This is a genomic window from Streptomyces sp. Da 82-17, assembly GCF_046098215.1.
Lineage (GTDB): Bacteria > Actinomycetota > Actinomycetes > Streptomycetales > Streptomycetaceae > Streptomyces.
The window spans coordinates 1-55296 of sequence record NZ_JBJURH010000014.1 but is presented as its reverse complement, the minus strand read 5'-3'; the positions used below and the strand labels follow the sequence as shown (position 1 = coordinate 55296).

Below are 55296 nucleotides of genomic sequence, written 5' to 3'. Positions count from 1 at the left end.
CGGGGGCGGGCCGTGCGCGGTCTTTCGGGTCGGTGTTCACGGGGACGGGAGTTCGTGAAGGTGGTTCAACACCGCGTCGGTCAGGCGTTGTTGGGGGAGGAGGCCGTCGAGGTGGATCGTGCGCGCGGGGAGGGTGGCGACGGCGGCCGTGCAGGGAGCGATCATCGCGCGGCACCAGCGCTTGGCGGCCGCGTCGCGCTCCGGATCGCCGGGGGCGACGGTCCGCTGGTCGATGCGCCGCTCCAGCTCCTCCGGCGGCACGCGCAGGAAGAAGTGGTGCAGCGTGACCCCGGCGCGGTCGAACGTGTCGAAGATCTCCGCCGTGTACCGGGGGTCGATCAGCGTCATCGGCACGAGCAGCGGACGCTCGTACTCCGTGACCAGGCCGAGGGCGAGCTCCGCGACCTGGCGGCGCCACAGCGGGAGGTCCTGGAAGTTGCCCGTGGGCACGTCGACGATGCGGCGCAGGACCTGGCCCGCGTCCTCCGGATCGAAGACGAGCGCCGACGGAAGCCGCCGCCGCAGGTTGTCCACCAGGGTCGTCTTGCCGCTGCCGAACGCGCCGTTGATCCAGACGATCATTCCCGGAACGTAACACCGGGCGCGAACTCCCCGGCGGCCGGGGTCAGTCGAGGAGGGCGAGCACCGGCTCCAGACCCGCAGGGCGCTGCTCGACGGGAAGGTGATCCACGAAATGCACCGCGCAGCCCAGCGCGGCCGCGCCCCCGTCCGAATGCGGTTCGTCGCCCACCATCAGCGTGTCCCCGGCCGGCACCCCGAGCATCTCGCAGGCCACGGCGAACAGCCGCGGATCGGGCTTCCGCACCCCGTGCTCGTACGACAGGACGTACGCGTCGACGTACCGGTCGAGGCGGTGCGCGCGGAAGATCGGGCGGAGGTCCCAGCCGATGTTGCTGACCACGCCGACGAGCAGGCCGCGTTCCTTGAGCGCGGCGAGGACGTCGGCGGTGTCCGGGTAGGGGCGCCAGGCGGCCGGGGTCTTGTGCCGGTCGTACAGCGCCTCGTGGAGGCCCGGCGCGGGCAGCGGCACCTCGCGGGAGAGGCCGGTGTACGCGGCGCGGTGCCGTTCGGCGCTCACGTCCCGGGTGGTCCACAGCTCCTCCAGGTGCGCGGGAACCGAGCCGGGCGGGGCGCCGCCGGGGAGGGCGCCGGCGGCTTCGAGTTCGGCGACGTAATGCCTGAACTCCTCGTCGGCGAGGGTGAGTTCGCAGGCCTCGAGGGTGGCGCGGAGCCAGGACTCGGTGGATTCGATGCGGAGCAGGGTTCCGGAGAAGTCGAAGAGCACGCCCTTGATCGCCATGTACCGATCCTCGGGGCGCGGCCGGAGCCGGTCAAGAACGCCCCGGTACGGTTGGGAACGCCCGCCTCGGCGCGGGCCTCGTCAACGGCTTGCCTCGCCGTGCGTCGCCTGGCGGGCCCCGCGCCCGTAGAGGAGCGCGGTGAGCAGGACCAGGAAGGCGCCGAGGAGCCAGCCGCCGAGGACGTCCGACGGCCAGTGCACGCCGAGCCAGACGCGGGTCCAGCCCACGCCCGCGACCGAGACGGCGGTGACGGCCAGCGCCGTCAGCCACAGGGCCCGGCCCGCGCGGCGCAGCGCGAGCACCCACAGGACGAGGCCGCCGACGACGGTCGCGGTCATCGCGTGCCCGGACGGGAACGCCGCGAAGTTGGCGCTGTCCACCGGGTCCGGCCAGGTGGGCCGATCCTTGTCGACGACGGCCTTCAGGGCCTGCTGGAGCAGCGAGGCGATGAGGCAGCTCGCGCCCACCCACACCGCGAGCCGCCGGTCGCCGAGCCACCACAGCCACCCGACGAGTACCGCGCAGAGCGCGCGCATCGTCCACGGGTCCCACACCCAGTCGGTGAGGATCCGGTTGGCGTGCGTCAGCGTGGGATCGGCGACGGCCCAGCGGTGGGTCGTGCGGGACAGCGAGGTGTCGGCGTCGAACAGCGGCGTCCAGCCGACGGCCACGCCGCACACCAGGAGCGCGGTGAGCACCCCGAGCACGACGGTGGCCACCCGCCCTGCCGGACCGGCGAGGGGCGTCGATCGCCCTTCTGGCTGGGGCGAGTTCAAGGGGGCGTCGGAGCGCGGTGCGGAGTGCATACGAAGATCCTCGCCGAAGCGGGCAGCCGCGGGCCAACGCCCTACGAAACCGCGCGCCGATGCCCTGGCCGGACTCGGGTGCCGACGGCCTGCCCGGGCCCGCGCGCGGACGTTCCGGCGGGGCCTGCGCTGGTGCTGTGGCGGGCCGTGTGCCGGCGGCCTACCCGGGCCCGCGCGTCGACGGCCACTTGAGCCCGTGCCGGGGGCCGTGCGTCGACGCCTCGCCCGAGCCTGCGCCGATGTCCTGCCCGGGCCAGGGTTCCGAAGTCCCACCCGATCCTGCGTACCGATGCCTCTGCCCGAGCCCGCGTGCGGACGCCTCACCTGGGCCTGCGCGCCGACGCCTGCCGAGCTCATTGCCCTGCCCGGGCCAGCGTGCCGACGGGCCTTCGGACTCGTGTCGATGCCGAGCCGGGGTCGTGGGCTTCCCAGGCGGGCCCCCGTGCCAATGCCTGTCCGAGGCCGCGTGGGGACGCCCCCTTGAGCCTGTTTTCTGGCCGGCCCTTGGGCCTGTGTGCCGAAGGGCGTCGGGCGGGGAAGTTCCCGACTGTGGCCGCAGAGGGCCCGTCCGCTCAGCAGGCCTGGAGGCCCGGAGGACAGCCCCCGGGGACGGAGGTTCAGCGGAGCGCCGAGAGGCCCGGTACGAACGTGACGAGTACGGGAATGACCGGCACCAGCGCGGCCGTCGCGGTCAGGCTGAGCCTGCGGCCCGCGGTGAGCCGGGGCAGCGGGGCCAGCAACCGGTGCACGCGCTGCGGGACTTCGGCCGTGGTGGCGGGGCAGGGGCCGAACACGCCCCGGTGCTCGTTGAGTTCGACCAGGGCGAGCGCGATCGTGAGGCGGCCGAAGCGGCGGGACGCCACGTCGTCGGCGGCCAGCTCGACCAGGCGGTGCATCTCGTCGCGGAACGCGGCGAACACCCGGACCTGCGGGAAACCGTTGGCGAGCGCGGCGGAGGAGTGCAGCAGCCAGTCGTGCCGGGCCTGTGCGTGGCCCTGCTCGTGGGCGAGCACCGCGTCGAGCTGACGGCCCTTCAGGCGCCGCAACGCGGCTGTGGTGATGACCAGTTGGGGTGCGGCGCCGGGCAGCCACCAGGCGTCCGGACGCTCGCCTTCCAGGACGACGAGCCGGTCTGTGCCGGGCTCCTCGCCGGGCAGCAGCGGAGAGCGCACGAGCAGCTCCGCGCGGCGCGCGCGGCGCCGGGCGCGCGCCCGGAACACCTCACGGCTCAGCATCGCCGCCGACCACGCCCCACCCAGCGCGAGGGTGACCGCGGTGGCTGCGGCCCAGGGCCCGGCGGCCGAGAGTGCGTACGCCTCGACGACCCCCTGCGGCGCGTGCGCGAAGAGCTGGCCTCGTACGGCCTGCCATGCGGCGGCGGCGCTCAGCGTCATCGACAGGGCGCAGCACAGCAGCACGGCCGCGACCACGCACTGCCACACCCACAGTGCGACCACGGGTTCGCGCTCCGGCCACTCGGAGCGGGCAAGGAGTCTGGGGCCCACGACGGCGGTCAGCGCGCCGAGCATGAGCAGGGCGACGGGCACCAACATGGCCCCAGCCTATGAGCCAGGGCTACCCGAGGGTATGGGCTGGCGCGTCAAGTGACGTACGCCACGGATTTCGTAGCCGCCGGGCGGGGAAACGCGTGCGCGGGCCGACGCAGAGCCGCAATCGGGCCGTCGTGCGGAGCAAGCCAATCCGCTTTGCCGTTGTACGGAGCGAGCCAATCCGCTTTGCTGTCGTACGGAGCGAGCCGACCGCTCCACGGCGCGAGCCGGCCGCTTCACGGCGCCAGCCAATCCGCTCCAGGGCGTGAGACGACCCCTTCACGGAGCGAGTCAATCCCCCTTCGCCCGGCCTCACATGGTCAGCAGCATCGCGAACATCCCGATCCCCATGGAGAGTCGGCAGGCCAGCGCCAGTTCCGCCCGGTCGCCCCAGGCCATGACCGCCGTCGACGGAACAGCCGCCGGTGCGGAGGCGGGTACGAGGCGCAGCCCGGCCCTCAGCACGTACGCGGCGAAGTACAGCAGCAGCACGCCCGTGACCAGCGGAACGCCCACCGGGCCCGCGTGCCCCGCGTGCCCGGAGGAGCCCGGCGGGACCGAGGCCATCGCCACCGACATGTAGACCATCGCCAACGACCCGACGAGATGGTGCAGATGATGCCCGCCCCCACGCCCCCGAGCCGCCTCCGCACCCCCGTGTCCCAGGGCCGCGCCCCCGTGCCCCCGCGCGTTCCACAACGCGCGCACCGCGGCCGCGCCGAACACCACCCCGTACGCCCACCACGCCCAGCGGGGTTGGCCGAAGGCCGCGGCGGGGACGGCCATGAGCGCCATCCCGAACCCCATGAGGGCCTCACCGCCCGCCGCGCTGCGCTGCTCGGCGACCGGGCTGCGCATCCGCAGCAGGCAGTACGCCCCGGTCGCCGCGCACAGCACGACGAGCAGCCACCCGGCCAGTGCCGGTCCGTGCACGGCACACCTCCCCCTCCGTCACCGTCGACGCATCGGCACTCATCGGTGTCGACAGGTCGATTCCCGGTGCGGTCGTGCCGTACGCGGCGCACGGGTGTACGCGGGGAGCACGCACCGGTGGGAGCGCGGTCCGGGCGCAGGCCCCACCGGGGGGCGAGGGGAGCGCGGCGGCGGGTCAGCGCAGGTGGACCGGCAGGTTCTCCACGCCGTACACGATGGACAGCTTGCGGAAGTCGAGTTCGTCGGGCCGGACGGCCAGCTTCATCTCGGGGAAGCGGCGCAGCAGCGCGGGATAGGCGGCGCGGAGTTCCATGCGGGCCAGCTCGGCGCCGATGCAGCGGTGGATGCCGTAGCCGAAGGCGAGGTGGCCGGAGGCCTTGCGGTCCGGGTCGAAGGCGCCGCGGTCGCCGCCGGTGAAGCGCGGGTCGCGGTTGGCTCCGCTGAGGGAGCACAACATCATGTCGCCCTTGGGGATGTGCACCCCGGCTATCTCGATGTCCTCCCGCGCGAAGCGGGGGAACGCCAGCTGCACGACGGTCAGATAGCGCAGCGCCTCCTCGACGAAGGGGGCCGCCGCCGCGTCGTCGTCACGGACCTTGGCGAAGGCCCGCGGGTCCTGGAGGAGGACCAGGGAGCCGAGTGCCAGCATGCTCGCGGTGGTCTCGAAACCGCCGGTCAGGACGCCGTCGGCGAGGCCGGCCAGCTCCTCGTCCCCGACGGTGTCGCCGTGCTCGCGGACGATCATGCCGAGCAGTCCGTCACCGGGCTTCTCGCGCTGCTTCTTCACGACGTCGCGGAAGTAGTCGAGCGAGGCGGAGGTGTGGCCGAACGGGGCTATCGCGCCGTCGGACAGGTCGAAGCGGGCCATGCTGAGCTGCTGGAAGTCGTGCCGGTCCTCGTACGGGACGCCGAGCAGTTCGCAGATCGTCAGGGACGGGATCGGCAGGGCGAAGGACTGCACGAGATCGACCGGGCCCGGGCTGCGCTCCATCGAGTCCAGGCAGTCGTTCACGATCTCGTCGATCCGCGGAGTCAGCCTGCGCAGGCGGCGCATGGTGAACTCCGGGGTGAGTATCTTCCGCAGCCGCGTGTGCACCGGCGGGTCCGCGAAGCCGAGGCCGCCCGGGTTCTGCTCCTCCATCACACCCGCGTTGCCCGCGAGGTTGGTGAAGTCCGTGCTGAACCCGTCGGTCGCGCCGAGCACCGCCTTCACCTCCTCGTGCCCCGTGACCACCCAGGCGTCCATGCCGAACGGCAGCGGCACCTTGGAGATCGGCGCCCGCTCCTGGGTACGGGTCAGTTGCGGCACCGGGTCGAGTCCCTCGCGGCGCAGCGGCATCAGGAGCTGCTCGGGCAGGAGCGAGATGGTGGACGATCCGATGCCGTGCTTCTTGATCCTGGCCAGGTACTTGCGCCCCAGCCGAGCGGCGATGCGGGATCGGAGATTCGCCCTCAATGTGAGCTCCATGGTCGACGTACAGCCCAGACTCTCGATGCGGTCTCGGTACAGGTGGGAGCGGTCAGCATAAGTGTCCGACCGGTACCCGTGGTGACCGAGGGGCGTCTCCGGGCTGGGAATCAGGGACGAATCAGGGACGCTCGGGCCCCGTCTCGGGGTTGCACGGATCGGGGCGTGCGATGTGGCACAGGGGGCGCGTGCGGGCGCCCGCGGGGGAGTGCGGTCGCAGGGTCACGGGGGTTACGGGCGGTACGTCACGGGCGGTGGCGCAGGGGGTGGTCGGCGGGGACCTCGACGAGCACGATGTCGTTCCCGTCCGGATCCGTGATCCACATCTCGATCAGGCCCCACGGCTCCCGCACCGGTTCCCGTACCGCGTCCACGCCCTTCGCCTGCAGTTCGTCGTACGCCGCGGCCACGTCCGCGACCTGCAGCCAGAGGCGGATGCCGGGCGACGGCGGGTGTTCGGCGCGGCCGGACAGTTCGAGGAAGCCGCCGCCGAGGAAGTACACGGTGCCGCGATCGGGGCCGGTGCCGAACTCGCGGTAGATGTCGAGGCCGAGGGTCTCGCCGTAGAACGTGCGGCTCCGCTCGGGGTCGACGGGGCGCAGGAGGGTGCGGCTGCTGAGTACGTGGACCATGGGAGGGCACTGTAACGGCGCGCTAGGCTCGACGGGCCGTGCCCGCGCACCGCGTTCCGCGTTCCGCATTCCGTTTCCGTTGTGGGAGCGGCTCCGCGCCGGGACGGCCGCAGACCGCCGCCGCGAGAGACGAAGGGCCGCACCGAGATGGACACCGCCACCGACACCGCTTCCGCCGCTGCTTCCGGCACCGCTTCCTCCGTTACTCCCGGCACCGTTACTTCCGGCACCGCTTCTGCCGCTTCCGTTTCGCCCACCGCCTCGGCTTCCTCCGCCTCGGCTTCCGCTTCTGGCGCCGCCACCGGCCAGTTGACGTTCCGCGACGCCACGGGGGCCGACGTCGACGTGCTCGTCGCGCTGATCGAGTCGGCGTACCGCGGCGACAGCAGCCGGGCCGGCTGGACCACGGAGGCGGACATCCTGGAGGGGCAGCGGACGGACCCGGACGGTGTGCGCGAGGTCGTCGAGGCGCCGGACAGCCGCCTGCTCGTCGTGGAGCGGGACGGCCGTGTGATCGCGTGCTGCCAGCTGGAACACCGGGGCGAGGCGGCGTACTTCGGGATGTTCGCGGTCAGCCCCGAGCTGCAGGGCGCGGGCCTCGGCAAGGTGATCATCGCGGAGGCGGAGCGCACGGCCCGCGCACAGTGGGGCGCACGGCAGATGCAGATGACGGTGATCTCGGTCCGCGAGGACCTGATCGCCTGGTACGAGCGCCGCGGCTACCGCCGTACGGGAGAGATGACCCCGTTCCCGTACGGCGACGAGCGCTTCGGCATCCCGCAGCGGGACGACCTGCAGTTCGAGCTGCTGGTGAAGCCGCTCGGCGACTGAACGGGCCGTCCCGCGGGGCGAGTCGGGGGTGCTCAGGCGGTGAAGCGGCCGGTGCGTTTGATCTCCGGGTAGTCGGTGGTGGCGCCGTCGAGTTCGAGGGCGCGGACCAGACGCAGGTGGTCCTGGGTGTTGACGACCCAGCCGATGATCCGCAGGTCCGCCTTGCGCGCGGCCTCGACGGTCTCCAGGGTCAGGCGGCGGATGTTGAGCACGAGCGTGCCCGCGCCGACGGCCACGGCACGCTCCACGACGTCCTTGCCGTAGCGGCTGGCGACGAGCGCGGTGCGTACGCCGGGGACGAGCCGGGAGATCTCCGCGATCGCCTCGTCGTGGAAGGAGAGCACCTCGACCCGGCTCACCAGATCGCGCCGGTGCATGACCTCGGCGAGGGCGCGGGCGGCGGCGACGTCCTTGATCTCCGCCTGCAGCGGGGCCTTGACGGCGTCCAGGACCTCCTCGAAGACCGGGATGCGCTCGCCCCGGCCGGCGTCGAGGGAGCGCAGCTCCTCCAGGGTCTTCTCGGCGATCGGGCCCTTGCCGTCGGTGGTGCGGTCGACCAGCGCGTCGTGCATGACGACGAGGGCGCCGTCCTTGCTGAGGTGCAGGTCGAGCTCGATGACGTCGAGGCCGGACTGCTCGGCGGCGACGAAGGACCGGAGGGTGTTCTCGGGCTCGACGCCCATGACTCCGCGATGACCGATGGTGAGGAAGTTCAAGGTTCACTCGCTTCCGTCGACGTGCTGCCTGACGCTGTCCAGCCGAGCCGCGGGGCAGTGCGGGCGGTCCGGGTCGTCCGGCGCGACGCGGCTCGCGGCTCGCGGCTCCGCCGGGTGCCCGTGGGTCCCGTCCGCGGGCAGGTCGACGGCCATTCACCGCGGTCGCGGGGCGAATGCCGAACTCGGAGTCCGAGCCACTGCGCAAGCTTGGCGAGGGTTCCTGCGGAGCGCAAGACGACGCTCGTGAACTTGTGCGCGCGGGTCAAGGAGCCTCGGCCCCTTTCACCCGAGGCCGGTGTTTAACCCTCGCGCCGGCCGCCAAGTCCCGCTCCCCGACCGGCCCCACGCGCCCCGAAAGGGGCGCGGGGAACTGCCCGACCGGCCACGACGGTGCGACAGCCGCACGAAAACCCCGAAGCGCGCCCGGGCCGGGGGCCCGGGAGGAGGGGGCCCGCCCCTACACCCCCTCCAGATCCACCAGCATCGCCTCCGCCAGCTCCACCTCCGCCAGCAGTCGCCGTTCGCTCCAGCGCAGTGCGACCTGCGGGTGGCCCCATGCCTCCACCCCGTCGGCGCGCCCGAGCGCCTCCCGTACCTCCTTCAACTCGGCCTGCGTACGTGCCACATGCTCGTGCACGAGGGCCCGCAGGTGTTCCGGGTCGGTGAGGTGGCCGAGCCAGACGCGCAGGAGGAGGGGGTGCTTGAGGACCGGCGCGCCGGGGTCCTGGGCGGCGCTCGCCCAGCGGGAGAGGGCGGCGCGGCCCGCCTCTGTGATCGCGTACGCCCGTTTCGTGCGCGGCTCCTCGGGGCCCGAGCGGCGCGACGTGGCGTACCCGTGGGACTCCAGGCGGCGCAGTTCGGCGTAGATCTGGCTGAGGGCGGGCGACCAGTAGAAGAAGCGGAGTGAGGAGTCGGCCCACTTCTTCAGCTCGTAGCCGGTGCGCTCGCCCGGGAACGAGAGCAGCCCGAGCACTGCCCAGGCCGTCGGAGGCATGTCCTGCGTGTCGTCCTCACCCATCGCCATGGCCGCATTGAAAGCCGCTCGACCGTCCCGCGCAATCCCTCGCGCCGTCCCCTGCCCGCCGTGCGCGACAAGCCCCGAGCTCCGGCGCTCCCGAAGCCCAACTCCGTCCCGTCCCTTGTCACTTGAAGCCCCTGCCGCTAGACCTGGAGAGATCTGACTATTAGTCATATGGCTGATCGAGGTAACCCCAGGAGGCGGCGTGAAGTTCTCCGTGATCTTCGAGGCCCAGTTGGCGGACCCGACCGTCGAGCGTGAGCACCAACTGATCCGTGACTGCGTCGAACAGGCAGTCCTCGCCGAGGAGATGGGGTTCGACCGCGTCTGGGCGGTCGAGCACCACTCCCTGAAGTGGTACGCGCACATGAGCGCCCCGGAGATCTTCCTCACCTGGGTCGCCGCGCGGACCAGCACCATCCGGATCGGGCACGGCGTGGTCTGCATGCCGTTCGCCTTCAACCACCCCGCGCGCGTGGCCGAGCGCGCCGCCATGCTCGACCTGCTCTCCGGCGGCCGCGTCGACCTGGGCGCGGGCCGCGGCGGCACCCTGCAGGAGACCTCGCTGTGCGGCGTCGACCGGGACCGCACCACGCAGGAGGTCGAGGAGGCCCTCCGGATCATCGGAAAGGCCTGGGAGAAGGACGAGTTGGAGCATCACGGCGAGCTCCTCGACATCGACCCGCACCCGATCCTGCCCCGCCCCCGGCAGACCCCGCACCCGCCCCTCTTCCTCGCCTGCAGCCGTACGGACACCCTGCGGCAGGCGGCCGAGCTCGGCATCGGCGCCCTGGTGATGGGCTTCGCGGGACCGGAGTCGATCAAGGAGATGCGGGCCGCGTACGACACGGCGCGGGCGGAGCGGGGCAGTGAGCGGTTCGTGTCCTCTGTCGTCAACGACCACTTCTCCGTACTCTGTCCGACGATCGTGCTCGACGACCGCGAGACGGCGCGGCGCATCGGCATCCGCGGGCAGCGGTTCTTCGCCCAGTCGATCGGCCACTGGTACGGCGGGGCGGGTCTTCCCGACGAGGCCGTGGTCGAGGGCGCGGACGAGGCCGAGGAGATGCGCAGGGCCGCCGAGCAGGTGGTGGCGCGACTGCACGAGCACAGCATTCCGGTACGCCCCAACGCCACGGCCACGTTCAACGCCGACCACGCCTACGGCACCGCGGACGACGCGATCTCCTACGTCGAGCAGCTCCGCGAGGCCGGGGCCGACGAGATCATGTGCCTGATCCAGATGGGCACCGTGCCGCAGGAGGCCTGTATGGAGACCATCCGGCAGTGGGGCGAGAAGGTCATTCCGTACTTCCGTGACGACGCCCGGCGGCGGGGCCCGCGCGCCTCGGCGCAGGACCAGGAGGCGACCCCATGACGATCCCGCGCGCGACCGACGACCGACTCCCCGCCGACGCACGGCAGTTGGTCGACCTGATCACCTCCGTCTTCCCCGACCTCGGCGGCGCCGTCACCGACGCGGCGGAGGCCCGGCGGATCCTGTCGGCCCAGCCGCGCCCGCCCTGGGAGCCGCCCGAGGTCGGCTCGGTCGAGGACCGCACGATCCCCGGCCCGGAGGGCGAGCCGGACATACCCGTACGGATCTATCGGCCGGACGCGGTGGCCGAGGGCGCGCCCCGCCCCACCGTCCTCTTCCTGCACGGCGGCGGCTGGGTCATCGGGGATCTGGAGAGCCACGACGACACGGCCCGCGCGCTCTGCCGGGAGGCGGGCGCCGCGGTCGTCGCCGTGGACTACCGGCTCGCGCCCGAGCACCCCTTCCCGGCCGGCCTGAAGGACGCGTACGCCGCGCTCCGCTGGACCGCCGACCACGTCGCGGAGCTCGGCGGCGACCCGGATGCGCTGGTCGTCGCCGGGGACAGCGCGGGCGGCAACCTCTCCGCGGTGCTCGCGCAGCAGGCCCGCGACGCGGGCGGCCCGGCGATCGCCCTGCAGGTGCTGATCTACCCGGCGACCGACATGACCCGCCCGTGGCCGTCCCTGCGGCGGAACGGCACCGGCTACTTCCTCTCGCTGACGCACATGAAGTGGTTCGGGCAGCAGTACCTCTCCGCCGGCGCCGACCCCGCCGACCCGAGGATCTCCCCGCTGCTCGGCGAGCTGTCCGGGCTGCCGCCCGCGCACGTCGTCACGGCGGGCTGCGATCCGCTGTGCGACGAGGGCCGGGCGTACGCGGAGGCGCTGCGGGCGGCCGGGGTGCCGGTCACGGAGGGGTACTTCCCGCGGATGTTCCACGGATTCTTCGGCTTCCCGCAGGCCCTCGCCGATGCCCGTACAGCCCTTGCGGGAGCGGCCGGAGCCATCGCCGCGACGGCGAACGACGGGAAAAACTGCGGCGAAGTAGGGGGTCACACAGGATAATTTCCACCGTCCCCTCTTGCTGGGGAGAACCTCGCATGCATACGGTGTCTTTACGCGAGGTTCTCCCGTGGAGGAAGTGACATGACGGAAATTCTTGTGCAGCCTGCAGCCGAAGGACGGATTCCTTCCGAATCCAGGGTGATCGAGCACCCTGCCTGGCCGGTGCTCAAGGATGCCGTGGAAGAGATCAGGCCCTGGCAGTCCGCCGACGGCTCGATCGACTTCGAGGCCGACGGCGCCCCGGCCCGCGCGACGGCCGAACTCGCCGTGGACCGCGTCATATCCGCGGTCGAGCAGCTCGCCCCGCTCGTCCCGCACGACGCGGAATACCTGAAGGCGCTCGGCGCCGACCTGCGCCGCTGGGCCGACGAGGGCTTCCAGGTCCCCGACTTCCTGGACTCGCTGCTCGCCTTCCAGCCGGCCGCGAACCGCCAGGACGGCCTGCAGCACCTCGTGGTCTTCCCGATGTACACGCAGAACGGCAACCCGGACCGCAACCTGGAGGCCGTGGTCCTCAAGATGGTCTGGCCCGACTGGCTGGCCGAGCTGGAGGCCACCCGTTACGACAACCCGCTGTTCTGCGGCATCACCTTCGAGGACTTCACCTCCGGGTACGACACCAACTCCGCGGTGCTCTTCCCCGAGACGATCGCCGTGCGCGAGGCCCCCGAGCGGTTCTCCTGGGGCGGCATCTTCTGCGACCGCGAGGCGGCCCGCTTCCGCCGCGTCACCGAGGCCGCCGTGGACATCCTCGGCCTCCAACTCCCGGACGACATCCGTGAGATGGTCGGCGACCAGGAGCGCTGTCAGCAGGCGTTCGTGCTCTGGGACATGGTCCACGACCGCACCCACAGCCACGGCGACCTGCCCTTCGACCCGTTCATGATCAAGCAGCGCCAGCCGTTCTGGATGTACGGCCTGGAGGAGCTGCGCTGCGACCTCACCGCCTTCAAGGAGGCCGTGAAGCTGGAGTCCGAGGGCAACCGGCACGGCCGCGACGTCCAGTACGCCGTGCTCTTCGACCGGATGTTCCGCTTCCCGGTCACCGGCGACCGCGTCAAGAACTACGACGGCCTCGGCGGCCAGCTGCTCTTCGCGTACCTGCACAAGCACGACGTGCTGCGCTGGACCGACAACACCCTGCACATCGACTGGGACCGGGCCCCGCAGATCACCAACCAGCTCTGCGCCGAGATCGAGGAGCTGTACCGCGCGGGCATCGACCGCCCCAAGCTGGTGCACTGGTTCGCCGCGTACGACCTGGTCTCCACCTACCTCGCGCCGCACCCGGGCTCCGTGTGGGCCAAGGGTCCCGAGGCCCTGGACACCTCGCTGCCGCCCCGCAAACTGGTCGACGAGGTGCTTGCGGACGAGTTTCCGCTGAGCATGTTCTATGAGGCGCTCTCCAAGAAGCTCAAGGGTGTGATTGCCTCGACCAGGGGGATCACGGCCGCGGACGTCGAGCGGGTCGCCGCGTGAGCCGCCCCGCCGACGCGGAGGTGAGGACCATGACCAACGGAAACGGGAACGGTGTGCTGAACGGAGCAGTGATCGCGGTCGCCGGAGCGGCCGGACCGGCGGGGCGGGCGACCCTGCTGCGCCTGGCCGAGGCGGGCGCGACGGTCGTCGCCTCGGACGCGGACGCCACCCGCCTCGCGGAGGCCGTGGACGCCGCGAGGTACGCGCACGGCGGCGCCACCGTCACCGGCGACACGGTCGACCTCCTCGACCTGGACGCCACCCGTGACTGGGTCGCCCGTACGGAGAAGGAGTTCGGGCGGATCGACGGTCTGGTGCACCTGGTCGGCGGCTGGCGCGGCAGCGCCTCCTTCGCCGAGACCGACCTCGACGACTGGGACGTCCTGGAGAAGCTGCTGATCCGGACCGTGCAGCACACCTCCCTCGCCTTCGAGGAGGGCCTGAACCGCAGCGACCGCGGCCGGTACGTCCTGGTCAGCGCCGCCGGCGCGAGCAAGCCGACCGCCGGCAACGCCGCGTACGCCGCGTCCAAGGCGGCCGCCGAGGCGTGGACGCTGGCCCTGGGCGACGCCTTCCGCAAGGCGGCCAAGGCGGACGGTACCGAGCTGACCTCGGCAGCGGTCATCCTGGTGGTGAAGGCGCTGGTGCACGAGGCCATGCGAGCCGAGCGCCCCAACGCGAAGTTCGCGGGCTTCACCGACGTGACGGAGCTGGCCGAGGCCATCGCCAACGTGTGGGAGCGGCCCGCCGTGGAAGTGAACGGAACCCGCCAGTGGCTGACCGAGAAGCCGTGACCCCTGCGAACCCTCCCAGGACCGACGCCCGCCGCCATCACGACCCGGAAGTACGAGGCTTCGCCAGCGACAACTACGCCGGGGCGCACCCGGAGATACTCGCGGCCCTCGCCCTCGCCAACGGCGGCCACCAGATCGCCTACGGGGAGGACGACTACACCGCGCACCTCCAGCAGGTGATCCGCGGCCACTTCGGCGCGACGGCGGAGGCGTTCCCGGTCTTCAACGGAACGGGCGCCAACGTCACGGCACTTCAGGCCCTCACCGACCGCTGGGGCGCGGTGATCTGCGCCGACACCGCGCACATCAACGTGGACGAGTGCGGCGCGCCCGAGCGGGTCGGCGGCCTCAAGCTGCTGACCGTGCCGACCCCGGACGGCAAGCTCACGCCCGAGCTGATCGACCGGGAGGCGTACGGCTGGGACGACGAGCATCGGGCCATGCCGCAGGTCGTCTCGATCACGCAGAACACCGAACTGGGCACCGTCTACACGCCCGAGGAGATCCGCGCGATCTGCGAGCACGCCCACGGCCTCGGCATGAAGGTGCACCTGGACGGCTCCCGCATCGCCAACGCGGCGGCGTCCCTGGACGTGCCGATGCGGACGTTCACCAACCGCGCCGGGGTCGACGTGCTGTCGCTCGGCGGCACGAAGAACGGCGCGCTGTTCGGCGAGGCCGTCGTCGTGCTCAACCCGGACGCGGTCCGGCACATGAAGCATCTGCGGAAGCTGTCCATGCAGCTTGCGTCGAAGATGCGCTTCGTCTCGGTGCAGTTGGAGGCGCTGCTCGCCAAGGACCTGTGGCTGCGCAACGCCCGGCACGCCAACGAGATGGCCCAGCGCCTCGCGGAGGGCGTCCGCGCCGTCGACGGGGTGGAGATCCTGCACCCCGTCCAGGCCAACGCCGTCTTCGCGCGGCTCCCGAACGAGGTGAGCGAGCGGCTCCAGCAGCGCTACCGCTTCTACTTCTGGGACGAGGCCGCCGGCGACGTCCGCTGGATGTGCTCCTTCGACACGACCGCGGACGACGTGGACGGCTTCGTGGCGGCGCTCAAGGAGGAGATGGCGGCGCAGTAACCCTCGCCATCGCATATGTATGCGGCCGACCGTAAAAGTCTTTGACTTGCGGTCGGCCGCTTCCGTACGTTCGGCGCCCATGGAACTCATACAGGAGAGCCCCGAACTCGCCGCGTATCTCGCCGAGAACGAAGCGATCGACCACGCGCACCCGACCGTACGACGGCTCGCCGACGAGCTGTGGTCGAAGACGGGCGATGCATACGCATACGCGCGGGCCGCGTACGAACTGGTCCGCGACGCCGTGCCGCACTCCGCGGACTCGGGTGATCTGCGGGTCACCTGGCGCGCCTCCGACGTGCTCGCGCAGCGGACCGGCATCTGCCACGCCAAGGCCCACGCGGCCGCGGCCCTGCTGCGCGCGGCCGGCATCCCCGCCGCCCTCTGCTACCAGCGCCTGACCCTGGCCGACGGCCCCGAGGAGGGGTACGCCCTGCACGGCCTGATCGCGGTCCACCTCGACGGGGCCTGGCACCGCCAGGACGTCCGCGGCAACAAGCCAGGCGTGGACGCGCAGTTCTCCCTCGCCGGGGAGCGGTTGGCGTGGGTGCCGCGCGCGGAGTTCAGTGAGGTGGACTATCCAGTACTCTATGCTGAACCGGTGGGGGTGGTCCTGGACGCGCTGAAGTCCGCCCCGGACCGCCCGACGCTGTGGGCGTCGCTCCCCGATGAGCTTCCCGAGCTCCCCGGTGGGATGCCCGATGAGCATCCCGACGTACTGTGACCGCTTCGACCCAAGGCCCGGCATGACACTCGAACTGACCGTCGCGGACGAGGTCCGCACCCTCGTCCCCGGCTTCACCCACCTCGCGATCGAGGCCCGCGGACTCGTCAACGGCCCCAGCACGGAGGCGAGTTCGGCCCTGCTCGACGACGCCGCGCGCCGCCTCGCCGAGCGACTCGACGGCCGCGCCCCGCACGAGGACCCGCACATGGCGGCGTGGCGTGCCGCGTACTCGGCGTTCGGCGCGAAGCCTTCGCGCACCCGCAACTCCGCCGAGGCCCTGGCCAAGCGCGCCCTCGCGGACGGCGGACTGCCGCGCATCAACGTCCTGGTCGACGTCTACAACGCGATCAGCGTGGCCCACCTGATCCCCGTGGGCGGCGAGGACCTGGACCGCATCCAGGGCGGCATGCGGCTCGTACGCGCCACGGGCGACGAGGAGTTCGTGACGACGGCGGCGGGCGAGCGGGCCGTCGAGCACCCGGACGCGGGCGAGGTCGTCTGGTGCGACGAGGCCGGCGTGACCTGCCGCCGCTGGAACTGGCGCCAGGGCCCCCGCACCCGCCTCACGGAGGACTCGACCAGCGCCCTGTTCCTGCTGGAGTCCCTCGCCCCGATGCCCCAGGCCGACCTGGAGCGCGCGGGCACCGAACTCACCGAACTGATCGAAAAGTTCAGCCCGGGGGCACGGCTGGAGGTACGCGTGGGGGAGTAGGCAGAGGGAGTGGGTACGCGTCGGAGGGGCTCAACAGTGAGCCCCTCCGACGATGCTTTCGGCCCTACTTCGCCGGCTCGGGTGCCGTGCCCCCCAGGTGGGCCGGGACCCACCACGTGTCGTCCGGGCCCTTCGGGCGGACCGGGTAGGCGCGCTGGGCGGCTTCGAGAAGCTCCTGGACCCGCTCGCGCAGCCGGCGCGTGATCGCCCCCGCGTACTGCTCGCGCGGCGCCTCCACGGCCTCGCCGACGCGGATCGTCACCGGGATGTGGCTGCGCTTGAAGTTCCGCGGGCGGCCCTTCGTCCACAGCCGCTGCGTCCCCCACAGCGCCACCGGGATCAGCGGAACCCCGGCCTCCTGGGCCATCCGCGCGGCCCCCGACTTGAAGCTCTTCAGCGTGAACGAGGGCGAGATCGTCGCCTCCGGGAAGACCCCCACGATCTCCCCGGAGCGCAACGACTCGAGGGCGTGCGCGTACGCGGCCTCGCCCTGATTGCGGTCCACCGGAATGTGCTTCATGCCGCGCATCAGCGGACCGGACACCTTGTGCCGGAAGACGGCGTCCTTCGCCATGAACCGCACGAGCCGCTTCTGCGGGCGGGCGGCGAGCCCGGCGAAGATGAAGTCCATGTAGCTGATGTGGTTGCTGACCAGGACCGCGCCACCGGTGCGCGGAATGTGCTCCGCACCCTTCAGGTCGATCTTCAGGTCCAGCGCTTTGAACATGGTGAGCGCGGCACCGATGACCGGACGGTAGACGAGTTCTGCCATGGGGGCGGATCGACCCTTCTGTGCGCCTGGGACGGGTCTCCCCGGCGGGTAAGTTACGGGCCCGTAGGTTTCGGGCGCTGGGCAGATCGTGCCCCATCATCGGCCGAGTAGCCACCCCTCAGGGCGGTGAGCAGGGAGATTCTCGTCACGTACGCCCGTTCGCAGCCGTCCCCCCGAGGCTCAGAGCCGCACCCTCGAACCCCGCCTGAGGAGCAGAAACAGCTCGCACCCGAGGCAGTACGAGAACGCCGCGTTGAGGAACGCCGCCGGTGACTCCCGCTCCACCACCGGCCCGAGCCGCGGCCGCACCGCCGTACGGAACAGCAGCCCGTACGGGGAGCGCTGTACCCCCGCGGCCGCGCCGATCGCGAAGCACAGCCGCCTGCACGGCCAGCAGCCACACGCTGCCGGTGATCAGCACCACGGCGAGCACGACCGTCGTCAGGGCCGCGCCGAACCGGGGTCCGCGTACGTCGATGCCGTCGTCGATGCCGTCGTTGTGATCCACGCGTCAAGCATCGCCCCGGAACCCGTCGCCGGGGAACGGGAATGTTTGCGGTTTCATGAACGCTGCACGTTCCGATGACCGGACTCATGGTGTGTGCGGCGGTGCTCCTCATGGCGAGCGCCTTCGGCCTGCTGCACCGCAAGCGGAGCGGGAGGCTCAAGGTGCGCGACGGCGAACGGGTGCTCGGGGAGCGGGAGTTGGGCGCCGCCCTCGGCGAGCGCGCGACCCTCGTGCAATTCTCCAGCGCCTTCTGCCAGCCCTGCCGGGCCACGCGGCGCACCCTCACCGAGGTCGCCCGACTCGTCCCCGGCGTCGCCCACATCGAGATCGACGCCGAGCAGAACCTCCCCCTCGTCCGCGACCTCGACATCCTGCGCACGCCCACGGTCCTCGTCCTCGACGCCCGGGGCCGGCTGGTGCGCCGTGCGAGCGGGCAGCCGCGCAAGGCGGACGTCCTGGCCGCCCTCGGCGAAGCCGTCTGAGCGAAGCCGTCTGAGCGGAGCCGTCCAAGCGGAAGCGGTGCCCCGAGGGCGTGTTGACCGCGACCCGGAGGGGGAAGCCGAGGGCGCGTGAGCCTGCTCCCACATCGCGGTACCCACTTGACTGCACCCCGCAGCTATCGTCAGCCTGACTCCATGCCGCAGGAAATCCTTCTCTACGAGCGCGCCGACGTCGACCTCGGCCGCCATGCGAGCGCGCGCTGTCCGGGGCGTTGAGCAGCCACGGCCCTCGTACACCACGGCAGAAGGACAACTCCATGACGGCCTCGCCCGACCTCCGTACCCCGCAGCTCGCCTCGCCCGATCTGCTCCGCTCGGTCTTCCGCCGGCACGCCGCGGGCGTCGCGGTGATCACCGCCGGCGGCCCCGCGGGACCGGTCGGCTTCACCGCCACCTCCCTCAGCTCGGCCGCCGCCGAGCCGCCCCTCCTCTCTTTCGGCATCGGCACCGGCTCCTCCAGCTGGCCCGTGATCGCCGAGACCGAGTACGTCGGCGTGCACATACTCGGCGAGCATCAGCAGGACCTCGCCTCGACGTTCGCCCGCAGCGGAGCCGACCGCTTCGCCCCGCCCACCCGCTGGCACGAGGGCCCCGAGGGAGTGCCGGTCCTGGACGACGTCCTCGCCTGGCTGGTCTGCCGGATCGTGGCCCGCGTACCGGCCGGCGACCACCGGCTCGTGCTCGGCCAGGTCGTCGTCGGCGACCCCGCCGGAGCGGGCCGCCCGCTCCTCTACCACCAGGGCCGATTCACCGCCCTGCGGGACTGAGCCGAGCCGCCCGGCGGGACGGACGCGGGCGCCTGCCGGGCGTTGGCAACGTCACAGTGCTGAGCGCTTGCTTAATGGGCAGGCTGTGGATGTACTAGCTAGTAACATTTCGATCGGAGCGCGGGTCGCCCCGACCGGGATCCGCCTCTTCAGGCGCCTATGCTGCCTGTAATAAGGCAGCAGCCCAGAAATGACGATGCAGTAGGAGAGCCGGCGTGAGCTTGAGGATCGTTGTCTGTGTGAAGTACGTGCCCGACGCCACCGGCGACCGGCACTTCACCGATGACCTGACCGTCGACCGCGAGGACGTGGACGGCCTGCTGTCGGAGCTCGACGAGTACGCGGTCGAGCAGGCCCTGCAGATTGCGGACGAGGCCGACGACGCGGAGATCACCGTCCTGACCGTGGGTCCGGAGGACGCCAAGGACGCGCTGCGCAAGGCGCTGTCGATGGGCGCCGACAAGGCTGTGCACGTCGAGGACGACGACCTGCACGGCACGGACGTCATGGGCACGTCGCTGGTCCTTGCCAAGGCCATCGAGAAGACCGGTTACGACCTGGTCATCGCCGGTATGGCGTCCACCGACGGCACCATGGGCGTGCTGCCGGCGATCCTGGCGGAGCGCCTCGGCGTCCCGCAGGTCACGCTGCTCTCCGAGGTCTCCGTCGAGGACGGCGTCGTCAAGGGCCGCCGTGACGGCGACACCGCCTCCGAGCAGCTGGAGGCTTCGCTTCCGGCCGTCGTGTCGGTGACGGACCAGTCGGGCGAGGCCCGCTACCCGTCGTTCAAGGGCATCATGGCCGCCAAGAAGAAGCCGGTGGAGTCCCTGGACCTGGACGACCTGGACGTCGAGGCCGAGGAAGTCGGCCTGGAGGGCGCCTGGACGAAGGTCGACGAGGCCGCCGAGCGTCCGGCCCGTACCGCCGGCACGATCGTCAAGGACGAGGGCGAGGGCGGCAAGCAGCTGGCCGAGTTCCTCGCGGGCCAGAAGTTCATCTGAGCCCCGCAGAGCAGGTCGAGCCCCTCACCGTTTTTCTTCGCAACGCAGGAGAGAAGAAGTCCCATGGCTGAAGTTCTGGTCTACGTCGACCACGTGGACGGCGCCGTCCGCAAGCCCACCCTCGAACTCCTCACCCTGGCCCGCCGCCTGGGCGAGCCCGTCGCCGTCGCCCTGGGCAACGGCGCCGCCGACACCGCCGCCGCGCTCGCCGAGCACGGTGCGGTGAAGGTCCTCACCAACAACGCCGCCGAGTTCGGCGAGTACCTCGTCGTCCCGAAGGTGGACGCGCTGCAGGCCGCCTACGAGGCCGTCCAGCCCGCCGCCGTCCTGGTGCCCTCGTCCGCCGAGGGCAAGGAGATCGCGGCCCGCCTCGCGGTCCGCATCAAGTCCGGCATCATCACCGACGCCGTGGACCTGGAGGCGGGGGACGAGGGCCCGGTCGCGACGCAGTCCGCGTTCGCCGCGTCCTTCACCACCAAGTCCCGCATCACGCAGGGCACCCCGGTCATCACGGTCAAGCCGAACTCGGCCGCCGTGGAGGCCGCCCCGGCCGCCGGCGCGGTCGAGGCCCTGACCGTGTCCTTCTCGGACGCCGCCACGGGTACGAAGGTCGTCGCGCGCACGCCGCGTGAGTCGACCGGCCGTCCGGAGCTGACCGAGGCCGCGATCGTGGTCTCCGGTGGCCGCGGCGTCAACGGCGCCGAGAACTTCGCGATCATCGAGGCCCTCGCCGACTCGCTCGGCGCGGCCGTCGGCGCCTCGCGTGCCGCGGTGGACGCCGGCTGGTACCCGCACTCGAACCAGGTCGGCCAGACCGGTAAGAGCGTGTCCCCGCAGCTGTACATCGCGTCCGGCATCTCCGGTGCGATCCAGCACCGCGCCGGTATGCAGACCTCGAAGACGATCGTGGCGATCAACAAGGACGCCGAGGCCCCGATCTTCGACCTGGTCGACTACGGCGTGGTCGGCGACCTCTTCGAGGTCGTCCCGCAGCTCACCGAAGAGGTCAACTCCCGCAAGGGCTGAGCCTGTTCGCAACCGAAGGCCCCCGGGACCGCCCGGGGGCCTTCGGGCGTTCCCGCGCCGTTACGCGAGCGTGTGCGTGGCCTGCACGGGCAGGTGGTCGCTCGGGAACTGGCCGTCGAGGCTGAAGGTGTTGATCACCGCCGTGTGCGTGATGACCTGCGGCGAGGTGAGGATCCAGTCGATCCGGTCGCCGCCCGGCGTGAGCGGCTTGTAGCCGTGGAACGTGGCGTACAGCTCGCTGCGTTCGGCCGCGGCGTCCCAGGAGTCCACCAGGCCGGCGCCGAGCATCGTGTCGTACACCGGGTTCTTGTGGGCCGGGACGTTGAAGTCGCCGGTGACGATCAGCGGGAGCGCGCGGTCGAGGCGGCCGATGCGCGCGGCCGTGAGTTCGGCGGCACGCGCGCGTGCGTACTGACTGGCGTTGTCCAGGTGGGTGTTGAGGAAGTAGAACTGCCTGCCGCCGTCGAGGAGGTCGCGGAAGCGGACCCACGTGACCATGCGGATGGAGCCGCCGCCCCAGGTGTTGGAGCCGATCACGTCCGGGGTGTCGGAGAGCCAGAAGTGGTCGAACTCCAGGGGCTCCAGGCGGCGGGTGTCGAAGAAGACCGCCATGAACTCGTCCCGGCTGCCGCCGGCGCGTCCGGTGCCGATCCAGTCGTACTGCGGGCCGAGGTCGGCGTGGATGTCCCTGAGCTGCCCGTAGAGGCCCTCCTGGGTGCCGAGCGCGTGCGGGCGCTCCAGGCGCAGGAGTTCACGGGTGACGGGGCGGCGCTCGGGCCAGCTGTTGGGCGGAGTGTCGGAGGCGAAGCGTAGATTGAACGACATGGTGCGCAGCGGGCCGTCGGCCTCCTGGGCGTCGTGCGCTGCGGCGTGGGCGGGGGCGGATAACGCGCCGGTGGCCAGAGGCGTGGCCAGGGCGGCGCCGAGGGCGGTCTTCAGTCCGCGTCTGCGGCTGAGGGTGCGGTCGTGAGGCACGTGTGCTCCTTCCGTCGCGGGTCAGCATGCGGGGGGCGCCGCCGATGCTGTGAGGCGCGCGCGAGACAGAAGTGAACGGAACTGGGCCGAGGTGGTGAACGGTGCAGGTCCAGGGAGAAAGGGGGTGTTGACCAGGTGGAAGGTACACAGATAACTTCGCTATACGGATTGTTGATTCCGTGAAGCGGAAAAACGTGACGTGGAGGGTGTAAGGATGGGTCAGCAAGAGCAGGTGGCGACGAGCCTCGCGGGCGCGGTCAGCGAGGGCATCAGCGCTTCCCTCGCCCCGGTGGACGCCGAGTTGGAGCGCCGCTACCCAGGCGACCCGGGCACCCGCCAGCCGGTCCACACCGTGTACGTGCCGGGCGAGGTCTTCGCCGCCGACACCGTCCGCAGCTGGGGCGACCGCGCCCTCGCCGCACTCGACGAGCACGCCCCCGACGCCGCCACCTTCGCCGCGGCCGTCGGCCTGAGCGACGAGCTGGCCGAGCAGGTCTACGGCCGCGTCCGCGCCAAGCTGGAGCGCGAGCCGATCGAAGACCTCCGCGTGGACTTCGAGGACGGGTACAAGGGCAAGGACGAGGACCAGGACGCCGCCCGCGCCGCCCGACTGATCGCCGAGGCCTATGAGAACGGCACCGCCGCGCCGTACATGGGCATCCGCATGAAGTGCATGGAGTCCCCGGTCCGCGACCGCGGCATCCGCACGCTCGACGTCTTCCTGTCCGGCCTGATGGAGGCCGGCGGCCTGCCCGACGGCCTCGTCCTGACCCTGCCGAAGGTGACGTACACCGAGCAGGTCACCGCCATGGTGCGGCTCGTCGAGGAGTTCGAGAAGGCGCGCGGCCTGGAGCCCGGCCGGATCGGCTTCGAGATCCAGATCGAGACCAGCCAGTCCATCCTCGCCGCCGACGGCACCGCCACCGTCGCCCGCATGATCGACGCCGCCGAGGGCCGCGCCACCGGCCTGCACTACGGCACGTTCGACTACAGCGCCTGCCTCGGCGTCTCCGCCGCCTACCAGGCCAGTGACCACCCGGCCGCCGACCACGCCAAGGCGATCATGCAGGTCGCCGCCGCCGGCACCGGAGTCCGCGTCTCCGACGGCTCCACCAACGTCCTCCCGGTCGGCTCCACGGCCCACGTCCACGAGGCCTGGAAGCTGCACTACGGCCTGACCAGGCGCGCCCTGTCCCGCGCCTACTACCAGGGCTGGGACATGCACCCGGCGCACATCCCCACCCGGTACGCCGCGGTGTTCGCGTTCTACCGCGAGGGCTTCGAGGCCGCCGCCAAGCGCCTGTCCGCGTACGCGAACCAGGTCGACGGTGACGTGATGGACGAGCCCGCCACCGCCAAGGCCCTCAGCGGCTACCTGCTGCGCGGCCTCGACTGCGGCGCCCTGGACATCGCCGAGGTCGCCCGCCTGACCGGCCTGACCCGCGCCGACCTGGAGGGCTTCTCCTCGCCGCGCCGCGCCGCCCTGACGGCATCGGCCCAGTAACGGCGGCCTCACCTGTCACCGCCGCCCCTTAGTCTGTACGCGGGTTTCCACGCCGGGGCCCGGCCCCCGGCGTGCAGGAGAAGGCGTTACTGAGGAGCGGGGCAGCGGTGGCTTCGGGGGAGAACCAGCAGGGTGACGGCGTCGGCCGGCTGCTCGCGGGGCGGTACCGCGTCCAGGAGCAGCTCGGCCGCGGCGGCATGGGCGTCGTCTGGCGCGCCGTCGACGAGGTCCTGGGTCGCCCGGTGGCCGTCAAGGAACTGCGGACGTTCACGGACGCGGCGGCCGCCGAGCTGGCCGCGCTCCGCACGCGCATGCAGCGCGAGGCCAGAGCCGCCGCCCGGATCCGGCACACCGGCGTCATCGCCGTGCACGACGTCGCGGAGGTCGACGGCCGCCCGCTGATCGTCATGGAGCTGGTCGACGGCCCGTCCCTGGACGACGTGCTGCGCGAGCGGGGCACGCTCCCGCCGCGCGAGGCCGCCGCGATCGGCGCGAAGGTCATGGCCGCCCTCGCCGCCGCCCACGAGGCCGGCGTCCTGCACCGCGACGTCAAGCCGGGCAACATCCTGCTCGAACGCGGCGGGCGCGTCGTGCTCACCGACTTCGGCATCGCCATGGTCGACGACCCGGGCGACGGCAACTCCACCAACCTCACCCGCAGCGGCGAACTCGTCGGCTCCCTGGACTACTTGGCGCCCGAGCGGGCCCAGGGCCACGAACCAGGCCCGGCCTCCGACATCTGGGCGCTCGGCGCGACGCTGTACGGCACGGTCGAGGGCAACGCCCCCTTCCGTCGCACCTCCACGTGGTCCACGCTCACGGCGATCGTCAGCGAGCCGCTGCCCGCACCGGTCCAGGCCGGTCCGCTCGGGCCGGTCCTGCAGCAGCTCATGGCGAAGGACCCGCAGGCCAGGCCCGACGCCGAGACGGCCCAGCGGCTCCTGACGGCGGTCGCGGAGTCGGAGCGGGACGAGGACACGACGATCCTGCGCCCCGGCGCCCGGCCCGGCGCGGTTCCGCCGGGCGCGGTTCCGCCCGGTTCCGCCACTCAAGGCCCCGGTGCCGCCTCGCCCGTGCACGGCGCGCCCACGGTCGGCGTCGGCGGCGGCTCGTACGGCCCTGGCGGCCCTGGCGGCCCCGGCGGCTCGTACGGGCTCAACGACCCTTATGCGCCCGGCCAGTTCGGGGCGGGCGGCGGGGGCGTGAACCCGCAGAACGGCGCGGACACGCCCAACGGGTCGGACACCCCGCTGGTCACTCCCGTCCCCGGCGCCTCGGGGCCGCGGAAGCGGCGGCGGGCGCTGATCGTGGCGGCGGCCGTCCTCGCGGTGCTCGCGGCGGGCGGCGGCGGGTACGCGTGGCTGGCCGGGGCGGAAGGGGAGCGCGTCGAGGCGGGCGGGACGGCGTCGCCGAGCGCGCCCGAGTCGCCGTCGCCGGACGCGAGCCCGTCGAAGTCGGGCAGGCCGAAGCCGACCGAGCAGAGCGACAAGTCCCCGTCGCCGTCGGCGAGTTCACCGGACGGCTCGGCCGACAAGCCCGGCGAGGACGCCTCCAGGCCCGCGGCGGACGGCGGCGCCTCGGGCGGGGCCGACGGCGGCACGGACGGCGGCTCGTCCGACGGCGGCACGACGGGCGGCTCGGGCGGTACGACGGGCGGCGAGGGCGGCTCGGGCGGTTCCGGCACGTCCGGCTCGTCGGGCGGCGGCGCCGAGCCCGCCCCGGTCTGCCATCCGGCGGGCGGCGGCAAGTACGACTGCACGGTGTGGCGCACGGCCGACTCGTACACCGCGTCCGGCGCGAAGGTGGGCGTGCTGAACGCGGGCACCAACTATTTCTACTGCCAGCAGAACTTGGGCCGCCGCGAGACGTACCAGGGCTGGACCAACGTGTGGTGGGCCAAGACCGACGACGACAGCGGCAACACGAACGTCTTCGTCAGCGACGTCTACATCAAGGGCGGGGAGAACGACAAGCCGCTGCCGGGCCTGCCGGTCTGCTGACCTACTGGCGCTCGGCGCCCAGGAGTCGGTCGCCGAGCGCCGTCCTGCGGTACAGCACCTGGCGGCCGTGCCGGGCGCGGGCCACGAGGCCGGTCGCGTACAGGACCCGCAGGTGCTGGGAGACCGCGCTGGGCGTGACCCGGAAGCGCCGGGCGAGCTCCACCGTGGCCAGGGGCTCCTCCAGGTGTGCGAGCAGCCGGGCCCGGGTGGCGCCGAGCAGTTCTGTGAGCGCGCCCGTCGGCGTGGCCGGTGGGGTGTCCGACCACAGCGTGCCGACGCCGCGGCTCGGGTAGGCGAGCACCGGGGCGACCTCCGACGTGACCGGCGGGGCGGGTTTGTGCGCGAACACCGACGGTACGAGCAGCAGCCCGCGCCCGTCGCCCGGTGTGCGGAAGCCGCCGCCGATCACGCGGTGCACCTCCAGCACGCCATCGCGCCAGCGCAGGTCCGGATGCATGTCGGCGAACATCAACCGCAGCCCGCCGGTGGCCAGTTGACGCGCCCGGTACGTCATGTCGGCCTCCAGGACGAGGCGGATCTGCGGCCACCAGGGCGCGATCGCCACCTGCCAGTACGCCTCCAGAAGCCGGCAGAGCTCGTCCCGCAGCGCGCACACCGCCGCGTCGCCGCCACCGGACGCCGCCGCGCGCAACGGCTCCGGCAGCGGGTCGGGCTCGTGCGTGTCCAGAAGGCCACGCCGTACGACCGCGGGCGGGGTGTCCCGTACGACGGCCAACTGCTCGGTGACCGAGGCGAAGTGGGTGACCGGGCGCGGGGTGAGGAAGTCCGGCAGGGTACGGCGGCGGGCCACCACGGAGAGCAGCAACTCCGTGTCCAGACCGCCGAGTCGGCCGACCACCGCGCGGCGCCATGGCAGGTGCAGCGCGGACAGGCCGGGCTCCCGCAGCACCCGCAGGCTCATCACGGTCTCGTGCAGCGGGGACAGGGCGAACCGGGTGTCGGCCACATCGCCGGCCCCGAGCACGAAGCTGCTGAACATTGAGCCATACGCTACATCGATACCGCGCGGACCCGGCCGGGGCTGGGATACGGGCATGACAGCGACGCCTACGAAGGCAGTGCCCTCGAAGTCGGAAACACCGGAGTCGGAATTCACGGGGTCGGAAACACCGGAGTCGGAATCCCCGGAGTCGGAATTCACGGGGTCGGATTCCCTGGAGTCCACGCAGGCGGCCCGTCCGCTCGTGCTCAGCAGGCGGCTGCTCCTGCTGCTCGCCCTCACCTGTGCCGTGGCCGTGGGCAACCTCTACTTCGCGCAGGCCCTGACCCCGCTGGTCGCCGCCGGGCTCGGCGTCACGCCCGACACGGCGGCCCTCGCGGTCACGGCCACCCAAGTCGGGTACGCGGCAGGGAACTTCCTCCTCGTACCGCTCGGCGACCGCCTGCAGCACCGGCGGCTGCTCGCGGTGCTGCTGACGCTGAGCGGCGCCGGGCTGCTCGCGGCCGGGCTCGCGCCGACGCTGCCGCTGCTCGTCGCCGCGTCCGCCGCCGCGGCCCTCACCGGAGTCGCCGCGCCCCTGATCGTCCCGCTGGCGGCGGGGCTCGTGGCGCCGGACCGGCGCGGCGCGGTGTCGGGGATGCTGGCCAGCGGGTCCATCGGCGGGATGCTGCTCTCCCGGGCGTTCGGCGGGGCGCTCGCGGAGGCGCTGGGCTGGCGCGCGCCGTACCTGGTGGCCGCCGCGGCGATGCTGCTCCTGGCCTGGCTCCTCGCCCGCGCACTGCCTCCCGGTACGTCCCCTTCCGCGCCCGGCGGTTACCTCGCACTCCTCCGCTGCACCCTCCAACTCCTCCACTCCGAACCGGAGTTGCGGCGCTCCGGCTTCTACCAGGCCACGGTGTTCGCCGGGTTCTCCGCGGTCTGGACGGGCCTCGCGCTGCTGCTCGCGGGACCGGCGTACGGGTTCGGCGCCCGGGCCGTCGGCCTGCTGGCGCTCGTCGGGGCGGTCACGATGGTCGCCACGCCGCTCGCCGGACGGCTCACCGACCGGCACGGGCCGGACCCGGTCAACCTGGTCTGCCTGCTCGGCACCCTCGCCTCCGCGCCGGTCCTCGCGGTCGGGGCGCTGGGCGGGGCCGCGGGGATCGGGGCGCTGGTCGCCGGGACGCTGCTGCTCGACGTGGCGATGCAGTGCGGCATGGTCGCCAACACCACCCGCATCCAGTCCCTGCGCGACGACGCCCGCAGCCGTCTGAACACCGCCTACATGACCTGCGCCTACCTCGGCGGCAGCGCGGGCTCCTGGCTCGGCGCCCGGGCCTGGGACACGGCCCGCTGGCCGGGCGTGTGCGCCCTCCTCGCGGCTTTCGCGACGGCGGCGCTCGTGTGGCACGCGTCGGCGGTACGCGGCGGGCGCCGGAAAAGGGCGCTACGAGGCGGGCGCCGGGCGGGGCGGTAAGGGCGGGCGGCGGCCGGGCCGGGGCGTCCCTCGGCTGGGTCGTTCGGGGGCGGTCGGCGGTAGGCGGTAGGCGGTAGGCGGTGCCTGACGTCCGGGCCTGCGCGCGTGCCGGTCCGGCCGCAACTCTCAGCCCGCAGGCGGCAGTTCCCCCGAGCCGCGGGCCACCAGGCGGGTCGGGAGTTCGATGCGCTCAGGGCTCGCGTGGGCGCCGTCGAGGCGGTGGAAGAGGCGTTCCGCCGCTGTGCGGCCGAGTTGCGCGGCGTCCTGGGCGATCACCGTCACGCCGGGGCGCAGGAGGTCCGCCAGCTCGAAGTCGTCGAAGCCGACCAGGGCCACCGGGCGGTCGGCGTCGGCGAGGTCCGCGAGGACCCGTACGACCGTGACCGTCACGCGGTTGTTGCCCGCGAAGATCGCCGTGACCGGCTCGGGCCCGGACAGTGTCGACTCGGCCGCCGACCGCACCCGCTCCGGCGCCGTCGAGCCGAGCCACACCCACGAGTCGTGCACCGGAAGCCCCGCGTCCGCCATCGCGGCGCGATACCCGCGCAGGCGCTCGGCGGCCGTGTGGATGCGCGGCTGGTCGCCGATGAAGCCGATCCTGCGGTGGCCGTGCGCGATCAGATGCGCCACGCCGTCCCGCGCCCCGCCGAAGTTGTCGGAGAGCACCACGTCCGCGTCGATCCGGCCGGCCGGGCGGTCCACGAAGACCGTGGCGACGCCGGCCCGCAGCTCCGGCTCCAGATAGCGGTGGTCGTCCCCGGCCGGGATGACCACGAGCCCGTCGACCCGGCGGGCGCACAGCGCGAGCACCAACTCCTGCTCGCGGTCCGGGTCTTCGGCGCTGGAACCGTTGATGAGCAGGGCGCCGTGCGCGCGGGCGACCTCCTCGACGGCGCGGCTGAGCGGCCCGTAGAACGGGTCGGCGAGGTCTTCGAGTACGAGCCCGATGCTGGCGGTGCGGCCCTTGCGGAGGACCCGGGCGCTGTCGTTGCGGCGGAAGCCGAGGGCGTCGATCGCCTCCTGCACGCGGCGTTCCGTGTCGGGCGTGACGCCGGGTTCGCCGTTGACGACGCGGGACACCGTCTTGAGGCCGACGCCTGCGCGTGCGGCGACGTCCTTCATCGTGGGACGGTTGCCGTAGCGGTGGTCGGGGCGAGCGGTCTGGGCCACGTGTGCTGTCCTGTTCCTGTGCAACGGTCCCTCGTGGGTCTCGGCGCCCCCGCACGGCGAGGGTTCCGGCGCCCCGCGAGGCTCGGCGGCTCCGCCGGACCGGCCGCTGACGGCCGTTGACGGGCCGCGGACCGGCCGACGGGAACGTGCCGTCGAGCATAGAGCCTAGACAACGTTGTCAGTCTCGGTGGAGACTGTTCTCCGGGCTTCCGTCCGCCTCTCTCACCTGGAGATCCGACTCTGATGCAGAACGACATCGTCGCCGCGCTCGACATCGGCGGCACCAAGATCGCCGGTGCGCTCGTGGATCTCCACGGCCGCATCCTGGTGCGGGCGCAGCGGCCGACCCCGGCGCAGGAGGACGGCGAGACGGTGATGCGGGCCGTCGAGGCGGTCGTCGCGGAGCTGTCCGGGTCGGAGCACTGGCCGCGCGCCCGCGCCCTCGGCATCGGCAGCGCGGGGCCCGTGGACGCGTCGAAGGGCACGGTCAGTCCGGTCAACGTGCCCGGCTGGCGCGGCTTTCCGCTGGTCGAGCGGGTGGTGGCCGCGAGCGGCGGCCTTCCGGTCGAGCTGATCGGCGACGGTGTGGCCATCACCGCGGCCGAGCACTGGCAGGGCGCCGCGCAGGGGTACGACAACGCCCTCTGCATGGTCGTGTCGACGGGCGTCGGCGGCGGCCTCGTCCTCGGCGGCCGGCTGCACCCGGGGCCGACGGGCAACGCCGGGCACATCGGCCACATCAGCGTGGATCTGGACGGCGACCCGTGTCCTTGCGGGGCGCGCGGTTGCGTGGAGCGGATCGCGAGCGGCCCGAACATCGCGCGCCGCGCCGTACGCGACGGCTGGTGCCCGGGACCGGACGGCGACAGCTCGGCGGCCGCGGTGGCCGCGGCGGCCCGCGCGGGCGACCCGGTGGCGCGCGCGTCCTTCGAACGCGCCGCCCAGGCCCTCGCCGCCGGGATCGCCGCGACGGCGACGCTCGTGGAGATCGACATCGCCGTGATCGGCGGGGGAGTGGCCAAGGCGGGCGACGTCCTGTTCGTGCCGCTGCGCCGCGCCCTGCGCGACTACGCCACGCTGTCCTTCGTCAGCGGCCTGACCGTCGCCCCGGCCGTCACGGGCACGGACGCGGGCCTGATCGGCGCGGCGTCCGCGGCGCTGGGGGCACGGGGACGGCGGCCGGTGGTGGCGTAGGGCCCGAGGGCGGCGCCCCGCGCGGCCTCGGTCAGATGCCGGGGGCGTACGACACCACCAGCGCGCCCAGGGAAAGCGCGAGCATGCCGAGGCAGTTGACCCAGAACTCGGTCTTCAGGAAGCGCGCGCGGATGTGTGCGTACGAGGCGGCGAGGAAGTAGCAGACGACGCCGGCGTTGGCCGCGGCGCCGACGCCCGCCGCCTGGATCCCGGCGACGAGTCCGGCGGCGGCGAGGAGTTTGACCGCGATCAGCGACCACCACCAGTCCTCGGGGAAGCCGACGCCGTGCAGGCAGGCGCGGATGAACGCGGGCGGGCGGACGGACAGTGCCGCGTCACCGGCGAGCACGGCCGCGAGCACGGCCTGCGGCCACCACGGGTCGGCTGTGAGGGTCATCGCTGCTCGCTTTCTTCGTGTGCGTGCTTCTCGTGGTGCGCGGTGAGGAATTCGACGACGGCGACCAGGTCCTCGACGGGCCCGCTCGCGTCCGGCTCGCCGCTGCCCGCGCCGACGAACAGCGCGCCGAGGTAGGCGAGATGAATCGTGGTCGCGGCCCGCCCGGCGGCGTCCGGGGCGAAGTCGGCCCGTACGAGGACGTCGCTGATCTCGCGCCGGAGGAGCGTGGCGAGCTCGTCGAACACGCCCGCCGCGTAGCGGCCGGTGACGAGGCCGGCGGCGTAGTGGCGGGTCAGCTGCGGGTCCTCGGCGAAGAGGGCGACGAACGGCGCGAAGAGGGCGAGGACTTCGTCGGCGAGGCGGGGCGGGCGAGCCGGCGGCGGGACGGGCGGGGCTTCCGCGCGGGTCCGGTGCAGGTCGGCGATGCGCTGGTCGAACAGCTCGACCAGCAGGGCCGCCTTGTCCCCGACGGCCATCACGGTGCCGACGCTGACGCCTGCCTCCGCTGCGATGTCCCGCACGGTGGTCGCCTCGAATCCCCGGGTCCCGAAGAGCTCCCCGGCGGCGGCGAGCACGCGGCCCCGGGTCGCGGCCCGTTGTTCCTTACGGGAGGTCATGGGGGTGCCGAGCCGTTCGCTGAACGCGTTCACTGAACATGTTCGGGCAGTAGTCCGGGGCGGAGAAGGCGTCAATGGTCGTACGCGGAGCGGGAGTTGCCGAGAAGGGGAGGAAACGGACGGTGGCGGCGTCGATGTCCTGCGGGTCGAAGCGGAGCGGGCGGACGTCAGCCGTCAGTCGGCCCGCCCCGGGCGGAGTTCCCGGAGTGGCGTGCCGCCGTCGATGAAGATGCGGCCTCCGGGGGCCAGGGCCGCCGTGATGCGGTACAGGGCGCGGGTGCCCGCCTCCGGGTGCCGGCCGTCCAGGGCGCCGACCCGGAACGCGTAGACGAGGTCGAACGGCCCCTCGCCGGGCAGCGGCTCGAACTCCTCGGCCGCGCACTGCCGTACCGTCAGGCGGCCCGCCGCGATCTCCGCCGCGCAGGAGCTCCGGGCGAGGGCCACGGCCGCCGCCGACCGGTCGATCGCCACGACGTGCCCGGTGTCGAGCCGTGCGGCCACGGCACGCGCGGCGGCTCCCGGCCCGCAGCCGATCTCGAGCACCCGCAGATGGGGCGCCAGCGGAAGCGCCGCGACCGCCGCGGCGAGGCGAGGGGAGAGGGACGGCATAGGGACGACGGTACTCCGGAATCGCCGCGCGGGGCTCGGTAACCTGCCCCCGTGACCCCAACCACCCCTCCCCGTACGCCCGTTGACCGGCACCCGACCACCGCCACGCCCCCGGCCCCGCATCCGTGCACCCCGAGCCTCCGCACCCCGCGCCTCCACCTGGACCCGTACCGGCCGGAGGACGAGGAGGACTTCGTCGCGCTCTTCCGTCAGGAGCGGGTGCACCGGTGGATGGGGGACGGGACCACGTCCGAGGAGCGGGACCGGGCGCTGTTCGGGCGGATCTTCAGCAAGGTGTACGCGCGGCGGCTGTTCGACGTGTGGGCCGTGCGGCACGAGGGGCGGTACGCCGGGCACGCCGAGATCAAGCCGACCGAGGAGAGCGGCGGACACGAGATCGTCTACGCCCTGCATCCCGACGCCTGGGGCCGGGGCCTCGGCGGGGAGCTCGCGCGGGCCGTGCTGGACCACGGCTTCGGCACCCTCGGTCTGACCGAGGTGCACGCCACGGTGGCCGCCCCGAACGAGGCCTCCCTCGCGCTGCTGCACAAGCTCGGCTTCGTGCACGTACGCGATCTCGCCGAGGAGGACGGCAGCACCACCCGGCTGCTCACCCTCGAAGCCCCACGCACGGCTCCGCGCACGGCACCGCGCAAGGTCCTGCCCGAGTCCCAGCCCGAGGCCGTGTCCGAGGCCCCGCCGGTCTGACCGGCCCCGGCACACGGGCGGCGGCACGGGCGACACGCCCGACATGCACGCCCCGCGCAGGCCGATTAACGTCGTGGCACGTGCTCGACACCCGAGACACGCGCGCTTCGGCGGCACCGGCGTGAGGCAGGGCAGATGACCGAACTGGGCGGGAAGATATCGGCGTTGATGCCGCGCGCCCGGCGCGATCTCGCGGAGCTCGTCGCCATCCCCTCGGTCGCCGACCCGCTCCAGTACCGGCCGCAGGAGTGCCGCAGGGCCGCCCAGTGGGTTGCCGACGCGTTCACCGAGGCCGGGTTCCGGGACGTGCACCTCGCCGAGACCCCCGACGGCAGCCACGCCGTCCTCGGCCACCGCCCGCCCCCGCACGGCGCCCCCACGGTGCTGCTGCACTGCCACTACGACGTGCATCCCCCGCTCGACGAGTCCGCCTGGACGTCCCCGCCGTTCACGCTCACCGAACGCGACGGGCGCTGGTACGGGCGGGGCGCGGCGGACTGCAAGGGCAACATCGTGATGCACCTGACCGCGCTGCGCGCCCTCGGCGAGGACATACCCGTCGGCCTGAAGTTCGTCGCGGACGGCTCCGAGGAGCAGGGCACCGGCGCTCTGGAGCAGTACGTCGCCGAGCATCCGGAACAGTTCCTCGCCGACGCCGCCCTGGTGTGCGACACCGGCAACGCCGAGGCCGGCACCGGCTCCGCGACCGTGTCGCTGCGCGGCCGCGCCTCCCTCGTCGTCACCGTCGAGACGCTGCGGAGGCCCGTGCACGCGGGCATGTTCGGCGGCCCCGCCCCCGACGCCCTCGCCGCGCTCATCCAGCTCCTCGCCTCCCTCCGCGACCCCGACACCGGCGCCACACGCGTCAACGGCCTCGACTGCGCGGGCAGTTGGGGGGGAGCGGGCTACGACGCGGAGCGGTTCCGCACCGACGCGGGCGTGCTCGACGGCGTACGCCTCACCGGAGCCTCAGCCTCAGCGGCGGCGTCAGCCGGCCCAGGAACCGGAACCGGAACCGAGGGCGCCGCAGCAGCCGGGAGCGTCGCCGACGACCTGTGGGCGCGCCCCGCCGTCACCGTCCTCGGCATCGACTGCCCGCCCGTGGTCGGCTCCCGCGAAGCCGTGCCCGCACGGGTCCGCGCCCGCGTGAGCCTGCGCGTCCCGCCCGGCACCGAACCGGCCGCCGCGCTCGCCGCACTCACCGAGCACCTCACCGACGCCGTGCCCTGGGGCGCCCGCGTCAGCGTCGAACCGGAAGGCGCCGTGGCCCCGTTCCGCGCCGCGACCGACGGCCCCGCGTACGCCGCGCTCGGCTCGGCGATGCGGCAGGTGTACGGGAAGCCGCTCGTGTTCCTCGGGCAGGGCGGGGCGATCCCGCTGTGCACCGTGCTCGCCGAGGCGTTCCCGCGCGCCGAGATCGTCCTCATGGGCGTGGCCGAGCCGAGCTGCCGGATCCACGCGCCGGACGAGTCCGTCGACCCCGCGGAGATCGAGCACATGGCGCACGTGGAGGCCCTGTTCCTGCGCGAGTACGCCGCCGCCCGCCGCCGCTGAGGCGGTACGGGCGCCACCGACCGGTTCCCGGCCCGCCTGGGCCGAGGGACCGCAGAGCGGGCGGGGAAGTCCGATGAGGCCCGGACTTCCCCGCCCCTCCATGCGCCCACCATGCGGCTCAACGCTGATCGGCGAGGCGACGGCCGCCCTCCAGGAGGGTCTTCAGGGCGGAGAGGATCATGACCCAGCCGCCGCTGACGCTCTCCAGCATCTTGCTGTCGGGGCTGTCGAAACCGTCGTGCGTGAGGGTCAGCTTCACCCCGGCGGAGGCCTCCTCGGCGGGCTCGATGTCGAAGGCGACCCGGGACCGCTCCCTGACGGCCCGCTCCCACTCCTCGTCCGAGGTGATGCCGATCATCTCCCGGTGCATGGGCTGCAGCGTGTGCCAGGTGTACGCGAGCCGCCGGCCGGGCTTCGCCTCCAGGACGCGCTGGCCGAGCTCCTCCGCCTCGCCGTCCGGGCCCATCTGCCACTTGACGGTCGAGCCGACCTCCCACGTCGAGAGCGGGCCCCAGCCGTCCATGTACTGCTTGACGAACTCCCAGTCGGTGAGCGCCTCGTAGAGCTTCTCCGGGGTGGTCTGGATGTAGATCACGTACACGAACTCGGGGCTGCTCTGGCTCATGGCTGGCGCTTCCTTCCGCATTCCGCTCGGGGCGGGCCTGTGCGTACGTGCCTGTGCGTACGGCCCGGCCAGTAGCTTCGCGGGCCCGCCGGACGGCCCCGGTCAGGCGCGCCGACTCGGGAGCGGCCGTGGCGGAAGGTGTCGTTCCGGGCCGTCGTGGTGCGGTCCAGGCCGCCGTGGTGCGGGTCAGTCCGTCCAGTGCGCGGGCCGCGTCACCGTGTCGGGCAGCTGCGTGCGACCGTCACCGCGGGCCGCGTTGACCTGCGCCTGGGTGAGGAAGAGGGCGCCGCGCAGATCCGCGCCCGTGAGGTCGGCGTCCCGCAGGTCGGCGCCGATGAGGTCGGCCGTGCGCAGGTCGGCGCCCGCGAGGTCGGCGGCGATCAGGAGGGCGCCGCGGAGGTTGGCGCCGCGCAGGTCGGCGCGGCGCAGGCGGGCGCCCATCAGGTCGGCGCCGCGGTGGTTCCGCTTCTTGCCGGGGACGGCGGCGCGGGCCAGTTCGCTCGCCCGCAGCAGGTGGACGTTGACCTCCCCGCGCAGCGCGGGCACGTCCACCGCGGTGACCGTCGCGGCGTCGGCGCGGGTCAACTCCCGTACGTCGTCCAGGGCGCGCCGCAGTTCGGCCCGGACGGGGCGGGAGGTCGGCAGGGCGAGGGCCTCGTTCACGTACCAGAGGAGTTCGTGGAGGTGGCGCATCACCGGGAACACCGCGAACATCTCCCGCGAACGGTCCGGCTCCGCACGCCAGTCGCGGCCTCCGAACGTCACCTGCGACACCTGCTGGCCGGCGCCGAAGCAGTCGTAGACCGTGCAGCCCTGGTAGCCGCTGTCGCGCAGCCGGGCGTGGATGCCGCAGCTGAAGTCCGTCCGCAGGTTGGTGCACGGCGTGCCCGCGGCCTTGTTCACGGCGAAGTCCGCGGAGGCCGCGAACGGCAGGGCCGCGCAGCAGAGCCCGAAGCAGCTGCCGCAGTCCGCCTTGAGCTCCTGCCGCAGTCGCGCCGTCGGCTCGTGCCGGGCGGCATCGGTCTCCGCTGCGGCACGGCGGTCGGGGGTGGCGGCAGAGTGCTTCGACAAGGCGGCGGACTCCAGGGCGGGAGGGCTACGGGCGAGCCGCGCTCCGACGGAACGCGGACGTCCATTCTCCCCGAACCACGGAACCGCCCGGACCGCCCAGCACGCCCAGCCTGCCCGGCTCGCCTGCCTCTCCCCCTGTGCGCCTCCCCGGCCGCGCTCAGCGCTCGCGCCGGGCGCGTCTGCGGGCGAGCACCTCGTCCACGTCGTACGGCCTGATGCCCAGGGGCGGGCCGGGCGGCGGGCGGAGGAGGGCGTCGCGGATCTTCTTGTTGATCTCCGTGAGGATGCCGCGCGCCCGCTCCTCCGTCGGCGCCTCCTCGGCCGCGGCGAGCGCCTCCTCGGCCTCCTTGCGGAGAGCGAGCGTGGGCGGCAGCACCGACACGTTCTCGCGCCGCATCTTGTCCTTGAGCCACCACGTCTCGTCGTACGGCCGGTCCAGGTCCGGGAGCGGGCGGCCGATGCCCGGCAGGTCCGCGAAGTCGCCGCGCTGCTCCGCCTCCCGGATCTGCTTGTCGACCCAGGACTCGAAGCTGACGCCGGGTGGTTTCCGCTCGGTCACCTTGCGCTCCTCTCGGAGATGGGCTGCCCACGGTCTCCCTCCACGGTACGTCGGGGCCGACCGGACGCGAGGGGTCGAGGGAGCGAGGGCGGGTGCGCGCACGGACGCAGACTTCCGTACGACGGTGTCCGTACGGGTACCGCGTGGTAGCGAGTGGTTCGCGTGGGGTTCGGCCGGGAAATGGCGCGATGTCGCCCCAACGTCCCCGATGTGGACGTAGGTTGGCGGTGCGGGGGAGTGTGACGGCGCAGTCGGCGCGCAGTGCGGCGTACGGCGCCGGACCGTACCCCCGGGCGCACGCACACGGGTCGCGCACACGCGGAAGGCGGCCCGGGCGCATCGAACACGGGCGCGCGCCCGGCAGCCGGACGGAGGAGCGATGACCCCGCAGAGCCACCGCCTGACCATCACCGAGCTGGCCGCCCGTGAAGACTCCGCCGTGCTGCGCGTCAGCGGCGAACTCGACCACAACGCCGAGCAGTTCTTCCTCGCCACCCTCGGCGCGAGCGTCGCCGCCGGGCGCGTCCACCTGGTCCTGGACGTCACGGCCCTGGCGTTCTGCGACTCGCGCGGCCTCAACTGCCTGCTCGCCATCCGCTGGCTGCTCGCCCGGCGCGGCGGCCGCCTGATCCTCGCCGGGGTCGGCCGCCGCCTCGCCGAACTCCTCGCCCAGACCGGCAGCACGGAACTGCTGCCCGCCCGCCGCACCGTCGCCCAGGCCCTCGCCGACCTCCCCGAGTCCCACCGCCCCGCCTGGCCGCCGCACCGCGACGAGACGGCGGAGGGCGTGCCCGTGGGCGAGGGCTGAGCGCCGCCGCGTCCGTGACCACGGCGGCGCCGGGCGGAGGCCGGGCGCCCCGCGGACGCCACCGCGGCGGCGCATCGGGGCCGAGAACCCGGTTGACTGCGGCCGACACGCCCGAAGATCCCCGCTGCCCAGCCAACAGCCGTCATGTATACGGCAGTTGAAGGGATGAACCGTCAGGCTCTGGATAGCGATATGCCTCGGGCGCCCCGGGGCCCGCCCGAGGCGTCGACGCATGGACCGAGCATCCCCCGAACGCTCGGCAACCGACGATCGAAGGGTTCTCCAGAATCGTGCGACCGGCCCAGGAGTTCGGCGACAACCCTGTCGCAGTCAGGCAAACCGGCCACTACACGGAGGAATACGTCCCCAGCTTCGTCGAGAAGTGGGACTCGCTCATCGACTGGCAGAAACGAGAGGAGAGCGAAGGCAACTTCTTCGTCGATCTGCTGCGCAAACGAGGCGTGAAGAGCGTCCTCGACGTGGCGACCGGCACCGGCTTCCACTCCGTGCGGCTGCTCGCCGCCGGCTTCGAGACCGTCAGCGCCGACGGCAGCGCGGAGATGCTCTCCAAGGCCTTCGCCAACGGCATGAAGAACGGCGGCCACATCATGCGCGTGGTGCAGGCCGACTGGCGCTGGCTCAACCGCGACGTGCACGGCGAGTACGACGCCATCGTGTGCCTCGGCAACTCCTTCACGCACCTGTTCTCCGAACGCGACCGCCGCAAGGCCCTCGCCGAGTTCTACGCGATGCTCAAGCACGACGGCATCCTCGTCCTCGACCAGCGCAACTACGACGCGATCCTCGACGACGGCTACACCAGCCAGCACAAGTACTACTACTGCGGCGAGGACGTCACCGTCGAGCCGGAGTACGTCGACGACGGACTGTGCCGCATGCGGTACCACTTCCCCGACGACTCCGTGTACCACCTCAACATGTTCCCGCTGCGCAAGGAGTACACGCGCAGGCTCATGACCGACGTGGGCTTCCAACGCGTCGAGACGTACGGCGACTTCCAGCACACCTACCGCGGTGAGCAGCCCGACTTCTTCGTCCACGTCGCGGAGAAGGAGTACCGCGCCGAGGAGTCCGACGCCCGCTACTCCGGCGCCGTCAACACCGCCCGCTCCTACTACAACTCGCCGGACGCGGACACGTTCTACGCCAAGGTGTGGGGCGGCGAGGACATCCACATCGGCCTGTACGAGCAGCCCGGCGAGGCCATCGCCGACGCGAGCCGCCGCACGGTCGAGCGGATGGCCGGCAAACTCCCGCTCACCGAGGACACCGTCGTCCTCGACCTCGGCTCCGGCTACGGCGGCTCGGCCCGGCTGCTCGCCGAGCGGTACGGGTGCCGGGTGCTCGCCCTCAACCTCAGCGAGGTCGAGAACCGGCGCCACCGCCAACTCAACGCGGCCCGCGGCCTCACCGACCGCATCGAGGTCGTCGACGGCTCCTTCGAGAACATCCCGTACGGGGACGCCGAGGTCGACGTCGTCTGGTCCCAGGACGCGTTCCTGCACAGCGGGAACCGTGTGAAGGTGCTGCAGGAGATAGCCCGCGTCCTCAAGCCGGGCGGACGGCTGATCTTCACCGACCCGATGGCCGCGGACGACTGCCCGCCCGGAGTGCTCCAGCCGATCCTGGACCGCATCCACCTCGACGACATGGGCTCACCCGGCTTCTACCGCCGCGAACTGCGCGCGCTCGGATTCGTGCCGGGGGAGGGGAGCGAGGGGGCCGACGGGGCTGTCGAGGACGGGTTCGAGGAACACCGCGAGCAACTCTCCACGCACTACGCACGCGTCCTCGCGGAAACCAACCGCCAGGAACGGGAGGGCCTCGCCCGGGAGGTGAGCCACGACTACCTGGCCCAGATGAAGAAGGGCCTCACCCACTGGACCGAAGGCGGCCGCCGCGGCCACCTGACGTGGGGCATCTTCCACTTCGTCCGCGGGTGAACGGGCGGTAGCGGCCCCGGCCCACTGACACGGCGCGGCGCCCACGTTCGTGATGGTCGCTGCGCCGTGCGGTGCGGTTTCGGGCAACTGGGAGTGGTGGCCGGGGAGTTGGCCGGCGGGGCGGTGGTTCGGCCCAGGTTGTGGTGTCCGGCGGGGTGGGGAGCGGGTCGTCGGACCGGTTGGGCTGGTCGTAGGTCCCGGGGTCGTCGGCGGTGTTGGGGTGTCAGGCGGGCCTGGGGCGCGAGGGTCGTCGGTGTGCCCGTGCCCGGGGTGTCCGTTCCGGTCGGGTCAGTCGGCGGTGTCCGGCCGACCGGTCGTCGGGGCTTCGGTGGCCTCGCCGGCCAGGCGGGAGGCGCCGGGACGGTTGGGTTCGTCAGGCAGGCCTGAGGCTTCCGGCTCAGCGGGTCCCTTGGGGGTGTCAGGCAGGCCGGGGTGTCGGGTTCGTCGCGCCCGTTGGGTTGGTCGGAGGTGCCGTGGCGCCGGATGGGCCTCGGGCGTTGGGTGCGCCCGGGGGCCACTTCCGTCGAGTCAGTCGGCGTCGTCCGGCGGGCCGGGGGTCGGGTACTTCGGGTACGTACGTGGGATCCGTTTGGCAGGCCGGGGGCGCTGGTGTCGTACGAGGGCCGGGGGCGGGCGGGCCTGGTGTGTTGGGTTCGTTGTGTGAGCGTGGGGTGTCCGCTCCGTTGGTCAGTCGGCGTCGTCCGGCGAGCCGGGGTTGTCAGGGGCTTCGGGTTCGTCGGGTTCGTCGCGTACGTGGGACTCGTTGGCGCGGCCGGAGGTGCCGGTGTCGTCGGGATCGTCGGGCAGGCCGGGGGTGTCCGTGTCCGGTCCGTCGGGTCCCTCGGGGGAGTCGGGCTGGTCGGAGGTGCCGGGGGTGTCGGGCAGGCCGGGGGCGTTGGGCCGGTCTGTCTCGTCAGGCACGCCTGAGTTGTTCGGTTCGCCGGAGCCGTGGGGGTCGTCGGATCCGTCGGGCCCGTCTGGGGTGTTGGGCAGGCCCGGGTTGCCGGGGGTGTTCGGCTGGTCGGGCGTGCCGGGCAGGTTGGGGCGACCGGGGTGGTTCGGCTCGCTCGGCTCCTCGGGGGCACCTGGTACCTCGGGCTTGGCCGGGGCGCTGGGTGCGTCAGGCAGATCTGGGCGGGCGGGGTCGTCAGGTGTGCCCGGGTGGTCCGGGAGGCTAGGGGTGCCGGGTGTGGTCGGTTGCCCTGGAGTGTCGGGGGTGTTGGGGTCGTCCGGCCGGTCGGGGCGGCCGGGGTGGTCGGGCTCGCCCGGCTCTTCGGGGGCGCCAGGGGTGTTGGGTTGGCCTGGGCGGTCCGGGAGGCTGGGGGCGTCGGGTAGCCGTGGAGTGTCGGGGGCGTTGGGGGCGTCGGGCAGGTTGGGGCGGCCTGGGCGGTTGGGGTCGCCTGGCTCCTCGGGGGCGCCGGGTGTGGTCGGTTGCCCTGGAGCGTCAGGGGTGTTGGGGGCGTTCGGCTCGGCAGGCGCGTCGGCCGGGGGTTGCGGCGCGGCCGGTTCGGCGGGGGCGGCCGGGGCCTGGGGCGGAGCAGGTTCCGCGGGCTCGGACTTCGGGGCCGCCTCGGCAGGAGCCTGTTGCTCCTCACCGCCGCCACCTCCCGCGGCGCCCTCCCCACCTCCGGCGGTACCACCGCCACCGTTGCCGCCGACACCAGCACCGCCACCGGCGGCACCACCGCCTCCGGCGGCAGCTCCACCCCCGCCGCCTTCAGCAGAGCCCCCTCCACCGGAACCGGCCCCGCCACCAGCCCCGGAACCAGCCTCGGTCCCGGCACCAGCCCCCGCCCCGGAACCGGACTCAGTCCCGGAACCGGACTCAGCTCCAGCCCCCGCCCCAGCGTCCGAGCCGGATCCGTCCCCGGACCGGCCTCCGGACCCGACGCCAGACCCGGCCCCCGGTCCCACCCGAGACTCCTCCCCCTTCCGCTGCTCGGGCTCCGCCGATTCCGTGCGGGCTGTCGGCCTCGGGGGGTGGGAGGCGGATGCCTCCGGGTCCGGGCCGGAGAGGAGGAGGCCGGCGGCGACCGCCGCGCCGACGACCGTTGCCGCGGCCGTACCGGCGAGGGCGACGGGAGTCTTCCCGCCCCCGGCGAACAGGTGTTGCAGCCCGTGCAGCGCACCGCCTCCCTGCCCCGCAGAGGCAGTGCCAGAGCCAGAGGCAGAAGCAGAGCCAGAAGCAGTGCCAGAAGCAGTGCCAGAGCCAGACGCTGAAGCCGAGCCCGAAGCAGAAGCCGCTCCAGCCCCAGCCCCAGCCCCGACTGCCCCCGCCCCCGCGGCCAGCGGCAGCAAGAACTTGCCCGCACCGCCCAGAGCGAAGATCAGCAGCGCCGGGCCCACCAGCGCCGGCAGGCGGTTGTTCGCGCTGGTCAGGGCGACGACACGGGCGCGGCAGTCGGCGCAGTCGTCGAGGTGGGCGAGGAGCCGGTTCGACTGCCGCTCGGACAGCTTGCCGCGTATGTGCCCAGGTATGAGCTCCCACTGCGGCGCGCACGCCGGATCGCTCGGGCTGCCCGGGTGGGCGCGCAGGAACGCCTGCCGCATGCCTTCACGGGCCCGGTGCAGCAGTACCGCCGTCGCGCCGCTCCCTGCCCCGATGCGCCGGCCGACCGTCTCCAGGGGCTGGCCCTCCGCCTCGGCCAGCCACAGCGCCTTCACCCACCGCTCGGGCAGTTCGCCGAGCACCCGCGTCAGCAGGTCGACGCCCGCCGCGCGCTCTGCCGGATCGGGGTCGGAGACGGACACCTGCAGGGTCTCCGGCGCCTGCGGGTCGCGTGGCGTCTCCCGTGCCGCGCTGCGCCCGACCGCCTCCGCGAGGTGGCGGACCGTGGTCCGGAGGTAGGCGGGCACGTTGTCGATCTGGTGACCGGCGGACAGCCGCCGCCAGACCCGGAAGTGGGCCTCCGCGACGAGATCGTCGGCGACCCAGGGGCTGCCGGTGAGCGAGCGGGCGTAGGCCACGAGACGCGGCTGCTCCTCCTCGTACACGCGGGCGTAGGAGTCCGTGGCGGGCAGGGCCGCGGGCTCGTCGACCGACGCGTGTGCGGAGGCGCCGACGGGGACGTCGGACATGACAGGAAGCACTCCGTACCACTGCGGGGGGTTCGGGGGACTTCGCCACCGTAGGTGGGAAATGTCGGAATCTGGAGGGGGGAGTGGCGCAGGTCACAGAAGGAGGGTGTGTTCTGCCGTAAGGAACGGCGCCGCCGCGGGCTCGTAGAGGTGTCCGGATCCACCCGCGCTCAGCCCATCACGGAACAGCCCGTATGCAGCCCGTACGCAGTCCCTACCCAGAGGCTCTGAGCGCGTCGAGCTCGTCGAAGGGGAGCCCGATCATGGCCGTCACCCTCCAGCAGCCCACCCGTGCCCGACTCGTCACGCCCGGTGAGCGCGAGTGCACCGTGCCCGCCACGCTGCGGTACGTCGCGTCCGACCCGCTCGCCCTGCACATCGCCTTCCCCGCCGAGGCGAGCGTCGACGGCTCCGACGTGACCTGGACGTTCGCCCGCCAGCTCCTGGACCAGGGGCTTCGGGTGCCCGCGGGGACGGGGGACGTGCACATCTGGCCGTGCGGGCGGGCGCGCACCGTCGTGGAGTTCCACTCGCCGTACGGCCTCGCGCTCGTCCAGTTCGACCGCGCCGTCCTCGAACGCTTCCTGCTCCGTACGTACGCGGTCGTCGCCGCCGGGCGCGAGGAGGTCGGCCGCGAACTCGACCGCGGGCTGGAGCAGTTGCTCCGTGGCGTGTGAACCGCGTACGGCGGCACCACCGGGCAGGCATGGCCGAAAGCGGCCGGTGCCCTAGGAGTCGGTCAACTTCGTTGTGACACAAGCCATGTGACATGGACTCAGGAGCATCCGCAAGTCGCTTGCACCCCTTCCCCCGCCCCGCGATATTGATCCTCTGCGAAGCCGCCACAGCGTCGTGGCGGCCCTGCGCGAGAGGGCGGGAGCATGGCGCAGCACTGGCCGGGCAGGTCCGCGCGGGACCGGTCCGTACGCGCGTACCTGGAGGCCCGGGTGCTGCCGCAGCGGCAGGACGACTCCGGGCAGCCCTTCACGCTGATCCTCGGCCCGCGCGGCAGCGGCAAGACCACCCTGCTCGACGCGCTCGCGGGCAGCGCCGCGCTGCTGCCGATGGCCCACCTCGACCTGATGCGGTTCGCGCAGAGCGACAGACAGCCCGTCGACGTGCTGCACGAAGTGGCGTTCACGCTGCAGGCCCGCCGCGAGCACCCGCCCCATCTCACCTTCCGCGGCTACGAGTTGACGCGCAAGGCACTCACCGTGCCCGTCGACCACATGGGCCGCGAGGACGCCCGCCGCGCCATGGCCGAGGCGCTCGCCATCCCGCTCGGCAAACGCCTCGCCACCGCCATCGAGGTCGGCCAGATAGCCGGCCCCCTCGTCGGCCTGCCGCCGCTCGCCACGGCCGTCCTGCAACTCGTGCCGCTCGCCGAACGCACCCGCGCCTGGGGCCGGCTGCACACCGCGCTCGGCACCCGCGCAGGACTCACGTCGACCGTGTCGGCCCTGGACAAACTCGTCGCCGTCAGCAGCGACTACCACGTCTTTGAACGCGGCGGGAAACACCGGGCCGAGCAGGAGATCTTCGACACCTTCCTCACCGACCTGGTCCGCGCCTACGAGGGCAAGGAGTGGGCCGCCCGCTGTCTGGTGCTGCTCGACAACGTCGACAACCGCCTCGGCGAACGTTTCCTGCACCTCCTCGAAGCCGCCCGCACCCCGCACCCCGCCGACCCGCTCGTCCTGTTCGCCACCACCGGCAGCTACCCGGACGCCGCCACCGCGGGCCGCACGGGCCACGCCGACCGGCCCGCCGCCGTCGGAGTCTGGCCGCCCGGCCGGCCCTTCGCGCCCGAACCGCTGGACGGCGGCGGCCGGGTCATCGGGCAGCTGCGCAACCTCACCCGCGCCGAAGTGCAGGAACAGGCCGCAGACGTGCTCGACGCCGTGCCCGCGCCCAGCGGACCGCCCGCACTCGGCGCCGTCGGCGTGAGCTGGCTCGGCTGGATCGTGCACGAACTGACCCGCGGCCACCCCGCCGCCACCAGCCACGTCCTCGCCGGGCTCCACGACTTCCGCGCCACCACACCCTGGGGCGAACGCCTGCGCCGTGTCCTCGAACCCGGCCCGCAGAGCGGCCGGTTGCTCGACCGGCTGCTGCCCCTCGGCCTCTCCCACGAACTGCGCCGCATCCTCCAGCAGGCCGCCGTCGCCCCCGACCTCGCCGAGTCCCTCGTCTCGGACGGCCTGTCCGAGAGCGCCGCAGGCCCGCCCGCAGGGCTCTTCGACTTCTGCTCCGACCCCCTGCGCACCCTGCACCACGACACCGGCGAGCCCCGCCGCGACGGCGGCCCCGGCGTCCCCCACCCCGTCCTGCGCCGCCTCCTCCTCGGCGGCCTCGACGACCCGGCCGCCGCGCACACCCGCCGCCGCGCCGCCGCCCACGCCCGCGGCGACCGCCTCACCGAGGCCTATCACGCCCTCGCCCTCGGCGAACTCCCGTACGCCGCCGCCTACTTGGACGACACCTTCGGCGCCGGCGACGTCCGCGACTGGTGCGCCGCCCTCTGCCGCCTGCGCCGCGCCCCGCTCCCCGCCCCGCGCGAGGCCGACGACCACCGGCCGTGGCGACGGTACGAGTGGCTCGTACGGCATCTCGACGACGACTCGGTCGGCCCGCGCCTGCGCACCATCACGCGGCTCCTCGCGGCGAGTTGGATCAGCCCCGAACCGCCCGAGGACGCGGCGACGGACCTGGTGGGGGACCCGTACGGCGACCCGCTCGCCGATCCGTACGCCGAGCTGTACCCGGAGATCAACGCCCGATTCAACACGCTGGCCGCAGCGCACACCGGGGACGTCGTGTGGGTGGCGGCCCTGCTGCAGAAGGCCCTGCAGTACAGCAAGGAGCCGTGGTAGCCGTGGACACCGGTGACGACCAGGAATCACAACTCCCGCACCGGCAGCGGGCGTTCGAGCCGGACCCCGCCGCCGTCATCCGCCCGCCGAGCGCGCCCCGCAGGCGCGGCCTGCGCGCCCTCGTCGCCGTGTGCGCGGTGCTCGTCGTGGCCGTCGCCGCGTACGTGCTGCTCATCCGGCAGCCCGAGTGCGCCGACGGCATCGTCTAGACCTCCGACGGGCAGTGCATCGGCCTCAGCGACGGCGAGCACGCCTTCCCCGGGCTCGGCGACATCAGCGCGAAGATCCACGCCGAGAACCGGCGCGTGGCCGACGAGAAGCCCGTCACCGTCGTCCACATGGAGTCCATGTCCGGCGGCTCCGCCGACCGCGGCCGGGAGGCCACCGTCGAGGCCGTCACCGGCGCCCACCTCGCCCAGCGCACCCTCAACCGCGAGCGCGGCACCCGGCCCCGGATCCGGCTGCTGCTCGCCAACACCGGCAAGGGCGACGCCCACGCCGACAAGGTCGTCGACGCCGTCCTCGCCCTCCGTGGCACCGAACGCCTCGCCGCCGTCGTGGGCGTCGGGCAGAGCAACTCCCGCACCCTGAAGGCCGTACGACGCCTGCGCGACGCGGGCGTGCCCACGGTCGGCGCGACCGTCGCCGCCGACCAGTTCGTCTCCGGCCGGGCCGGCTTCTTCCGTGTCTCGTTCCCGGCGAGCGACCAGGCGCAGGCCGCAGCCGCCCACCTCAAGCGGGAGCAGGACGCCGCCGAGGCCGCCGCCCGCAAGTCCGGGAAGAAGGCCGACTACGACGTGCAGGTGGTGTGGGACCGCAAGGAGGACGACGGCTACAACAAGGCGCTGCGCGAGAACTTCGAGAAGGCCGCGCGGAAACTCGGCGTCCGTGTCCGCCCCGGCTTCATCCCGGTCTGGTCGGACGCGGGCGGCGGTGCGGGCAACGCCCTGCACGGCGCCGCCGACAAGATCTGCCGCGAGGGCGAACAGCGGCCCGACGCCGTGTACTTCGCGGGCCGCGGCCGGGAGATCCGCAGCCTGATCGAGGCGGCGGGGGAGGGCGGCCGCCGCTGCCCGGTCACCCTCGTCTCGGGCTCCAGCGCGGTCGGCGTGTTCTTCGACACGACCGGCGCGAGCCGCACCGAGGAGCTCCGCACCCTCGACGAACGCTGGTCCGCCGCCGGCGTCAAGGTCCTCTACACCGCTTTCACCCACCCCCGCGTCGCCCCGGAGACGTACGGCGACGGCCCCAACTCCCCGTACCCGCGGTTCGAGCGGGACTATCTCGCCGTGCGCGGCGGCACCCCGGCCTCCCTCGCCGACGGTCAGGCCATGCTCGGGCACGACGCGGTCCTCGCCGTGGGCCGGGCGGCGCGCGCCGCGTACTCGCACTACCCGGGCAGCAAGAACGTGGCCGCCGACGTACGGGCCGAGCTGGGCCAGCTCAACAACGGCAACGTCGTACGCGGCGCCACCGGCGAACTGGCCTTCCACGAGCAGACCGGCGAACCCGTCGAACGGCCCATGGCCCTCGTCCAGTTGCACCGGCCGGGCGCAGGAAAGGGACGCTTCACCTTCGTGGAAGCGCTGACTCCGTAACCCGTCCCGCCCGAGCGGACGCGTCGCGTCCGAATGCCGTACGGGATACTGGCCCGCCATCAGTGCGAGGACGAGGTACGGGGAGCGAGGATGACGGTGAACGAGCAGCCACGGCAGGAGCCCGGTGCGGGGGAGGGCCCGGTGGCCGGCCCGGAGGAGCTGGACGCGCGGGTCGGGCCGCCCAAGCTCGGCGGGGAACGCGAGACGCTGCGGGCCTTCCTCGACTACCACCGGGCGACCCTCGCCATGAAGTGCGCGGGCCTGACCGACGAGGAGCTGCGCAGGCAGTCCATGCCGCCGTCGACGCTGTCGCTGCTCGGCCTGGTGCGGCACATGGCCGAGGTCGAACGCGCCTGGTTCCGGCGGGCGTTCGAGGACCAGGACGTCCCGCTGGTCTGGTCCGACGAGATCGACTTCCAGGCCGCGTACGACGCGAGCGACGCCACCCGCGCCGAGGCCTTCGCCGCCTGGGAGACCGAGGTCGAGACGTCACGCCGGATCGAGCGCGCCGCCGACTCGCTCGACGTGGCCGGATTTCAGCCACGCTGGGGCGAGAAGGTCTCCCTGCGGATGGTCATGATCCACGTCCTCCTGGAGTACGGCCGCCACAACGGCCACGCGGACTTCCTCAGGGAGGGCGTCGACGGGACGGTGGGGGCCTGAACTCCCGTTGTGCATAAAGGAGTTGATGAGGGCACTGAGGTTCGCCGGGGTAATTCGGTGAACCCATGGCCAAAGACTCTTTCGCGCGTCTTCACGCGTCCAATGCGAGCCGCTCCTGGGCGAGGCGGGCCGACCACTCCACGACCAGCCGTTCGTACTCGGCGCGTTGCTCCCCGGACAAAGTCGCCGAGCCGTGCGGCCAGAGCGCGCGAATCTCCGCATTGAGCTCTTCCGCGGAGCGCGCGCGATCACGGGAGTCGGAAACGGGGGACATGTGCTCGACCCTAGGGGCCTGGTCCGACGGCCTGCAGTCATCCGGACACACGGCATATGCCCAGCGTGCCGTGCCTTCGGCGAATTCCCCGCGACTTGTCTCCCGGGTGCCGCCGTCCTCACCGAAAATGCCCAACAAGACTGTGCTGTCCGGGAGTTGTGAACACCGCGCATTCCGCGTGCTATTCCGGCACGTGCCGTTTCCGCCCCCGCGCGAATCCCTCACCAGGAACGAGCTCTAAGGTGTGCCCTGATCTGCCGGTGCCGGCGGGTTCCGCTCGCCGCTCGCCGGGGAATTTTCCGCAACCGGATGAACACGGGACGAGAGGCGTCGTGGTTTTCCCGGCACGGTGGAGCGGGCAAGCCACAGTGGGCCAAGAGAAGAGGGGGAACCGTGATCATCTGGATCAACGGTGCGTTCGGTGCGGGCAAGACCGCTGCCGCACAGGACCTTGTCGAACTGATCCCGAACAGCACGCTCTTCGACCCCGAGGTCATCGGCCGCGGGCTGCGCCATCTGTTGCCCCAGAAGCACTTGGACGAGGTCACCGACTTCCAGGACCTGACGATCTGGCGCCGCCTCGTCGTCGACACCGCCGCCGCGCTGCTGCAGGAGGTCGGCGGCGTCCTCGTCGTCCCCATGACGCTGTTGCGTCAGGAGTACCGCGACGAGATCTTCGGCGGCCTCGCCTCGCGCCGCATAGCCGTGCGCCATGTGCTGCTCGCGCCGGCCGAAACGATCCTGCGCGCACGTATAGCGAACCGGCCGGCGGAGGGTTCGGCGGATGTCCGGCAGTGGGCGTACGAGCACATCGAGCCGTACCGTGCCGCGCTGGCCGGTTGGCTCACGGGGGACGCCCATCCTGTCGACACGAGTGCCCTCACTCCGTACGAGACGGCGGAGCGGATAGCGGAGGCGGTGCGTACGGGGGATGCGGGGTTGTGCGACATCGTGCAGACCCCGGAGCCCACGTCGGAGACGCTGGCCTCGGGGGTGTTGTTGTTCGACGAGCAGGACCGGGTGCTGTTGGTGGATCCCACGTACAAGGCGGGCTGGGAGTTTCCCGGGGGTGTCGTGGAGTCCGGGGAGGCGCCCGCGCGGGCGGGGGTGCGCGAGGTCGCCGAGGAGACGGGCATACGACTCGATTCTCTGCCCAGCTTGTTGTTGATCGACTGGGAGGCTCCGCAGCCGCCGGGGTTCGGTGGGATGCGGTTGTTGTTCGACGGCGGCCGGTTGGACAGGGCGGCCACGGAGCGTGTGCTGTTGCCCGGCCCGGAGCTTCGTGACTGTCGTTTCGTCACGGAACAGGAGGCCTCCCGTTTGCTGCCTCCGGTCCGTTACGAGCGCCTGCGCTGGGCCTTGCGCGCCCGCCGCCAGGGCCGCCCGCTGTATCTGGAGGCGGGGGTGCCGGTGGGGTGAGGCCGGCCGGGGCGGCTCAGTTCTCGTACCTCCCTGCCGCTGCCCGCAGTGCCGTGCCCGCGTCGTGCAGCACTGGGTCGCCGTGGCCGAAGCAGGCCATGTGCGGCTCCAGGGCGGCGAGTTCGCGGAAGGAGGCGATGGCGCGCCGCCGGTCGAGGTTGAACACGCCGAGCATCACCTGCCCGTCCTCCGGTGACGCGGCGATCGCGTCGCCGGTGAACAGCACGCCGTGGCGCGGGAGATGGACGGCGACGCTGCCGTCCGTGTGCCCGGGCGCGCCGACGATGCGGGCGCCGCCGCCGAAGTCCAGCACGTCCCCGTGCCCGATCTCCTCCAGCGCGTCCGCCGGGACGGGGGCGGGGGCGTGGTCCGGGAGCAGGCTCTTCGCGTGCTGGTGGATCGGCACCTCCCACTCCTCGTACACGGGCGGCGGGCCCGGTCTCTCGCCGCGTACGAACACGGCGTCACGCGGTTGCGCGTACACCCTCGCCCCGGTCCGCCGGGCGAGTTCGGCGGCGCCGCCGACGTGGTCCTCGTGGAAGTGGGTGAGAACGATGCGACGCAGCTCGGCGAGACTGTGCCCCAGTGCCGTCACCGCCTCCGCCATGCCGCGCGCGGCGTCTGCCGGGCCGGTGTCGATCAGCGTCAACTCGCCCTCGTCGGACCACAGATAGGCCTGGCCCACGACGAAACGCAGCAGGTGCAGCCGGCCGGGCAGCAGCTCGACGACCTCGGGCGGCCGTGCGGGGCCGACGGGCGGTTGGTTCTCGCTCATGCCCACGAGCCTAGGCAGGCAGGAGCACACGGCACAGGGTCATCTGCTGACAGCAGATGACCCTGTGCGAGCGGACGCATCGATGGTTTCGTCGGTGGTGCGGATCTGCGGTCCGCGGTGGTGCGGATCAGCGGTCCGCGGTGGTGCGGATCAGCGGTTCGCGGCGGGACGCGCCCTCAACCTCGGGCGTCGGCCCGTCAGTTCGTCGCGTACTTCTGCAGGAACAGCGCCTCCGTCACCGACAGACGCTCCAGCTCCTCCGGGGAGACGCTCTCGTTGACCGCGTGGATCTGCGCCTGGGGCTCGCTCAGGCCGATCAGCAGGATCTCCGCGTCCGGATAGAGGGAGCTGAGGGTGTTGCACAGCGGGATCGAACCGCCCTGCCCGGCGTACTGCATCTCCTCGCCGGGGTACGCGAGGCGCATGGCCTCCGCCATCGCGGCGTACGCGGGGCTCTCCGTGTCCGCGCGGAACGGCTGGCCCTGGCCGATCTGTTCGGTGCGGACCCGAGCACCCCACGGCGTACGCGACTCCAGGTGCGCGCGCAGCAGCTTCGTCGCCTCGGCGGCGTCCGCGCCCGGCGGTACCCGCAGGCTGATCAGGGCCCGCGCGCTCGCCTGCACGGACGGGGTCGCACCGACCACCGGCGGGCAGTCGATGCCGAGGACGGTGACCGCGGGGCGCGCCCAGATCCGGTCGGCCACCGTGCCGCCGCCGATCAACTCCACGCCGTCGAGGACCTTCGCGTCCTTGCGGAACTCCTCCTCCGGGTACTGCAGGCCCGCCCACGACTGGTCGCCGTCGAGCCCGTCCACCGTCGTCGACCCGTCCTCCGCCCGCAGCGAGTCCAGGACCCGCACCAGCGCCGCCAGCGCATCCGGGGCCGCGCCGCCGAACTGGCCGGAGTGCAGATTGCCCTCAAGGGTGTCCACCTCGACCCGCACGAGCGTCATGCCGCGCAGCGTCGACGTCACCGTCGGCAGGCCCACCCGGAAGTTGCCGCTGTCCCCGATCACGATCGAGTCGGACTTCAGCAGCTCCGGGTGCGCCTCCGCGTACCGCTCCAGACCGCCCGTGCCCTGCTCCTCCGAACCCTCCGCGATGAACTTGACGTTGACCGGCACCCCGCCGTTCGCCTTCAGGGCGCGCAGCGCGAGCAGATGCATGATCACGCCGCCCTTGCAGTCCGCCGCCCCGCGGCCGTACCACCGCCCGTCCCGCTCCACCAGCTCGAACGGCGGCGTCGCCCAGCCGGCCTCGTCCAGCGGAGGCTGCACGTCGTAGTGCGCGTACAGCAGCACCGTCGGCGCGCCCTCCGGGCCGGGCAGGAAGCCGTACACGGACTGCGTGCCGTCCGGGGTGTCGAGCAGCGCCACATCCACGAAGCCCTCGGCGCGCAGCGCGTCCGCCACCCAGTTCGCGGCGGCCTCGCTCTCACTCTTCGGGAACTGCGTGAAGTCCGCCACCGACTTGAACGCCACCAGTTCGGCCAGCTCCGCCCGCGCCTGCGGCATGAGAGAGGCGACGGTTGCGGCGATCTGCTGCGACGGCATGGGCACGCTCCTTGTGGGTGCGACGTTGAGTACGTATGAGTGCGTGTGCGCACTTCGAATATGTGCGCCGATCTTCCCACAGGAGGGTGCGATCGGCGCCCGCCGTAGGATGCCGTGGACAGCGGCGGAAGACAGCTGGATCGGAGCAGCAGCCCATCGTGAGCAGCGAGAACTCGAGCGAGAAGCCGGCCGACGAGCGGCGGGACCAGCCGGGCGCGGAACCGGACGGAACGACCCCCGAGGCGGCCCGATCGCCCGAGCCGGAACAGGCCGCACAGCCGGAGCCGCAGGCTGGGGCGGAGCCGCAGGCCGGGGCGGAGCCGGAGCCGCCGTCGGAGTCGCAGGCCGAGTCGCAGGCCGAGTCGCAGGCCGAGGCGGAGGCCGGACCTGCGGAGAACGGGCGGCCCGGCGAGACCGAGACGGTGGCCGCCGACGCCGACGGCGCGGCTGACGTCGAGGCCGACGCGGCCGACCCCGCGGCCGACGTCGAGGCTGCCCCCGCGGCCGGCGCCGACCGTGAGGTCTGGGACGTGATCGTCGTCGGCGCCGGGCCCGCCGGTGCGTCCGCCGCGTACGCCGCGGCCGTCGCCGGACGCCGCGTACTGCTCCTCGAAAAAGCCGAACTGCCCCGGTACAAGACCTGCGGCGGCGGCATCATCGGCCCCTCGCGCGATGCCCTGCCGCCCGGCTTCGAACTGCCCCTGCGCGACCGCGTGCACGCCGTCACCTTCTCCCTCGACGGCAAGTACGCGCGTACGCGCCGCTCCAAGCAGATGCTCTTCGGCCTCATCAACCGGCCCGAGTTCGACCACCAACTCGTCGAAGCCGCACAGAAAGCCGGCGCCCAACTCCGCACCGGCGCCACCGTCGCACGCGTCGAACAGCACGGCCCCGCAGTGCCCGACCGGCGCACCGCCGCCGTCGTCCTCACCGGCGGCGAAACCCTCCTCGCCCACGCCGTCGTCGGCGCCGACGGCAGCGCCAGCCGCATAGGAGCCCACGTCGGCGTCAAGCTCGACCAAGTCGACCTCGGCCTGGAAGCGGAGATCCCGGTCCCGGAAACCGTCGCCGAAGACTGGAAGGGGCGCGTCCTCATCGACTGGGGCCCCATGCCCGGCAGTTACGGCTGGGTCTTCCCCAAGGGCGACACCCTCACCGTCGGCGTGATCTCCGCGCGCGGCGAAGGCGCCGCCACCAAGCGGTACTTGGAGGACTTCATCGCCCGCCTCGGCCTCGCCGGATTCGAGCCGAGCATCTCCTCCGGCCACCTCACCCGCTGCCGCAGCGACGACTCCCCGCTCTCCCGCGGCCGCGTCCTCGTCTGCGGTGACGCCGCCGGACTCCTCGAACCGTGGACCCGCGAAGGCATCTCGTACGCCCTGCGCTCCGGACGGCTCGCGGGGGAGTGGGCGGTCCGCGTCGCCGAGGCCCACGACGCCGTCGACGCCCGCAGGCAGGCCCTCAACTACGCCTTCGCCGTACGGGCCGGCCTCGGCGTCGAGATGAGCCTCGGCCGTCGCATGCTCGGCGTGTTCGAGCGCCGCCCCGGCCTCCTGCACGCCGCGATCACCGGCTTCCGCCCCGCCTGGAACGCCTTCGCCCGCATCACCCGCGGCTCCAGCTCCCTCACCGAGATCGTCCGCACCCACCCGCTCGCCCGACGCGCCCTCTCGGTGCTCGACCGGGAAGAGAAGCAGGGAGCCGAAGGCTCGGCCTAGGGCGTGTGCGTGTGCGTGTGCGTGCGTGTGCGTGTGCGTGCTGGCATGTGCACGTATTGGCATGTGCGCGCGCGCCTGCGCGGTGGGCGGGTGGGGGCGCCACCTCACTCGTCCACCGCCAACAGTCAACAGGCAACCGCCAACCGCCGTTCCACAGCGGCAAGTTGGGGAGGCCGGTGAGCCCCCGCCGCGCACCGGCTGCTCCCGGCCACCCAGCCCACTCGGGCGCGGACCGGCCGGTTCTGCCTCGTTCCGCCCCGCTCTGACCGGTCCCCTCACTCCCGGACCGTGATGCGGAACACCGGGTGGTCCGGTGCGGCGGCGAGGAGTTCGGCGTCGTCGGACTTCGCCGTCACGCCCTTGAAGTAGCCGTTCACCTCCCACCCCCAACGCTCCAGATAGCCGCGCAGCAGCTCCACCTTCGCCCCGTCGTCGGCCAGCTCCGTCGCCGTGAACCGGCGCACCTTGCGGCCCACCCGCAACTCGCCCTCGCCCGCCGCCCGCATATTGCGCACCCACTGCGAGTGCCCCCGCGCCGACACCAGATACAGCTCGCCACCATGGCGGTACGGGTTGACCGGAAGCCGCAGCATCCTGCCGCTCTTCCGCCCCACCACCGACAGCTCCGCCGAGCCCGCGAGACTGACGCCGTGCCGGGCCAGCCAGCCGACCACCCGGTTCAGGCGAGCGGCGACCGCGCCGGCGCGCAGGTAGTAGGGGCGCGGGGAGGGCGCCGGAGTCGAGGAAGTCATCGCGGGATCCGTTCTCGTCTCGCTCACAGCCAAGCCAAGCCAAGCCAAGCTCAGCCAAGCCAAGCCAAGCCAAGCCAAGCCAAGCCAAGCTCAGCCAAACTGTGAGCACTGCTCTCGCTTGTGAGCAGTGTTCCACGGTCGTGCCACCCAAAGCAAGAGCAGTGCTCTCGTTTTAGTGCACCGCTCCGCGCCCGGCCCGCCGCTCTCGCTCCAGATCACCGCTCGCATCCCAGCGCACCGCTCTCGAAAGAGAGCACTGCTCTCACCCCGGCGCGCCGCTCTGCCACACTGCCCCCATGACGAGCGACAACCCCCGCCCCCCGCGCCAAGAGCCCGCCCCCCGCACCGGCAAACCCCTGGGCGCCCGAGCCCGGGCGCGGGCCGAGGTGACCGTTGCGATCAAGGACGAGGCCCGCCGGCAGCTCGCGGTCGAGGGCGCCGCCAAACTCTCCCTGCGCGCGGTGGCCCGCGAGCTCGGCATGGTCTCCTCGGCGCTCTACCGCTACTTCCCGAGCCGGGACGAACTGCTCACCGCGCTGATCGTCGACGCGTACGACTCCCTCGGCGCCGCCGCCGAGACCGCGCACGCCCGGGCCGTACGGGCGGACGCGACGCCGAGGGAACGCTGGCTCGCGGTGTGCCGGGCGGTGCGGGAGTGGGCGGTCGCGCATCCGCACGAGTACGCGTTGATCTACGGCTCGCCCGTGCCCGGTTACACCGCTCCGCGGACCACCGTCGAACCGGCCTCGCGGGTCGGGCTGCTGCTGATGAACGTCGTCAGGGACGCGGTTCAGGGCCCCGGTGTGCACGTACCGCCGATGAACGAGGGGCTGCGGGACGAGGCCGAGCGGATCGCGGCCGATCTGGCGCCGGACCTGCCGCCTGCCGTGGTCGCGGCGCTGGTGGCGGCGTGGTCGCAGGTGTTCGGGCTGGTGTCGTTCGAGGTGTTCGGCCAGTTCAACCGGGTCGTCGAGGACCGCCCGGCGTTCTTCGACCAGGCCGTGTCCCAACTGGCCGCAGGAGTGGGCCTCCTGGAGGACTGACGCGACAGCGGACCGGAAGGCCGATCGGAGGGGGTGGGGGGCCGGGCTTCCCTCGGACGTACTCCCGGGGAAGTACGTCCGGCCACTGCGCCCGGCGGACGCCGCAGGGGCGGGGCGGCGTCTAGCGTGGCCGGTATGGATGAGCAGCGCACCGGAGGGGCGGGCCGTCGACGGCGGCACGCGGGGCCGCCCTGGCTGCGCCCCCGGGGAGCCCGCGACGAGACGGGCCACGCGACGGACAACGCCCCGACCACGCCGGCGCACCCGGCCGCGGCAGCCGACTCCGCCCCCGACCCCGCCCCCGCAGGGCCAGACCACCCCGCCCCCGCAGCACCGCACCACCCCGGCCCCGCCC

General features: G+C 72.8%; 53 protein-coding genes and 2 pseudogenes (1 of these 55 only partly in view). 29 read left to right on the top strand and 26 right to left on the bottom strand.

The genetic code is table 11. The features are described 5' to 3' along the window. The 8 genes from ACIDOF_RS23215 to ACIDOF_RS23180 all read right to left on the bottom strand — a co-directional run. A protein-coding gene (locus ACIDOF_RS23215) for a 2'-5' RNA ligase family protein (protein WP_409007963.1) crosses the window boundary here: on the bottom strand, positions 1 to 40 show its 5' portion. 524 nt of this gene lie to the left of the window's left edge; only the first 40 of its 564 coding nucleotides appear in the window; its start codon is at positions 38 to 40; its stop codon lies off the left edge, out of view. After that, entirely contained in the window at positions 37 to 582 is a 546-nt protein-coding gene (locus ACIDOF_RS23210; RefSeq protein ID WP_409007962.1) for an AAA family ATPase, read from the bottom strand. Before ACIDOF_RS23210 ends, ACIDOF_RS23215 begins: the two co-directional genes overlap by 4 nt. A gap of 43 nt (positions 583 to 625) precedes the next feature. Then, entirely contained in the window at positions 626 to 1321 is a 696-nt protein-coding gene (locus ACIDOF_RS23205) for an HAD family hydrolase (RefSeq protein ID WP_409007961.1), read from the bottom strand. An 81-nt stretch (positions 1322 to 1402) separates the two neighbouring features. Then, positions 1403 to 2128 carry a phosphatase PAP2 family protein gene (locus tag ACIDOF_RS23200; protein ID WP_409007960.1) on the bottom strand — a complete coding sequence of 242 codons (726 nt, stop codon included), beginning with the start codon at positions 2126 to 2128 and terminating at the stop codon, positions 1403 to 1405. A gap of 617 nt (positions 2129 to 2745) precedes the next feature. Further along, complete coding sequence (locus ACIDOF_RS23195; protein ID WP_409007958.1) at positions 2746 to 3681, bottom strand: M56 family metallopeptidase; 936 nt, start codon at positions 3679 to 3681, stop codon at positions 2746 to 2748. Between the two features lie 309 nt (positions 3682 to 3990). Beyond that, a complete protein-coding gene (locus tag ACIDOF_RS23190; protein WP_409007957.1) occupies positions 3991 to 4611 on the bottom strand; it encodes a DUF5134 domain-containing protein in 621 nt (206 codons plus the stop codon). A 175-nt stretch (positions 4612 to 4786) separates the two neighbouring features. Further along, positions 4787 to 6079 carry a cytochrome P450 gene (locus ACIDOF_RS23185; protein WP_409007956.1) on the bottom strand — a complete coding sequence of 431 codons (1293 nt, stop codon included), beginning with the start codon at positions 6077 to 6079 and terminating at the stop codon, positions 4787 to 4789. A gap of 245 nt (positions 6080 to 6324) precedes the next feature. Further along, positions 6325 to 6711 carry a VOC family protein gene (locus ACIDOF_RS23180; protein ID WP_409007954.1) on the bottom strand — a complete coding sequence of 129 codons (387 nt, stop codon included), beginning with the start codon at positions 6709 to 6711 and terminating at the stop codon, positions 6325 to 6327. 309 nt (positions 6712 to 7020) lie between these two features. On the opposite strand from ACIDOF_RS23180, the gene ACIDOF_RS23175 reads away from it, so the two are divergent. Further along, positions 7021 to 7542, top strand: coding sequence for a GNAT family N-acetyltransferase (locus ACIDOF_RS23175; protein WP_409008125.1), 522 nt, complete (start codon positions 7021 to 7023; stop codon positions 7540 to 7542). Between the two features lie 32 nt (positions 7543 to 7574). On the opposite strand, the gene ACIDOF_RS23170 is transcribed toward ACIDOF_RS23175, so the two are convergent. Together ACIDOF_RS23170 and ACIDOF_RS23165 are read right to left on the bottom strand one after the other, a co-directional pair. Continuing rightward, positions 7575 to 8258 carry a glycerophosphodiester phosphodiesterase gene (locus ACIDOF_RS23170; protein WP_409007953.1) on the bottom strand — a complete coding sequence of 228 codons (684 nt, stop codon included), beginning with the start codon at positions 8256 to 8258 and terminating at the stop codon, positions 7575 to 7577. A 457-nt stretch (positions 8259 to 8715) separates the two neighbouring features. Then, entirely contained in the window at positions 8716 to 9282 is a 567-nt protein-coding gene (locus tag ACIDOF_RS23165; RefSeq protein WP_409007952.1) for a helix-turn-helix transcriptional regulator, read from the bottom strand. A gap of 199 nt (positions 9283 to 9481) precedes the next feature. On the opposite strand from ACIDOF_RS23165, the gene ACIDOF_RS23160 reads away from it, so the two are divergent. From ACIDOF_RS23160 to ACIDOF_RS23130, 7 genes are all read left to right on the top strand, one after another. Continuing rightward, complete coding sequence (locus tag ACIDOF_RS23160; RefSeq protein ID WP_409007951.1) at positions 9482 to 10654, top strand: LLM class flavin-dependent oxidoreductase; 1173 nt, start codon at positions 9482 to 9484, stop codon at positions 10652 to 10654. After that, positions 10651 to 11658, top strand: coding sequence for an alpha/beta hydrolase fold domain-containing protein (locus ACIDOF_RS23155; protein WP_409007950.1), 1008 nt, complete (start codon positions 10651 to 10653; stop codon positions 11656 to 11658). Before ACIDOF_RS23160 ends, ACIDOF_RS23155 begins: the two co-directional genes overlap by 4 nt. Before the next feature lie 81 nt (positions 11659 to 11739). Continuing rightward, a complete protein-coding gene (locus ACIDOF_RS23150) occupies positions 11740 to 13137 on the top strand; it encodes a DUF6421 family protein (RefSeq protein ID WP_409007949.1) in 1398 nt (465 codons plus the stop codon). 29 nt (positions 13138 to 13166) lie between these two features. After that, the gene (locus tag ACIDOF_RS23145; protein WP_409007947.1) at positions 13167 to 13931 is read left to right on the top strand and encodes an SDR family NAD(P)-dependent oxidoreductase; all 765 of its coding nucleotides are present in this window, start codon (positions 13167 to 13169) and stop codon (positions 13929 to 13931) included. Beyond that, positions 13928 to 15010 carry a threonine aldolase family protein gene (locus ACIDOF_RS23140; protein ID WP_409007946.1) on the top strand — a complete coding sequence of 361 codons (1083 nt, stop codon included), beginning with the start codon at positions 13928 to 13930 and terminating at the stop codon, positions 15008 to 15010. The genes ACIDOF_RS23145 and ACIDOF_RS23140 overlap by 4 nt, the downstream gene beginning before the upstream one ends. 79 nt (positions 15011 to 15089) lie before the next feature. Continuing rightward, the gene (locus ACIDOF_RS23135; protein WP_409007945.1) at positions 15090 to 15734 is read left to right on the top strand and encodes a transglutaminase domain-containing protein; all 645 of its coding nucleotides are present in this window, start codon (positions 15090 to 15092) and stop codon (positions 15732 to 15734) included. A 22-nt stretch (positions 15735 to 15756) separates the two neighbouring features. Further along, the gene (locus tag ACIDOF_RS23130) at positions 15757 to 16449 is read left to right on the top strand and encodes a B3/4 domain-containing protein (protein WP_409007944.1); all 693 of its coding nucleotides are present in this window, start codon (positions 15757 to 15759) and stop codon (positions 16447 to 16449) included. A gap of 64 nt (positions 16450 to 16513) precedes the next feature. Here the strand turns inward: ACIDOF_RS23130 and ACIDOF_RS23125 are convergent, their stop codons facing one another. Continuing rightward, complete coding sequence (locus tag ACIDOF_RS23125) at positions 16514 to 17221, bottom strand: lysophospholipid acyltransferase family protein (protein ID WP_409007943.1); 708 nt, start codon at positions 17219 to 17221, stop codon at positions 16514 to 16516. Positions 17222 to 17401: 180 nt separating this feature from the next. Continuing rightward, positions 17402 to 17699 (bottom strand): annotated as a pseudogene (locus ACIDOF_RS23120) (DUF4395 domain-containing protein). Between the two features lie 104 nt (positions 17700 to 17803). On the opposite strand from ACIDOF_RS23120, the gene ACIDOF_RS23115 reads away from it, so the two are divergent. From ACIDOF_RS23115 to ACIDOF_RS23100, 4 genes are all read left to right on the top strand, one after another. Continuing rightward, positions 17804 to 18211 (top strand): TlpA family protein disulfide reductase, encoded by a 408-nt coding sequence (locus ACIDOF_RS23115; protein ID WP_409007941.1) that lies wholly within the window; start codon positions 17804 to 17806, stop codon positions 18209 to 18211. A gap of 275 nt (positions 18212 to 18486) precedes the next feature. Continuing rightward, the gene (locus ACIDOF_RS23110; protein ID WP_409007940.1) at positions 18487 to 18996 is read left to right on the top strand and encodes a flavin reductase family protein; all 510 of its coding nucleotides are present in this window, start codon (positions 18487 to 18489) and stop codon (positions 18994 to 18996) included. A 215-nt stretch (positions 18997 to 19211) separates the two neighbouring features. After that, entirely contained in the window at positions 19212 to 19997 is a 786-nt protein-coding gene (locus tag ACIDOF_RS23105; protein WP_409007939.1) for an electron transfer flavoprotein subunit beta/FixA family protein, read from the top strand. A gap of 63 nt (positions 19998 to 20060) precedes the next feature. Beyond that, entirely contained in the window at positions 20061 to 21023 is a 963-nt protein-coding gene (locus tag ACIDOF_RS23100; RefSeq protein ID WP_409007938.1) for an electron transfer flavoprotein subunit alpha/FixB family protein, read from the top strand. 60 nt (positions 21024 to 21083) lie between these two features. Here ACIDOF_RS23100 and ACIDOF_RS23095 read toward each other — a convergent pair whose 3' ends face one another. Further along, a complete protein-coding gene (locus ACIDOF_RS23095) occupies positions 21084 to 21998 on the bottom strand; it encodes an endonuclease/exonuclease/phosphatase family protein (protein WP_409007937.1) in 915 nt (304 codons plus the stop codon). A gap of 214 nt (positions 21999 to 22212) precedes the next feature. On the opposite strand from ACIDOF_RS23095, the gene ACIDOF_RS23090 reads away from it, so the two are divergent. Further along, complete coding sequence (locus ACIDOF_RS23090; protein ID WP_409007936.1) at positions 22213 to 23502, top strand: DUF6986 family protein; 1290 nt, start codon at positions 22213 to 22215, stop codon at positions 23500 to 23502. Positions 23503 to 23609: 107 nt separating this feature from the next. Continuing rightward, a complete protein-coding gene (locus ACIDOF_RS23085; RefSeq protein WP_409007935.1) occupies positions 23610 to 25502 on the top strand; it encodes a serine/threonine-protein kinase in 1893 nt (630 codons plus the stop codon). Position 25503: 1 nt separating this feature from the next. Here the strand turns inward: ACIDOF_RS23085 and ACIDOF_RS23080 are convergent, their stop codons facing one another. Next, a complete protein-coding gene (locus tag ACIDOF_RS23080; protein WP_409007934.1) occupies positions 25504 to 26502 on the bottom strand; it encodes an ArsR/SmtB family transcription factor in 999 nt (332 codons plus the stop codon). 205 nt (positions 26503 to 26707) lie between these two features. On the opposite strand from ACIDOF_RS23080, the gene ACIDOF_RS23075 reads away from it, so the two are divergent. Then, positions 26708 to 27919, top strand: a complete 1212-nt coding sequence (locus ACIDOF_RS23075) for an MFS transporter (RefSeq protein WP_409007932.1) — start codon at positions 26708 to 26710, stop codon at positions 27917 to 27919. 126 nt (positions 27920 to 28045) lie between these two features. On the opposite strand, the gene ACIDOF_RS23070 is transcribed toward ACIDOF_RS23075, so the two are convergent. Further along, on the bottom strand, positions 28046 to 29041 hold the full coding sequence (locus ACIDOF_RS23070) for a LacI family DNA-binding transcriptional regulator (RefSeq protein ID WP_409008124.1): 996 nt from the start codon (positions 29039 to 29041) through the stop codon (positions 28046 to 28048). 291 nt (positions 29042 to 29332) lie between these two features. On the opposite strand from ACIDOF_RS23070, the gene ACIDOF_RS23065 reads away from it, so the two are divergent. Further along, entirely contained in the window at positions 29333 to 30283 is a 951-nt protein-coding gene (locus ACIDOF_RS23065) for an ROK family protein (protein ID WP_409007931.1), read from the top strand. 31 nt (positions 30284 to 30314) lie between these two features. On the opposite strand, the gene ACIDOF_RS23060 is transcribed toward ACIDOF_RS23065, so the two are convergent. The 3 genes from ACIDOF_RS23060 to ACIDOF_RS23050 form a co-directional block, all read right to left on the bottom strand. Beyond that, entirely contained in the window at positions 30315 to 30680 is a 366-nt protein-coding gene (locus tag ACIDOF_RS23060) for a DoxX family protein (protein WP_409007930.1), read from the bottom strand. Next, positions 30677 to 31330 (bottom strand): TetR/AcrR family transcriptional regulator, encoded by a 654-nt coding sequence (locus ACIDOF_RS23055; RefSeq protein ID WP_409007929.1) that lies wholly within the window; start codon positions 31328 to 31330, stop codon positions 30677 to 30679. The genes ACIDOF_RS23060 and ACIDOF_RS23055 overlap by 4 nt, the downstream gene beginning before the upstream one ends. 141 nt (positions 31331 to 31471) lie before the next feature. Continuing rightward, positions 31472 to 31906, bottom strand: a complete 435-nt coding sequence (locus tag ACIDOF_RS23050; protein WP_409007928.1) for a class I SAM-dependent methyltransferase — start codon at positions 31904 to 31906, stop codon at positions 31472 to 31474. Positions 31907 to 32065: 159 nt separating this feature from the next. Between ACIDOF_RS23050 and ACIDOF_RS23045 the strand changes: the two genes are divergently transcribed. Beyond that, positions 32066 to 32614, top strand: coding sequence for a GNAT family N-acetyltransferase (locus ACIDOF_RS23045; protein ID WP_409008123.1), 549 nt, complete (start codon positions 32066 to 32068; stop codon positions 32612 to 32614). A 135-nt stretch (positions 32615 to 32749) separates the two neighbouring features. Further along, positions 32750 to 34168, top strand: coding sequence for a dipeptidase (locus ACIDOF_RS23040; protein WP_409007927.1), 1419 nt, complete (start codon positions 32750 to 32752; stop codon positions 34166 to 34168). Positions 34169 to 34286: 118 nt separating this feature from the next. On the opposite strand, the gene ACIDOF_RS23035 is transcribed toward ACIDOF_RS23040, so the two are convergent. The 3 genes from ACIDOF_RS23035 to ACIDOF_RS23025 all read right to left on the bottom strand — a co-directional run bounded on the left by ACIDOF_RS23035 (position 34287) and on the right by ACIDOF_RS23025 (position 36423). Then, on the bottom strand, positions 34287 to 34793 hold the full coding sequence (locus ACIDOF_RS23035; protein ID WP_409007926.1) for an SRPBCC family protein: 507 nt from the start codon (positions 34791 to 34793) through the stop codon (positions 34287 to 34289). Between the two features lie 186 nt (positions 34794 to 34979). Further along, positions 34980 to 35783, bottom strand: coding sequence for a pentapeptide repeat-containing protein (locus ACIDOF_RS23030; RefSeq protein ID WP_409008122.1), 804 nt, complete (start codon positions 35781 to 35783; stop codon positions 34980 to 34982). A gap of 238 nt (positions 35784 to 36021) precedes the next feature. Continuing rightward, on the bottom strand, positions 36022 to 36423 hold the full coding sequence (locus tag ACIDOF_RS23025; RefSeq protein ID WP_409007925.1) for a DUF1992 domain-containing protein: 402 nt from the start codon (positions 36421 to 36423) through the stop codon (positions 36022 to 36024). A gap of 379 nt (positions 36424 to 36802) precedes the next feature. Here ACIDOF_RS23025 and ACIDOF_RS23020 point away from each other — a divergent pair, with 379 nt between their 5' ends. Both ACIDOF_RS23020 and ACIDOF_RS23015 read left to right on the top strand, forming a co-directional pair. Beyond that, positions 36803 to 37231, top strand: coding sequence for an STAS domain-containing protein (locus tag ACIDOF_RS23020; protein WP_409007924.1), 429 nt, complete (start codon positions 36803 to 36805; stop codon positions 37229 to 37231). Between the two features lie 290 nt (positions 37232 to 37521). Beyond that, on the top strand, positions 37522 to 39195 hold the full coding sequence (locus tag ACIDOF_RS23015; protein WP_409007923.1) for a methyltransferase domain-containing protein: 1674 nt from the start codon (positions 37522 to 37524) through the stop codon (positions 39193 to 39195). 687 nt (positions 39196 to 39882) lie between these two features. On the opposite strand, the gene ACIDOF_RS23010 is transcribed toward ACIDOF_RS23015, so the two are convergent. Next, positions 39883 to 42273 (bottom strand): sigma factor, encoded by a 2391-nt coding sequence (locus ACIDOF_RS23010; RefSeq protein WP_409007922.1) that lies wholly within the window; start codon positions 42271 to 42273, stop codon positions 39883 to 39885. Positions 42274 to 42536: 263 nt separating this feature from the next. Between ACIDOF_RS23010 and ACIDOF_RS23005 the strand changes: the two genes are divergently transcribed. The 5 genes from ACIDOF_RS23005 to ACIDOF_RS22985 all read left to right on the top strand — a co-directional run bounded on the left by ACIDOF_RS23005 (position 42537) and on the right by ACIDOF_RS22985 (position 47407). Continuing rightward, a complete protein-coding gene (locus ACIDOF_RS23005) occupies positions 42537 to 42950 on the top strand; it encodes an SsgA family sporulation/cell division regulator (protein WP_409007921.1) in 414 nt (137 codons plus the stop codon). A 204-nt stretch (positions 42951 to 43154) separates the two neighbouring features. Continuing rightward, entirely contained in the window at positions 43155 to 45146 is a 1992-nt protein-coding gene (locus tag ACIDOF_RS23000) for an ATP-binding protein (protein ID WP_409007920.1), read from the top strand. Positions 45147 to 45148: 2 nt separating this feature from the next. After that, positions 45149 to 45355 carry a hypothetical protein gene (locus ACIDOF_RS22995; RefSeq protein WP_409007919.1) on the top strand — a complete coding sequence of 69 codons (207 nt, stop codon included), beginning with the start codon at positions 45149 to 45151 and terminating at the stop codon, positions 45353 to 45355. A 96-nt stretch (positions 45356 to 45451) separates the two neighbouring features. Beyond that, the gene (locus ACIDOF_RS22990; protein WP_409007918.1) at positions 45452 to 46744 is read left to right on the top strand and encodes a hypothetical protein; all 1293 of its coding nucleotides are present in this window, start codon (positions 45452 to 45454) and stop codon (positions 46742 to 46744) included. Between the two features lie 90 nt (positions 46745 to 46834). After that, entirely contained in the window at positions 46835 to 47407 is a 573-nt protein-coding gene (locus tag ACIDOF_RS22985) for a DinB family protein (protein ID WP_409007917.1), read from the top strand. Between the two features lie 91 nt (positions 47408 to 47498). Here the strand turns inward: ACIDOF_RS22985 and ACIDOF_RS22980 are convergent, their stop codons facing one another. Next, the gene (locus tag ACIDOF_RS22980; protein WP_409007916.1) at positions 47499 to 47681 is read right to left on the bottom strand and encodes a hypothetical protein; all 183 of its coding nucleotides are present in this window, start codon (positions 47679 to 47681) and stop codon (positions 47499 to 47501) included. A 393-nt stretch (positions 47682 to 48074) separates the two neighbouring features. Here ACIDOF_RS22980 and ACIDOF_RS22975 point away from each other — a divergent pair, with 393 nt between their 5' ends. Continuing rightward, complete coding sequence (locus ACIDOF_RS22975; RefSeq protein WP_409007915.1) at positions 48075 to 49100, top strand: NUDIX domain-containing protein; 1026 nt, start codon at positions 48075 to 48077, stop codon at positions 49098 to 49100. A gap of 16 nt (positions 49101 to 49116) precedes the next feature. Here ACIDOF_RS22975 and ACIDOF_RS22970 read toward each other — a convergent pair whose 3' ends face one another. Further along, positions 49117 to 49875: an MBL fold metallo-hydrolase gene (locus ACIDOF_RS22970; protein ID WP_409007914.1), complete on the bottom strand. Its 759-nt coding sequence runs from the start codon at positions 49873 to 49875 to the stop codon at positions 49117 to 49119. Positions 49876 to 50072: 197 nt separating this feature from the next. Continuing rightward, positions 50073 to 51428 carry a dipeptidase gene (locus ACIDOF_RS22965; RefSeq protein WP_409007913.1) on the bottom strand — a complete coding sequence of 452 codons (1356 nt, stop codon included), beginning with the start codon at positions 51426 to 51428 and terminating at the stop codon, positions 50073 to 50075. 530 nt (positions 51429 to 51958) lie between these two features. Between ACIDOF_RS22965 and ACIDOF_RS22960 the strand changes: the two genes are divergently transcribed. Then, positions 51959 to 53146: a geranylgeranyl reductase family protein gene (locus tag ACIDOF_RS22960; RefSeq protein ID WP_409008121.1), complete on the top strand. Its 1188-nt coding sequence runs from the start codon at positions 51959 to 51961 to the stop codon at positions 53144 to 53146. 275 nt (positions 53147 to 53421) lie between these two features. On the opposite strand, the gene ACIDOF_RS22955 is transcribed toward ACIDOF_RS22960, so the two are convergent. Continuing rightward, positions 53422 to 53898 (bottom strand): nitroreductase family deazaflavin-dependent oxidoreductase, encoded by a 477-nt coding sequence (locus ACIDOF_RS22955; RefSeq protein WP_409007912.1) that lies wholly within the window; start codon positions 53896 to 53898, stop codon positions 53422 to 53424. Positions 53899 to 54194: 296 nt separating this feature from the next. Here ACIDOF_RS22955 and ACIDOF_RS22950 point away from each other — a divergent pair, with 296 nt between their 5' ends. Both ACIDOF_RS22950 and ACIDOF_RS22945 read left to right on the top strand, forming a co-directional pair. Continuing rightward, positions 54195 to 54941: a TetR/AcrR family transcriptional regulator gene (locus tag ACIDOF_RS22950; protein ID WP_409007911.1), complete on the top strand. Its 747-nt coding sequence runs from the start codon at positions 54195 to 54197 to the stop codon at positions 54939 to 54941. Between the two features lie 135 nt (positions 54942 to 55076). Next, positions 55077 to 55296 (top strand): annotated as a pseudogene (locus tag ACIDOF_RS22945) (hypothetical protein); the annotation flags it as partial.

Coding starts and splice junctions, on each gene's coding strand:
- ACIDOF_RS23210 (WP_409007962.1), bottom strand. CDS start 582: ATGATCGTCTGGATCAACGGCGCGTTCGGCAGCGGCAAGACGACCCTG.
- ACIDOF_RS23205 (WP_409007961.1), bottom strand. CDS start 1,321: ATGGCGATCAAGGGCGTGCTCTTCGACTTCTCCGGAACCCTGCTCCGC.
- ACIDOF_RS23200 (WP_409007960.1), bottom strand. CDS start 2,128: ATGCACTCCGCACCGCGCTCCGACGCCCCCTTGAACTCGCCCCAGCCA.
- ACIDOF_RS23195 (WP_409007958.1), bottom strand. CDS start 3,681: ATGTTGGTGCCCGTCGCCCTGCTCATGCTCGGCGCGCTGACCGCCGTC.
- ACIDOF_RS23185 (WP_409007956.1), bottom strand. CDS start 6,079: ATGGAGCTCACATTGAGGGCGAATCTCCGATCCCGCATCGCCGCTCGG.
- ACIDOF_RS23180 (WP_409007954.1), bottom strand. CDS start 6,711: ATGGTCCACGTACTCAGCAGCCGCACCCTCCTGCGCCCCGTCGACCCC.
- ACIDOF_RS23165 (WP_409007952.1), bottom strand. CDS start 9,282: ATGGCGATGGGTGAGGACGACACGCAGGACATGCCTCCGACGGCCTGG.
- ACIDOF_RS23155 (WP_409007950.1), top strand. CDS start 10,651: ATGACGATCCCGCGCGCGACCGACGACCGACTCCCCGCCGACGCACGG.
- ACIDOF_RS23150 (WP_409007949.1), top strand. CDS start 11,740: ATGACGGAAATTCTTGTGCAGCCTGCAGCCGAAGGACGGATTCCTTCC.
- ACIDOF_RS23145 (WP_409007947.1), top strand. CDS start 13,167: ATGACCAACGGAAACGGGAACGGTGTGCTGAACGGAGCAGTGATCGCG.
- ACIDOF_RS23135 (WP_409007945.1), top strand. CDS start 15,090: ATGGAACTCATACAGGAGAGCCCCGAACTCGCCGCGTATCTCGCCGAG.
- ACIDOF_RS23130 (WP_409007944.1), top strand. CDS start 15,757: ATGACACTCGAACTGACCGTCGCGGACGAGGTCCGCACCCTCGTCCCC.
- ACIDOF_RS23125 (WP_409007943.1), bottom strand. CDS start 17,221: ATGGCAGAACTCGTCTACCGTCCGGTCATCGGTGCCGCGCTCACCATG.
- ACIDOF_RS23115 (WP_409007941.1), top strand. CDS start 17,804: ATGACCGGACTCATGGTGTGTGCGGCGGTGCTCCTCATGGCGAGCGCC.
- ACIDOF_RS23110 (WP_409007940.1), top strand. CDS start 18,487: ATGACGGCCTCGCCCGACCTCCGTACCCCGCAGCTCGCCTCGCCCGAT.
- ACIDOF_RS23100 (WP_409007938.1), top strand. CDS start 20,061: ATGGCTGAAGTTCTGGTCTACGTCGACCACGTGGACGGCGCCGTCCGC.
- ACIDOF_RS23090 (WP_409007936.1), top strand. CDS start 22,213: ATGGGTCAGCAAGAGCAGGTGGCGACGAGCCTCGCGGGCGCGGTCAGC.
- ACIDOF_RS23080 (WP_409007934.1), bottom strand. CDS start 26,502: ATGTTCAGCAGCTTCGTGCTCGGGGCCGGCGATGTGGCCGACACCCGG.
- ACIDOF_RS23070 (WP_409008124.1), bottom strand. CDS start 29,041: ATGAAGGACGTCGCCGCACGCGCAGGCGTCGGCCTCAAGACGGTGTCC.
- ACIDOF_RS23065 (WP_409007931.1), top strand. CDS start 29,333: ATGCAGAACGACATCGTCGCCGCGCTCGACATCGGCGGCACCAAGATC.
- ACIDOF_RS23060 (WP_409007930.1), bottom strand. CDS start 30,680: ATGACCCTCACAGCCGACCCGTGGTGGCCGCAGGCCGTGCTCGCGGCC.
- ACIDOF_RS23050 (WP_409007928.1), bottom strand. CDS start 31,906: ATGCCGTCCCTCTCCCCTCGCCTCGCCGCGGCGGTCGCGGCGCTTCCG.
- ACIDOF_RS23040 (WP_409007927.1), top strand. CDS start 32,750: ATGACCGAACTGGGCGGGAAGATATCGGCGTTGATGCCGCGCGCCCGG.
- ACIDOF_RS23035 (WP_409007926.1), bottom strand. CDS start 34,793: ATGAGCCAGAGCAGCCCCGAGTTCGTGTACGTGATCTACATCCAGACC.
- ACIDOF_RS23020 (WP_409007924.1), top strand. CDS start 36,803: ATGACCCCGCAGAGCCACCGCCTGACCATCACCGAGCTGGCCGCCCGT.
- ACIDOF_RS23010 (WP_409007922.1), bottom strand. CDS start 42,273: ATGTCCGACGTCCCCGTCGGCGCCTCCGCACACGCGTCGGTCGACGAG.
- ACIDOF_RS23005 (WP_409007921.1), top strand. CDS start 42,537: ATGGCCGTCACCCTCCAGCAGCCCACCCGTGCCCGACTCGTCACGCCC.
- ACIDOF_RS23000 (WP_409007920.1), top strand. CDS start 43,155: ATGGCGCAGCACTGGCCGGGCAGGTCCGCGCGGGACCGGTCCGTACGC.
- ACIDOF_RS22985 (WP_409007917.1), top strand. CDS start 46,835: ATGACGGTGAACGAGCAGCCACGGCAGGAGCCCGGTGCGGGGGAGGGC.
- ACIDOF_RS22980 (WP_409007916.1), bottom strand. CDS start 47,681: ATGTCCCCCGTTTCCGACTCCCGTGATCGCGCGCGCTCCGCGGAAGAG.
- ACIDOF_RS22970 (WP_409007914.1), bottom strand. CDS start 49,875: ATGAGCGAGAACCAACCGCCCGTCGGCCCCGCACGGCCGCCCGAGGTC.
- ACIDOF_RS22965 (WP_409007913.1), bottom strand. CDS start 51,428: ATGCCGTCGCAGCAGATCGCCGCAACCGTCGCCTCTCTCATGCCGCAG.
- ACIDOF_RS22955 (WP_409007912.1), bottom strand. CDS start 53,898: ATGACTTCCTCGACTCCGGCGCCCTCCCCGCGCCCCTACTACCTGCGC.
- ACIDOF_RS22950 (WP_409007911.1), top strand. CDS start 54,195: ATGACGAGCGACAACCCCCGCCCCCCGCGCCAAGAGCCCGCCCCCCGC.